The 57487-nt window shown below is 59.2% G+C and carries 49 protein-coding genes and 2 pseudogenes; 33 read left to right on the top strand and 18 right to left on the bottom strand.

Annotated features, from left to right (window positions below):
- Positions 1–405: 405 nt before the first annotated feature.
- The 7 genes from DW49_RS0103865 to DW49_RS0103900 all read left to right on the top strand — a co-directional run bounded on the left by DW49_RS0103865 (position 406) and on the right by DW49_RS0103900 (position 6852).
- The gene (locus DW49_RS0103865; protein WP_024421099.1) at positions 406–1134 is read left to right on the top strand and encodes a DKNYY domain-containing protein; all 729 of its coding nucleotides are present in this window, start codon (positions 406–408) and stop codon (positions 1132–1134) included.
- Between the two features lie 187 nt (positions 1135–1321).
- Entirely contained in the window at positions 1322–2383 is a 1062-nt protein-coding gene (locus DW49_RS0103875) for a glycosyltransferase family 2 protein (protein WP_005613875.1), read from the top strand.
- Between the two features lie 53 nt (positions 2384–2436).
- Positions 2437–3429 (top strand): hypothetical protein, encoded by a 993-nt coding sequence (locus DW49_RS0103880; protein WP_005613873.1) that lies wholly within the window; start codon positions 2437–2439, stop codon positions 3427–3429.
- Entirely contained in the window at positions 3426–4169 is a 744-nt protein-coding gene (locus DW49_RS0103885; protein ID WP_005613871.1) for a hypothetical protein, read from the top strand. Before DW49_RS0103880 ends, DW49_RS0103885 begins: the two co-directional genes overlap by 4 nt.
- Positions 4166–5260 carry a glycosyltransferase family protein gene (locus DW49_RS0103890; RefSeq protein ID WP_005613868.1) on the top strand — a complete coding sequence of 365 codons (1095 nt, stop codon included), beginning with the start codon at positions 4166–4168 and terminating at the stop codon, positions 5258–5260. The genes DW49_RS0103885 and DW49_RS0103890 overlap by 4 nt, the downstream gene beginning before the upstream one ends.
- A gap of 34 nt (positions 5261–5294) precedes the next feature.
- Complete coding sequence (locus tag DW49_RS0103895) at positions 5295–5912, top strand: phosphatase PAP2 family protein (protein WP_024419615.1); 618 nt, start codon at positions 5295–5297, stop codon at positions 5910–5912.
- A complete protein-coding gene (locus DW49_RS0103900; protein ID WP_005613864.1) occupies positions 5899–6852 on the top strand; it encodes a fatty acid desaturase family protein in 954 nt (317 codons plus the stop codon). Before DW49_RS0103895 ends, DW49_RS0103900 begins: the two co-directional genes overlap by 14 nt.
- A gap of 165 nt (positions 6853–7017) precedes the next feature.
- Here the strand turns inward: DW49_RS0103900 and DW49_RS0103905 are convergent, their stop codons facing one another.
- Complete coding sequence (locus tag DW49_RS0103905; protein WP_005613862.1) at positions 7018–8205, bottom strand: phenylacetate--CoA ligase family protein; 1188 nt, start codon at positions 8203–8205, stop codon at positions 7018–7020.
- Positions 8206–8319: 114 nt separating this feature from the next.
- Positions 8320–9663 (bottom strand): MATE family efflux transporter, encoded by a 1344-nt coding sequence (locus DW49_RS0103910; protein ID WP_005613860.1) that lies wholly within the window; start codon positions 9661–9663, stop codon positions 8320–8322.
- On the opposite strand from DW49_RS0103910, the gene DW49_RS1000000131665 reads away from it, so the two are divergent.
- Positions 9663–9857, top strand: a complete 195-nt coding sequence (locus DW49_RS1000000131665) for a hypothetical protein (RefSeq protein WP_147477501.1) — start codon at positions 9663–9665, stop codon at positions 9855–9857. The two genes, DW49_RS0103910 and DW49_RS1000000131665, sit on opposite strands and share 1 nt — an antisense overlap.
- 7 nt (positions 9858–9864) lie before the next feature.
- Here DW49_RS1000000131665 and DW49_RS0103915 read toward each other — a convergent pair whose 3' ends face one another.
- Both DW49_RS0103915 and DW49_RS1000000132770 read right to left on the bottom strand, forming a co-directional pair.
- Positions 9865–11190 carry an OprD family porin gene (locus DW49_RS0103915; RefSeq protein ID WP_005613858.1) on the bottom strand — a complete coding sequence of 442 codons (1326 nt, stop codon included), beginning with the start codon at positions 11188–11190 and terminating at the stop codon, positions 9865–9867.
- 533 nt (positions 11191–11723) lie between these two features.
- On the bottom strand, positions 11724–11948 hold the full coding sequence (locus DW49_RS1000000132770; RefSeq protein WP_024420161.1) for a hypothetical protein: 225 nt from the start codon (positions 11946–11948) through the stop codon (positions 11724–11726).
- A 216-nt stretch (positions 11949–12164) separates the two neighbouring features.
- Here DW49_RS1000000132770 and DW49_RS0103925 point away from each other — a divergent pair, with 216 nt between their 5' ends.
- Both DW49_RS0103925 and DW49_RS0103930 read left to right on the top strand, forming a co-directional pair.
- The gene (locus tag DW49_RS0103925) at positions 12165–12494 is read left to right on the top strand and encodes a DUF2790 domain-containing protein (RefSeq protein ID WP_005613854.1); all 330 of its coding nucleotides are present in this window, start codon (positions 12165–12167) and stop codon (positions 12492–12494) included.
- Positions 12495–12768: 274 nt separating this feature from the next.
- Positions 12769–14028: a cation:proton antiporter gene (locus DW49_RS0103930; protein WP_005613852.1), complete on the top strand. Its 1260-nt coding sequence runs from the start codon at positions 12769–12771 to the stop codon at positions 14026–14028.
- Here DW49_RS0103930 and DW49_RS01000000128020 read toward each other — a convergent pair.
- Positions 14029–14921 (bottom strand): annotated as a pseudogene (locus tag DW49_RS01000000128020) (helix-turn-helix domain-containing protein). It abuts the gene before it with no gap.
- Positions 14922–15202: 281 nt separating this feature from the next.
- Between DW49_RS01000000128020 and DW49_RS0103940 the strand changes: the two are divergent.
- The 3 genes and pseudogenes from DW49_RS0103940 to DW49_RS0103950 all read left to right on the top strand — a co-directional run bounded on the left by DW49_RS0103940 (position 15203) and on the right by DW49_RS0103950 (position 18279).
- Positions 15203–16519, top strand: coding sequence for an ABC transporter substrate-binding protein (locus DW49_RS0103940; protein WP_005613850.1), 1317 nt, complete (start codon positions 15203–15205; stop codon positions 16517–16519).
- A gap of 39 nt (positions 16520–16558) precedes the next feature.
- Positions 16559–17331 (top strand): annotated as a pseudogene (locus DW49_RS01000000128025) (L-iditol 2-dehydrogenase).
- A gap of 123 nt (positions 17332–17454) precedes the next feature.
- On the top strand, positions 17455–18279 hold the full coding sequence (locus DW49_RS0103950) for a DeoR/GlpR family DNA-binding transcription regulator (RefSeq protein ID WP_005737391.1): 825 nt from the start codon (positions 17455–17457) through the stop codon (positions 18277–18279).
- A gap of 100 nt (positions 18280–18379) precedes the next feature.
- On the opposite strand, the gene typA is transcribed toward DW49_RS0103950, so the two are convergent.
- Both typA and thiI read right to left on the bottom strand, forming a co-directional pair.
- Positions 18380–20200 (bottom strand): translational GTPase TypA, encoded by a 1821-nt coding sequence (gene typA / locus DW49_RS0103955; protein WP_005613842.1) that lies wholly within the window; start codon positions 20198–20200, stop codon positions 18380–18382.
- Between the two features lie 142 nt (positions 20201–20342).
- Complete coding sequence (gene thiI, locus DW49_RS0103960; protein ID WP_003380207.1) at positions 20343–21797, bottom strand: tRNA uracil 4-sulfurtransferase ThiI; 1455 nt, start codon at positions 21795–21797, stop codon at positions 20343–20345.
- Between the two features lie 335 nt (positions 21798–22132).
- On the opposite strand from thiI, the gene glnA reads away from it, so the two are divergent.
- The 6 genes from glnA (at position 22133) to ntrC (ending at position 28312) form a co-directional block, all read left to right on the top strand.
- On the top strand, positions 22133–23539 hold the full coding sequence (glnA, locus tag DW49_RS0103965) for a glutamate--ammonia ligase (protein ID WP_003380206.1): 1407 nt from the start codon (positions 22133–22135) through the stop codon (positions 23537–23539).
- 163 nt (positions 23540–23702) lie between these two features.
- Complete coding sequence (locus DW49_RS0103970) at positions 23703–24260, top strand: chorismate mutase (RefSeq protein ID WP_005613838.1); 558 nt, start codon at positions 23703–23705, stop codon at positions 24258–24260.
- A gap of 78 nt (positions 24261–24338) precedes the next feature.
- Positions 24339–24881: a DUF4124 domain-containing protein gene (locus DW49_RS0103975; RefSeq protein WP_081591339.1), complete on the top strand. Its 543-nt coding sequence runs from the start codon at positions 24339–24341 to the stop codon at positions 24879–24881.
- Between the two features lie 11 nt (positions 24882–24892).
- Complete coding sequence (locus DW49_RS0103980; RefSeq protein WP_005613834.1) at positions 24893–25510, top strand: DUF4124 domain-containing protein; 618 nt, start codon at positions 24893–24895, stop codon at positions 25508–25510.
- A gap of 283 nt (positions 25511–25793) precedes the next feature.
- Positions 25794–26879, top strand: a complete 1086-nt coding sequence (gene glnL, locus DW49_RS0103985) for a nitrogen regulation protein NR(II) (protein ID WP_003380201.1) — start codon at positions 25794–25796, stop codon at positions 26877–26879.
- A complete protein-coding gene (gene ntrC, locus DW49_RS0103990; RefSeq protein WP_002555721.1) occupies positions 26876–28312 on the top strand; it encodes a nitrogen regulation protein NR(I) in 1437 nt (478 codons plus the stop codon). Before glnL ends, ntrC begins: the two co-directional genes overlap by 4 nt.
- 177 nt (positions 28313–28489) lie before the next feature.
- Here the strand turns inward: ntrC and mgrA are convergent, their stop codons facing one another.
- From mgrA to DW49_RS0104010, 4 genes are all read right to left on the bottom strand, one after another.
- Entirely contained in the window at positions 28490–29527 is a 1038-nt protein-coding gene (gene mgrA, locus DW49_RS0103995) for an L-glyceraldehyde 3-phosphate reductase (RefSeq protein ID WP_005613829.1), read from the bottom strand.
- 82 nt (positions 29528–29609) lie between these two features.
- The gene (locus DW49_RS0104000; RefSeq protein WP_005613827.1) at positions 29610–30545 is read right to left on the bottom strand and encodes a sulfonate ABC transporter substrate-binding protein; all 936 of its coding nucleotides are present in this window, start codon (positions 30543–30545) and stop codon (positions 29610–29612) included.
- 235 nt (positions 30546–30780) lie between these two features.
- On the bottom strand, positions 30781–32106 hold the full coding sequence (locus DW49_RS0104005; protein WP_005613825.1) for an LLM class flavin-dependent oxidoreductase: 1326 nt from the start codon (positions 32104–32106) through the stop codon (positions 30781–30783).
- A 35-nt stretch (positions 32107–32141) separates the two neighbouring features.
- Complete coding sequence (locus tag DW49_RS0104010) at positions 32142–34457, bottom strand: TonB-dependent receptor (protein WP_024420545.1); 2316 nt, start codon at positions 34455–34457, stop codon at positions 32142–32144.
- 171 nt (positions 34458–34628) lie between these two features.
- Here DW49_RS0104010 and DW49_RS0104015 point away from each other — a divergent pair, with 171 nt between their 5' ends.
- Complete coding sequence (locus tag DW49_RS0104015; protein ID WP_005613820.1) at positions 34629–35675, top strand: LacI family DNA-binding transcriptional regulator; 1047 nt, start codon at positions 34629–34631, stop codon at positions 35673–35675.
- 295 nt (positions 35676–35970) lie between these two features.
- Here DW49_RS0104015 and DW49_RS0104020 read toward each other — a convergent pair whose 3' ends face one another.
- On the bottom strand, positions 35971–36921 hold the full coding sequence (locus DW49_RS0104020; RefSeq protein WP_005613818.1) for a homoserine kinase: 951 nt from the start codon (positions 36919–36921) through the stop codon (positions 35971–35973).
- Positions 36922–36957: 36 nt separating this feature from the next.
- A complete protein-coding gene (locus DW49_RS0104025; RefSeq protein ID WP_003380192.1) occupies positions 36958–37245 on the bottom strand; it encodes a DUF2782 domain-containing protein in 288 nt (95 codons plus the stop codon).
- A gap of 74 nt (positions 37246–37319) precedes the next feature.
- Here DW49_RS0104025 and polA point away from each other — a divergent pair, with 74 nt between their 5' ends.
- Positions 37320–40085 (top strand): DNA polymerase I, encoded by a 2766-nt coding sequence (gene polA / locus DW49_RS0104030; protein WP_005613813.1) that lies wholly within the window; start codon positions 37320–37322, stop codon positions 40083–40085.
- A 245-nt stretch (positions 40086–40330) separates the two neighbouring features.
- On the opposite strand, the gene yihA is transcribed toward polA, so the two are convergent.
- Positions 40331–40966: a ribosome biogenesis GTP-binding protein YihA/YsxC gene (gene yihA / locus DW49_RS0104035; protein WP_005613810.1), complete on the bottom strand. Its 636-nt coding sequence runs from the start codon at positions 40964–40966 to the stop codon at positions 40331–40333.
- Between the two features lie 293 nt (positions 40967–41259).
- On the opposite strand from yihA, the gene DW49_RS0104040 reads away from it, so the two are divergent.
- The 6 genes from DW49_RS0104040 (at position 41260) to DW49_RS1000000129450 (ending at position 46533) form a co-directional block, all read left to right on the top strand.
- Complete coding sequence (locus DW49_RS0104040; RefSeq protein WP_005613808.1) at positions 41260–41904, top strand: thiol:disulfide interchange protein DsbA/DsbL; 645 nt, start codon at positions 41260–41262, stop codon at positions 41902–41904.
- 9 nt (positions 41905–41913) lie between these two features.
- Positions 41914–42789: an endonuclease/exonuclease/phosphatase family protein gene (locus DW49_RS0104045; RefSeq protein ID WP_005613805.1), complete on the top strand. Its 876-nt coding sequence runs from the start codon at positions 41914–41916 to the stop codon at positions 42787–42789.
- Positions 42786–44846 (top strand): GGDEF domain-containing protein, encoded by a 2061-nt coding sequence (locus tag DW49_RS0104050; RefSeq protein WP_005613802.1) that lies wholly within the window; start codon positions 42786–42788, stop codon positions 44844–44846. Before DW49_RS0104045 ends, DW49_RS0104050 begins: the two co-directional genes overlap by 4 nt.
- 95 nt (positions 44847–44941) lie before the next feature.
- Positions 44942–45721 (top strand): N-acetylmuramoyl-L-alanine amidase, encoded by a 780-nt coding sequence (locus tag DW49_RS0104055; protein WP_005613800.1) that lies wholly within the window; start codon positions 44942–44944, stop codon positions 45719–45721.
- A 259-nt stretch (positions 45722–45980) separates the two neighbouring features.
- Positions 45981–46259 (top strand): type II toxin-antitoxin system Phd/YefM family antitoxin, encoded by a 279-nt coding sequence (locus DW49_RS0104060; protein ID WP_005613797.1) that lies wholly within the window; start codon positions 45981–45983, stop codon positions 46257–46259.
- Positions 46231–46533 carry a Txe/YoeB family addiction module toxin gene (locus tag DW49_RS1000000129450; RefSeq protein ID WP_005613795.1) on the top strand — a complete coding sequence of 101 codons (303 nt, stop codon included), beginning with the start codon at positions 46231–46233 and terminating at the stop codon, positions 46531–46533. The genes DW49_RS0104060 and DW49_RS1000000129450 overlap by 29 nt, the downstream gene beginning before the upstream one ends.
- Before the next feature lie 88 nt (positions 46534–46621).
- On the opposite strand, the gene DW49_RS0104065 is transcribed toward DW49_RS1000000129450, so the two are convergent.
- Both DW49_RS0104065 and algB read right to left on the bottom strand, forming a co-directional pair.
- Positions 46622–48409, bottom strand: a complete 1788-nt coding sequence (locus DW49_RS0104065) for a KinB sensor domain-containing domain (RefSeq protein WP_024420099.1) — start codon at positions 48407–48409, stop codon at positions 46622–46624.
- Positions 48410–48419: 10 nt separating this feature from the next.
- Positions 48420–49766 carry a sigma-54-dependent response regulator transcription factor AlgB gene (algB, locus tag DW49_RS0104070; RefSeq protein ID WP_003380235.1) on the bottom strand — a complete coding sequence of 449 codons (1347 nt, stop codon included), beginning with the start codon at positions 49764–49766 and terminating at the stop codon, positions 48420–48422.
- A 197-nt stretch (positions 49767–49963) separates the two neighbouring features.
- Between algB and DW49_RS0104075 the strand changes: the two genes are divergently transcribed.
- The 4 genes from DW49_RS0104075 (at position 49964) to DW49_RS0104090 (ending at position 52013) form a co-directional block, all read left to right on the top strand.
- Complete coding sequence (locus DW49_RS0104075) at positions 49964–50803, top strand: BON domain-containing protein (RefSeq protein WP_005613788.1); 840 nt, start codon at positions 49964–49966, stop codon at positions 50801–50803.
- 228 nt (positions 50804–51031) lie between these two features.
- The gene (locus tag DW49_RS0104080) at positions 51032–51319 is read left to right on the top strand and encodes a hypothetical protein (protein ID WP_005613787.1); all 288 of its coding nucleotides are present in this window, start codon (positions 51032–51034) and stop codon (positions 51317–51319) included.
- A gap of 59 nt (positions 51320–51378) precedes the next feature.
- On the top strand, positions 51379–51543 hold the full coding sequence (locus tag DW49_RS0104085; RefSeq protein ID WP_003380232.1) for a DUF1328 domain-containing protein: 165 nt from the start codon (positions 51379–51381) through the stop codon (positions 51541–51543).
- Positions 51544–51545: 2 nt separating this feature from the next.
- Positions 51546–52013 (top strand): inhibitor of vertebrate lysozyme family protein, encoded by a 468-nt coding sequence (locus DW49_RS0104090; RefSeq protein WP_024420101.1) that lies wholly within the window; start codon positions 51546–51548, stop codon positions 52011–52013.
- A 248-nt stretch (positions 52014–52261) separates the two neighbouring features.
- On the opposite strand, the gene DW49_RS0104095 is transcribed toward DW49_RS0104090, so the two are convergent.
- Together DW49_RS0104095 and ompR are read right to left on the bottom strand one after the other, a co-directional pair.
- Positions 52262–53572 carry an ATP-binding protein gene (locus DW49_RS0104095; RefSeq protein ID WP_003380228.1) on the bottom strand — a complete coding sequence of 437 codons (1311 nt, stop codon included), beginning with the start codon at positions 53570–53572 and terminating at the stop codon, positions 52262–52264.
- Positions 53573–53735: 163 nt separating this feature from the next.
- Positions 53736–54476: an osmolarity response regulator transcription factor OmpR gene (gene ompR, locus DW49_RS0104100; RefSeq protein ID WP_005613785.1), complete on the bottom strand. Its 741-nt coding sequence runs from the start codon at positions 54474–54476 to the stop codon at positions 53736–53738.
- Between the two features lie 299 nt (positions 54477–54775).
- On the opposite strand from ompR, the gene DW49_RS0104105 reads away from it, so the two are divergent.
- Positions 54776–57097: a Tex family protein gene (locus DW49_RS0104105; RefSeq protein ID WP_005613784.1), complete on the top strand. Its 2322-nt coding sequence runs from the start codon at positions 54776–54778 to the stop codon at positions 57095–57097.
- Positions 57097–57480: a PaaI family thioesterase gene (locus DW49_RS0104110; protein ID WP_005613783.1), complete on the top strand. Its 384-nt coding sequence runs from the start codon at positions 57097–57099 to the stop codon at positions 57478–57480. Before DW49_RS0104105 ends, DW49_RS0104110 begins: the two co-directional genes overlap by 1 nt.
- The last annotated feature ends 7 nt before the right edge of the window (positions 57481–57487 follow it).

The following is a 57487-nucleotide window of genomic DNA, read 5'->3' on the forward strand; positions in this document are numbered from 1 at the left end:
TGGCGTCGGGTCGCATCATGGGGGCTGGCTCCTGAAAAGAATTTGGAGCACAGCATCAAGCTTCAATTGCAGGACTGGAATGTGGGGTTCATGAGGCGCTTACCATCAAACGCCTATTTTAAAACAGGCCTGAAATTTTATATTCAATGAAAGGACGCTAAAGTGAAATTAATTAACATAGCAAAGCTCACGACCGGGGCTGCGATCGCATGCATGCTGACGAGTTGTTCCGGAGACCGATATACCGAAGAAGTAAAGCCCTCTGTAATTTGCAAAGAAAGGGTTGAAGGTCGCTTCAATAAACAAGGTGATGTAGAGGAGACGCCTGCATCAGTCCGACGCTGCTCGACAGAACTACGCACCATTTCATCCAATTATGTAGCTACGGATGGAAAGATATACTGGATGAAGCAAGAGAAGTCTATAGAGAAACCCTGTATTTCAGGCTCTGGCGATGCATCAGCATTGATATATAACCTTTCACCAGCCTGTCTTTTTTCAAAACCAGGCCAATACGATGTTATAGAAGATAGATCGCTAAAACTGGTTACACACGACTCACCCGCCTTTCAGTCATTGGAGGATACCAGCGAGGCCCTACCTTATTGGAAACAAGATCAATATTCACATTACGCAAAAGATGCAAACCATGTTTATTACTATCACACCAAAATAGAAGGTGCGACACCCGCACTATTTACAGTTTTTTTCCCATTTGGCACCGATGATAACTGGCGTAACTATGAGTTTTCAAAAAATGATGGTGAGGTATTTGTAGGCGGAAAATCGATTGGCAAAATCGATATGAATCATTTTACCCCCCTTAAACCGGTGAGCTGCCCTGAGCACGGACTTAAAACGTGCACCTACGTTCCTGATATGGACAGCTTTTTCACCGCCGGGAACTGGGGAAGTGGGATACTGGGAAAAGCGGGAAGTGATTTGATTTTTTTACGAGAGCACGGGGCCGATTACTTTCAAGGTATGGCATCCCCAGACATGTTTATGTTCGCAACAACCAAAAAAATCTATGTATACACTCATGAAACGTTTTATGAGCTGGCAGCAGGTACACTTTCATCAACCAGAGTACTCGTGCCTATGGATGTTGATTATTATGAAAACAATAAATGATTGCCGACCTCAAAGCCCCCCCAAGCCCTTGGCAAAACTCATCATTTGAATAATCCCAAGGATCATGCTGTCATTGCCCCCGACAACACCCCCGATTTTGCGCGCCCAGCCCGACACGCCGGACGTGCAAACAGCCCCGTTCTCCCAGAGACATTCAGGCATGGATAGCAAAGAAGCGACAGTCAGGATGTCGGTGCCGCCTCTTGGCGACGGCGCAGCTCATCGTCTGGCTGGCATTGCGGCAACCACGGCGCTGGTGCTGGAGACCAATAATCTGCGTGGCGGCAGTGATGCCGTGCAGGCGTTGAGCAGTCTCAAGCGGCTGGTTGCCCGGTATGCGCAGCAGAGTGTTTCGCCCCTTTCTCTGGCGCAGTGGGTTATCACTCACGATGGCCTTGATTTGCAGGCGCGTCAGGCGTTGTGTGAGCTGGCCGGGCGCACGCTGGACTTTGTCGAGATTGACGCCCTCACCGGCTATTACGATGCGAAGAATGTCGGCTTTGATTGTGTCGATCAAACGCGCTGCCAGTACGTGGTATTTGCCGATGCCGATTGCCTTCCTTGCGCCGACTGGCTGGAAAAGTTACTTGTGCCCTTTGATCAGGCCGATGCGCCGGTGGCGGTCGCCGGGCGTACCAGCTATGCGCCAAGTGTGGCGGGGAGCGCACTGACTGCCATTGATTTCATGTATTTCCCCAGCCCGTTGCGCAGCGGTGCAACGCGCAATTTCTATGCAAACAATGTGGCGTTTCGCTGTGATGCTTTCGAGCAGCATCGCTACGAGCCCCTTGATGGCGTTTATCGGGCGCACTGTCAGGTGATGGGGCTGCGCATGCAGGCTCAGGGCGGGGCGGTGGTTTATGCGCCGCTGGCGCACACTGAACATCGCTTGCCTGACAGCCGGGGCGAAGTTGTAAAGCTGCGTTGGTTACGCGGCGGTGACAGCGTCGATCTCACGCCGTATCTGGTGCGCGCCTATATGCCGGGCTGGCTGCAATGGCTGGCGCGCAGTGGTCCCATCGGGCCGTTGTGTGTGATGGTCGGCCGTCTGGGTTACAGCTTGTGCGCACTCAATCATCAGGATCTGCCGCCTCTGCGCGGGTTTCGCCGCCTGAGCGCGATGGCCTTTGTGGTGGGTCTGTCGCTGATGGACACCGCAGGTGCCGTCATACGCGGCTGTGGCCTGTCGTTTGGTCGCGCCAGCGCGCGTCACAGCGAAGCGCTCTCTTATCACCGAAATCTGGATTGACCCGCGCACTATCCCATCGTCGCACGCAGGATGCGTGCTCACAGGAAGTCAGTATGAAACCGTTATCGATCACTTCACTTGGCTGCTACATGCTGTGCCTGGCATTACTGGGGCTGAATGTTCAGGCTCAAGCCGCGCCTGCCGATTTCAAAGGCCGCGGCGTGTTTCACTTCGCTTCGCAAAGCGGTTGCGCAACGACTGCCAGCAGCGCGGACGCTGATTGCAATCGCATCGCTCTGGACGTGGCGGATGCCCAGGCCAGCGTGGACCCGCAAACCCACACCATCGTGTTTACCTCTGACGCAAGCCATGACAGCAAAACCGTGATCGGCGACGTGCTGCTGCACGGCAGCGGTCTGGCTGACGACGGCAAGCGTGTACCGCTGAGCCTGCACGTATTGCTGCGGCGCTCGGGCAAAGTATGGTCCCCCGATACCTATGTGCACGCCCCGGTGCGTGGCAAGTTTCGTGAGATAAAACTGGACCCTTACCAGATCAGCGTCCGCGAAGGGACCGGTGAGCGGGTGCTGTTCACCGCCGAGCAGGCGCGTAATGTGCTGGCGCAACCGTCAATTGCAGCAAGAGTGGCCAGCTACTTCGTCGAGGTTCACCCAAGCGATGCGAAAAAGCCTGATGCCAACGACATCACCATTGCGCTGGGCGTCGGAAAAGTATCCAAGTCTTTGCTGCGCGCCAGCTTCACCTCTGACCAGCCGGGCACTGCCGAGCTGGGTTCGCTACTGGAAACCGGCACCTGGAACATTAAATTGCAGGCCTTGAGCGGGCAGATTCCGGTGTGGGTGGTCCAGCGCCAACTGTTTGTGTTTGGCCTGGAAGACAGCCCGCTGCTTGCCGACGTGCGCAAACGCGGCTTCAAAAAGCTCGACACTCTGGAAATGGGCGCGGTCAACGGCAAGGGTTATCTGCGTTACAACGGCGCTGAAGAAAGCTTCCCGGCCGCAGCGGCCTCAGGCGCAGCCTTTCTGCGTGACAGCTTTATCGGTCTGATCCTGGCCTGGCACCGTAGCCCGCAGCCTGTGCAATGAGCGTGATCGAACACAGCGCCAGTGAGCCCGATTTCAGTTGCCTGGCCACGCCCGAGGCGCGTGGCCTTGGTGCGTTGCAAGCGCGCCTGGTGGACCGGATCAAACGTGCGGCACTCGCACGCCTGCATTGCAGCGCACGCGGCGAGCGCTTGCTGCTGCGCATGTACCTGGCCGGCGAGGACGCTACCGAGCGCGCATTGCTGGACGAATTGATGCCGCAATCGCCCCCTTGGCTTGAACGACAGGTCGAACAGCACCTGGCTGATGAGCGCCGTCATGTGGCGTTGTTCACTGACGCTTTGCGCGCGATGGGCGATGACGGTTCAAAGCGCCTGGCACCGGACTGGCTAAGCCGACAGAAGATTCGTCGCTGGCAACGTCTGGCCCGTCAGTACGCAGCGCATTTCGAGCAGGGCCTGCTGGTGCCCGCCTACGCCACCGGGCTGTGTGCCGAACAGATGGCCCAGCGCGTGCTGGGTCGTCACTGCGCCGTCATCGGCACGGCACACCGCTTTTACCCGCTGCTGTCGAAAGTGCTGGCCGACGAGAAAGCCCACGTGCGCCTGTGTGAGAACACCTTGCGGCGTATCGTGGCGCCTCATGAATGGGTGCATCTGGCGCGATTGTTGAAGGATGTTCGCGCTGTAGAATCCGGCTTTGGCGTGACCAGCGCGGTGGCGATGTATGTGGCCGGCTGGGCGTTTGGCGGGCTGCGCAAAGCAGGCGGCAGCATCCAATGAGCGCACGCATCCTGTACCTCGCGACTGCTGATGCACGCGGCCATCTGATGCGTGCGCAATTGCTGGTGTATGCGCTGCGCAAGGCAGGATCGGAGGTCGAGGTGTTGACCACTTCGGCGCAAGGGCAGCGCTTTCTGCAACGCTTCGGCATCGAGTCAGAGATTCTTTCGCTGCACTATGCGGTGCAGTTCGATAGCGAACAAAACATGCTGCGCAAGGCCACCAACCGCAATGTCGCGCACTACCTGTTTCACCCCGGGCGCATGCTGCGTGATATCGGCCGGCTGCAACGTCGCCTGCGCGATGTCGATCTGGTGATCAACGATTCCTTTCACCCGGCGCTGCTGTACATGGGCATGCTGCCCGGCTGGCGGCGCAAGGTGGTGCATGTGTATGGGGCAAGCCTGAAAGTCGCGCTGATCAATAATTTCGCGGGCATGTGGCCACGTCCGTTTGCGCGCCTGTTTGGCTGGATTGTCGACCGCCAGATAAACGCAGCCCGCGCCTGCATCGAGCATGACTTCGCCTACGCCGTTGACGACGCTGACGCGCCAAAGGTGTTTCGCCTGCCCACCCCGGTGGCCCTGGCTGCCACAACGCCAGAGCGAATCGGCGATGGCGCAGCGGTTTACCTTAATCCTCACTTTAGCGAGCCCGCCCTGGCCGATGCCCTGAGCGCGGGCCTGTCCGATGCAGGGCTGGGCAAGCATCTGGTCGGTGAAGGCTACGCCGGACGCGATGGCTGGCTTGCCATTGACCCGGACTGGGCCAGCCGCGCTGCGCAGGCACAACTGATCGTGTCGGCGCCGGGCATGGCCGCGCTGTCAATCGCGCTCGTTTATCAACGGCCGATCATCCTTGTCGTCAGCGATCAGCCCGAGCAAGCCACCAATGCCGCACGCGCTGCGCAGTTGCAGTTGTTGCACCGCGTGGTGACCTGGCGGGGCGATGCCGCTGAATTTCAGCATCAGGTAGCCGATGCGGCCAGGCAACTGTGTGCGGTCTCCACACCAGACCCTTCAGGCGCGGCAGGTCAGGCGCGCGCCCAGGCGCGAATCGACGCCTGGGTCAGCCGTTTGCTCAGCTTGTGAGTGCAGTGCTTATGCCATCGACCAGCGAACAGCCATGAGCCAGCCCGTGCGGCGTCGCAAACCCGACTACCGTCAGGCGCTGATCGCGTTGCTGGGGCTGCTGCTCGGCCTGGGCGTGTTCATCGGTCTGGAACGCGCCGTCACCCCACGCTACAACTGGGTCACGCCGCTGGATGAGCTGATCCCGTTCGCCGCGCACTCATGGTGGGTGTACGTGCTGTTTTTCCCGTTCGTGCTGTTGGCAGCCGGGTATGCCAGCGCCGAGCGCTTCAAGGCGTTCAAAACGGCAACCGGGATCGCGTTCGGCGTGGCCTTGCTATGCTTTTGGCTGTTCCCCGAGTTCATACCCTGGCCTGATACCGGGCTGATCGACAATGCGTTTCTGCAACAACGCCTGAGCCGGCTTTGGCAACTGGACCTGGCGTCCAACGGCTGCCCCAGCCTGCACGTGGCCGTTACCTGCCTGGCCTGCCGAGCGCTTTGGGGGCTACCTTACAGAACGTTGATCGGCATGACCGGGCTGCTGATCTGCCTGTCGACCCTGACGTTGAAGCAACACACGCTGATAGATGTCGCAAGCGGCGTACTGCTGGCGCTGGCGTGTGCCCTGGCCACCCGACCACAAGGAAACAACGCCCGTGCCCAAGCCTGAATCACGCGCAGGCGACAACCTCGCGCTGAACGCGTTTACGCCTGCTGCCGAGTTGTACGTGCTCAAACCCTGGATCAGCCTGCTGGCACTATTGGCCGACTGGGGCCTGATTGCCGTAGCGTTCACGTGCGCTGCGGTCTGGCCGCACCCCGTCACCTACCTGCTTGCAGCGCTGCTCATCGCACGCAGTCAGTTGGCGCTGGCGGTGATCATGCACGAGAGCGCCCATGGCGTATTGTTGCCTCGGCAAACACTCAACGATCTGGTCGGCCAACTGGCTGCGGCAGGTCCGCTGTTTATTTCGATGCAGACCTACCGCGCCGGGCACCTCAAGCATCATCTGCGCCCCATGCAGCACGATGACCCGGTAGTGGCGGTATTCGGTCTGGGGGATTACCCACAACCCAGAGGCAAGCTGGCCACGCGCTTACTGGCTGATGTGTGCGGGGTGGGGTATTTCATCAGCGCGTTCAGGTTTGCCCGCGGCGACTATCGCGCAATCATGCCCAAGGTCGATAAATCCCCTCGGCAGGCGGCATGGGAGGTGCTTTCGATGCTGATCAGCAACGGGCTTTTGTTTGGCCTGCTGACTTGGTCGGGGCATCCGCTGCTGTACCTGGGGCTATGGCTGCTACCTGCAGTCACCTTGCTGCCGCTGATGGGGCGGATCCGCGCGATCATGGAGCACGCCGGCCTGCCCGCCTGCGCTGACCAGAGCCAGAACGCGCGCAGTATCGTGCGCCCCAACTGGCAGACCTTTGTGTTCGGCCCGCATGCCATTCACTATCACATCGAGCACCACCTCTACGTGCGCATGCCGTTCTATCACCTGCAAAGCGCACATCAGCAACTGGTGGCCCGGCAATTGGTGCCTGGCGAAAATCTTTATGAAGGCTACGGCGCAGTGCTGCGCGATGTCAGCCACCCGGCACCGAAATAATCGGCTGGTTGAGGTATCTCGTAACGCACCAACCTATGCAGCGCCAGAGAAAGGGTGGCCAGTGGCCGTAGCTGAACGGGTGTGATCGACCTTGCTCCGCAAACTGCACCCACACAGCCCAAAGGCCCCGTCGGTGCAGCCTGTTCATGCTTTCACATCAGCCGTTCAGTTTCGGCGGTCAATGATGTAGAGCATCTTGCCTCGCTCCGAGACGGCGTAGTCTCTGGCATCCTTGCGCACAACCAGCACACTGCCCTGGTCTTTCTGATAGGCCTCGTTGATGTCCGGAATATCGGCGATGGCTGTTTCGATTCGGGTGCGTTCGTCTTCGTCGACTTCCGAGGCCTGAACGAAAACAGTCACCAGTTCCTTACGCGCGTCGGTCACTGACAAGTGGACCTGAATTTCCAGCGAGCGGCCCAGTGTCTGTTTGATCGCTTGCTGGATGATGCCCAGACCAATGAGGTTGCCCATGAAGTTGAAGCTCATGTCCTCCCGCTGGATGTCAGTCAAATAGAGCTTGTCACCTTTCAGCGAAAGCGTTGCGGTGTCTCCCAGACGATACCGGAGCAGCGGCGTGAAGTTCTCGCGGGTCAGCGAGGTGATGTGGATGCTGTCGCCTTCTTTTTCAATGAAGTACTTGTTGGACAGAAACTCGTATTCGGTGTGGCAAGGGCTGTCGGTGAAGCCAAGAATGCCGCCCTCGGAACTGCCATACACACCGACGATGGAGACCTGTTCGCCAAAGGCTTCCCTGATGATTTTTTTCTGGAAGGTTTTCAGGCCTTCGCCATTGAAGACGACCTTTTCGATATCGATGTGCACACCGTGCTGTTGCATAGCGTCGATGAACTGCAGGATGGTCGAGGGTACGCCGAGCAGTACGTTGAGCTTGATCGAGTTGAGTGCCTCGAAGTGGCTCTTGGTCAGCAGGGTGATATCGCCCACAGACACAACGTGCGCACCGCAGTTACCGGCCATCATGGTGGTGATGTTATTCAGGGCAGAAAACAGGTTGATGGTGAACAGGTTGGCGCAGCGATCACCGGGCTGAATGAAGCCGTTGCTGCGAAAGACGCTGGAGCGGGAGCTGTCTTCATCGACTTCACAGTCGTAGTAGTAATAACAGCGCTTGAGGTTGCCGCTGGTGCCACTGGTAAAGCCGATCAGGCAGTTTCGCTCGTTGCGCTCAAGGCAGCGTTCGGTCTGTGCCGCGAAGCCTTCCTTGTCCATTATCGGTACGTGTTTTCTGAAGTCCTGGTAGGTGAAGCCTTCAAAATCGTTGTTCTGGTGGGTTTTAGCGGCAGTATTGGAAATTCTGCTCCATTCCTTTTCTACATCGTAGGCAGTCATGAGAGTCCTCTATCGTCCATTTTTTTGATTATCTAGATTACGTATCCGCCCATCAGCAGCGGCTGATTGGCGGTAACCCGGGCTATGAGTTACCCCGATGGACAGATCGGTTCCCTAATGAATGGCCTCGTTGCCCAATACCTTCTTCATGAGCAGATGCGCGAGCCAGCAGGCACAAAAGGCCACTACGGTGTTGCCCAGCAACTGCCCGAGCATCACCCCGACACTGCCAAATGCCTGTGCGCCATACCACACGAAAGGCACCGTTCCCAAGCTGGCGCGCAGCCAGCCGAACAGCGTTACGTACATCGGGCGACCCATGCTGAGGAAAATGGAAGTGGCAATGAACTGCAACCCGATCAGGGTCCAGAGAAAACCGCCCCATCGACAGAATGCGGAGAAAACAATCAGGCCTTCGCCGGACACATGGAACAGCCTGGCCAACGGCTCGGCCAGCAGAATCAGCAACAACGAGGTGGCCGCGCCATAACAGATCAACAAACCGTAGGTTGCTTTTACGGCGTGCGATACGCGGGTGGTGTTCATTGCGCCAAGGTTTTGTCCCAATATCGGAATCAGCGCACCGGGCAAGGCAAACACCACGCAAAACGCCACCTGAATGACCCTGTCGATCACCCCGATGGCCGTCAGTGCCTGAGCCCCGAACGGCGCCATCGCCGCCATTACGTAGGCCATGCCCACCGGAGTCGCCAGGTTGCCGATCACCGCGGGCACAGCGGTTCGGCTGATGGTGCTGATGTCACCTGACAGGTGCGTCAGGCTGACTCCAGAGGTCAGACGGGCGACTCGGTGGACGTAATAAAACCCAAGACATGCCGACACCAGGCTCGATACCACATAGGCGATCCCGGCACCGACCAGGCCCAGATCGAACACGACGATAAGCAGCGGATCCGCAATGGCGACGGCGGCAGTCGAGGTCAGCAGTATCCACATCGCCTGTTTACCGAAGCCTGCGCTGCGCAGGATCTGCACGCATAACAATTCGACGGCTACCAGCACCGAGGCCGGAAGGGTCAGCCACAGGTACTCCCGCGCCGCAGTGAAGCTATTGCCCTCGCCGCCCAGCATACGGATGGCTGGATCAAGCACTACCAGCTCGAGCGCAGCGCCACATACGGTGGCAAAGATGCCCAGCAGCAAGCCGATGCTGGCGAGTCGTCTGGCTTGATCCGGCGCAGCGCTGCCCAGACTTCTCGACACGGCGGTGGAGACCGCCACGGCGATGCCGAGAATCATTGAAATGAGGAAAAACATCAGCGTTTTGGCCACCGCGAAGGCGGCCAGCAAACTGTCGTCACGCAGCATTGCGATGTAGACCACCGTCAGCACTTCGATCAGAAAGACCGATAACAGGCTGGTCGCACTGGTGCCGGTCATGAACACGACATGCCGCAACACCGAGCCCTCGGTGAAGACTGCTTTGGTAACCGCCATTGACCCTTCTCTTCCCGTTGAACGCCATCGCCGATTTTCAGATGAGCATCGGCAGTGCAGCACCCTGGACTATTGAGCGCTCACTGAGTGACCGAAACAACGTTGCAGTTCCGGAAAGTTTACGGGCAAGGGCTACCGCACAACGAAAAAGCGCCCCGAAAGGCGCTTTGATTGATGCTGCTGATGAAGCGTGATGCGCAGTCAGAGCACGCTCAACGGGTACTCCATAATCACCCTTACTTCATCCAGATCCGATTCAAACGCTGTAGCGCGGGTATTGGCCTGGCGAACGCGCAGGGACAGGTCTTTCAACGAGCCGGTCTGCACGATGTATTTGGCTTCGATGTTGCGCTCCCAGCGTTTCTGATCGGTCAGCGGGTTGCCTTGCGCGTCGCGGCGCATGTAGGTGCTGTTGGCGTTGGAGTAGTCGGCGTCGGTGCCCTTGCCGTAGCGGGTCATGAATGACAGGCCGGGGACGCCATAGGTGGACATGTCGAGGTTATAGGTGACCATCCACGAGCGCTCTTTGGGAGAGTTGAAGTCGCTGTACTGGATGGAGTTGGCCAGGTAGATGGAGTCGGACTGCCTGAGGTAATCGAAATCGTCATCGCCCTGGTTGCGCTGGTGCGAGAGCGACAGGGTGTGTGCGCCGTATTGCAGGGCGACTTTTGCACTCCAGATATCGTTGTCGAATTCGCCGAGCAGCTTTTTGCCTTCGTCGGTGGCGTTGTAATAGTTCAGGCTGCTGGTCAGCGACATCTCATCGGAGAGTGGCAGGACGTAAGACGCCGAAGCGTATTTCTGATCCCAGGCGTCTTTGAGTCGGCTGGTGTAGAGCCCAAGGCTCAGCCTGTCGGTGGCCTGATAGTCACCGCCGAAGTAAGCAACCCACGGAGAGTCCACCGCACCGCCGTAGAACGTGACGAAACCGTCGCGCATGTTGCTGGAAACCGGCTGACTCATGGAGTGCAGACGGCCGCCTTGCAGGGTCAGGCCCTTGAAGCTGTTATTGATCGCCGTGACACCGCGAAAGCTTTCCGGCAGCAGGCGAGAGTCGCCGAAAGCAACCACGGGCGTGGACGGGAAAACATCACCTACGTTCACGACGGTGTCGAAAGCCCTGGCTTTCAGCGAGCCGCCGACTTTGGTGTATTCGTCACGGGCGCGGCCTTCCCCATCGACCGGCAGCACGTCGAACGCGCTGCGCCCGCCGTTGCGTCCGTCACCGGTATCGAGCTTGATGCCGATCATGGCAAAGGCATCGACGCCAACGCCGAACGTGCCTTGGGTAAAACCGGACTGGAATCGCCCGATGATGCCGTGCGCCCACGCTTCGGAATAACCATTGCCGGTAGGGCTGGACTCGCCGTTGCGGTGGTCACGGTTCATGTAGAAGTTGCGGTTGAGTACGGTCAGCGTGCTGCCTTCGATGAAGCCTTCTTTCTGCTCTTCGGCGAATACGGCAGCCGGTGCGACACCTGCGAGTGTCGAACACAGGGCCAGTGAAAGTGTTTTAAGTTGAGTCATGTGCGCTCCGTCTGATCGGCAGATTGTTATAAACATGTCGGCCTGGCTATTTTTATAAACCCGAGCGCTGCCAGTGAGGCACAATCTTGAAGTGGCGAAGATAACGCCAAGGTGACAGCCAGATTACAAATAGGTAATGAAGCGCACGGCGGCGTGTGTTTATTCAATAAAATGAAACATGATTTGACCACTGCAACCAGACATTCAGGATTGGACGCGAAGCGTCGCACGATAGTTGGGGTTATCGTTCCTCACGCTCCGGCGTGGGAATGCCGTGGGTGACGCTCTGCGTCACAAATCTGCGTCGCGCCGCCTATTCAAGATCGGACGCGGAGCGTCCAGAACGGCATGCGACGCAGAGCGTCGCACGATAGTTAAGCCGCGTTGTGCGTACCGCTGAGCGTGGGGGCGATGGCCCGTGGCGGGAATAAAAAAAGCGCCCCGAAGGACGCTTAAAGATTCGCCCCGTCCAAAGGAGCAGGGAGCTGCTACAAAGGGCGAATAGGGGTGCAGCGGGTCGGGCAGCAAAGGCATCAGCCTTCGGACTTGGTCGACCGCTCGGCCTTGGCGTTGTCATCTGTGTTGACGTACTGCTCGGCCTTATTGCTGCTGTTCTGTTCCTTGAAACGCAATTCCTGCGCCAGACGCATTTTGTCAGCGGCGATGCTTGCGTACTCGTTACCGTCGTCGGCGAAGGCTGCAGTGGCGGACAAGGCAGCTACGGCGAAGACCATCGACTTGATCAGTTTCATCATCATTACCTCTTGGGTGTGTAAGGGGTTCCTTAAAAGCGCGGTGCTCGTCAGGGATGAAACAAGATTACGCCGCGATAGCTAACAGGAAGGTGAGCAGAGAATGACAATACTGTTAGAAAGCTGACATTTACCAGATTACAGATTTGTAATGTTTCAGCCACTTTCTGGTTAGCACGCACTTGTTAAGGTTAAGCCACATTCAAACGGAGACAAAAGAAAATGCGCACCGCCAAATCGTTGTTACTTGCTCTGGCTATCCTTTCGCCACTGAGTGCTTTCGCTTACACCACTGATGAAGTCAAAGCCACTACCGTGATTAAAGAGCACCAGGCCAGCGTACAGAAGTACGCCGCTATTCATAACAAGCCGATGCCTGAGATCAAGGAATACAAGTACGGAATGAAGCTGGACGTTGCCAAGGTCATTCGCAAATCCCCGGATCTGCAGACCTGTAGCGTGATGCCCAAGCTGATGACCTACGAGGACTCCAAAGGCAAGCTGAACACCGTGCAGTATCAGATCCTGAGCGGGTGCAGAAACAGCCAATGATTCTGAACCTGCCAGGGAGGCCACCCACCGTTACATCCCCCGTCAGCCCGGACCGCCGTCCGGACTGACGTTTTTATTTCTCGCTCTTATTTCCTCCGTTTACAGCCCGCCTGACCGATATTTCCCGCCCCGTCTGCAACATCACCGTCTTTGCGTGGTCAACGCAAACCCTGCTGTGTCGTATCGCCATGTGCCTGGACATCGGTCCGGTCCATCAAACACAGGCTCGGTTACGGTGATCGAGAAACTGCAATTACGGATTTTGGAATAACGGATGCTTGAGCTCGCTGCTGGTTTTATCTGCCTCACTGCGCTGCTGACCTATGTGAATTATCGTTTCATCGGTCTGCCCCCCACCATCGGCGTAATGGTCACTGCGTTGATGTTTTCATTGCTGCTGCAAGGGCTGAGCTTTCTGGGCTATCCCGGCCTGGAAGATCGCGTCCAGCAGTTGATCGGCCAGATCGACTTCGGCGATTTGCTGATGAACTGGATGCTGTCGTTCCTGCTGTTCGCCGGGGCGCTGCACGTCAACCTCGCCGACCTGAAGAGCTATCGCTGGCCCATCGGCCTGCTGGCGACGTTTGGTGTGTTGATTGCCACCACCGTCATCGGCGCGCTGGCTTACTGGATCTTCGCCTTGTTCGGCTGGCACGTCAGCCCGCTGTACTGCCTGCTGTTCGGCGCGCTGATCTCGCCCACCGACCCGATTGCGGTGCTCGGCGTGTTGCGGACCGCCAATGCGTCCAAGCCGCTGAAAACCACCATCGTCGGTGAATCGTTATTCAACGACGGCACGGCGGTTGTGGTGTTCACCGTGTTGCTGGGCATTGCACAACTGGGCGAGACGCCCACGGTTGGCGAAACCGCGCTGTTGTTTGTTCACGAAGCGGTGGGCGGTGTGCTGTTCGGCGGGCTGATCGGCTACGCCGTATACCTGATGATCAAGAGCATCGAGCAGTACCAGATCGAGGTCATGCTGACCCTCGCGCTGGTGATCGGCGGTTCGGCGATGGCTTCGGAGCTGCATGTGTCCGGCCCTATCGCGATGGTCGTGGCCGGGCTGATCATCGGCAATCTGGGGCGCAATCTGGCGATGAACGACATGACCCGTCGCTACATGGACGGCTTCTGGGAGTTGCTGGATGACATGCTCAATGCGTTGCTGTTTGCGCTGATCGGCATGGAGCTGTTGCTGCTGCCGTTCTCGTGGCAGCACTTGATTGCCGCCAGCCTGTTGGCCGTGGCGATTCTGCTCTCGCGCTTTGTCACCGTGGCCCCGGCCATTCTGCTGCTGCGTCGCTGGCGCAAGGTGCCGCACGGCACCATCCGCATTCTGACCTGGGGCGGTTTGCGCGGCGGCGTCTCGGTAGCGCTGGCGCTGGCCCTGCCCAACGGGCCGGAACGCGACTTGCTGTTGAGCATCACCTACATCGTGGTGCTGCTGTCGATCCTCTTTCAGGGCCTGACCATCGGCAAGCTGGTGAATGCAGTCACCCGCGCGCCACAGGCCAAAGAGCCGGCAGAGCATTGATCAGGCCAGTGCAGCGGCGCGCCGGTATTCACTGGGCGTCTGCTGCATTTCCACGCGAAAGTGCCGGTTGAAGTTGGACAAGTTGGCGTAACCGACTTCAAAGCAGATGTCTGACACCGACATCTCGCTTTGCAGCAACAACCGGCAGGCCCGCTGGACCCGCAGTTTGCGCCAATGAAACAGTGGCCGGTGGTGCGCTTGAAAAAGCGTGAAAAGCCCGGATCACTCATGTCCAGCCGTTGCGCGATGACCGACAGGCGTATATCGCTGGTCAATTCGGTCAGCAGATAATCGAACGCCTTGTTGATCCGCTCGGAACTGCGCGCATCCAGCGTCGGCGCATAACAGGCGCTGGCCAGCAGGTGAGCGTCCTGCGTGGGCGCTTTCATCAGGGTGTTGACCAGTTGCAGGAACAGAATCAACCGCTCCACCCCCTGGGCCGGGCCAATCTGCTCAAGCAGTTGCGCCGCCTGCACCGCCGTTTTGCCGGTGAACTCCAACCCCCGACGCGCCTGCTCGAAGAGACGCTGCAAGTCACCCACTTCCGGCAAGGTGCCACGCAGCGCCAGCAACGCCGCGCCATCGAACTGCAACACCACGTCACGCCCGGCCAGGTGCTCACCGGGGGCCAGATCGCCGATCCAGTCGTGGGGCAGATCGGGACCGATCAGCGCCACATGACCGGCACCGAACTCACCGATGTAATCACCGGCCACCAGCCTGCCGCTGCCTTGACGGATCAGGTGGATTTCAAATTCGGGATGGTGGTTCCAGCGCGCCAGCGAGTAGGGATAGTCGTGTTCATACCAGCGAAAGCAGTGGTCGGGCTGCGGGAGGATAACCTCAAGCTCGGCGGGACGCTGCTCGAACAAGGCAGCTCGGCTGTCAGGCATGGATTGCGCCTTTTATCGTTATGAATGCTCTGTGGACGCACAAACATACGCCCTCCCGTTCGCCCAGTGCTAGCTCGTGATGAAACCTGCGCTGATACTTTTTTGCTTTCAGACCGCCGGGCAGGCGTCGGTTAAAAAAGTATCAGTCGAGCGTTGCTGCTGCGTTTGTTCACCCGCGCGCAGGCTGCTGTAATCGGCTCGTCCACCAGGGCCGCTCAGCCGTGGTCAACAACAAAAACAATAGCTCCCGCCGAACAAGGCGCGGAGTGGAGAGCACTACGATGAACATCCACAAAGCGCTTTGCCTGTCCGCAGGTGTGTCTGTCGCCCTCATCAGCCTTGCCAGTCAAGCCGTCGAAACCGTGACCATTGCCACCGTGAACAACGGCGACATGATCCGCATGCAACGCCTGTCGAAGATCTTCGAACAGCAGCATCCTGATATCAAACTCAACTGGGTGGTGCTGGAAGAGAACGTTTTGCGCCAGCGCCTGACCACCGACATTGCCACCCAGGGTGGCCAGTTCGACGTGCTGACCATCGGCACCTACGAAACCCCGCTGTGGGGCGCCAAGCAGTGGCTGGAGCCGATCACCGGCCTTGCTCCGGAATACGACCTGGAAGACATCTTTCCCTCGGTGCGTCAGGGCCTGTCGGTCAAAAACACTCTCTACGCCCTGCCGTTTTATGGCGAAAGCACGATCACCTATTACCGCACCGACCTGTTCAAGCAAGCGGGCCTGAGCATGCCGGAGCGCCCGACCTGGACGCAGTTGGGCGAGTTCGCGGCAAAGCTTCATCAGCCTGACAAGGGCGTTTACGGCATGTGCCTGCGTGGCAAGGCGGGTTGGGGTGAGAACATCGCGCTGCTCAGCACCATGGCCAATGCGTTCGGCGCGCGCTGGTTCGATGAGCAATGGAAACCCGAGCTGAACAGCCCGGAATGGGCCAACGCAGCGAACTTTTACGTCAACACCCTGAAAAACTATGGCCCACCGGGCGTATCGAGCAACGGCTTCAACGAAACCCTCGCGCTGTTCAACAGCGGTAAATGCGCCTTGTGGGTGGACGCCAGCGTGGCCGGCTCTTTCACCACCGACAAGGAACAGAGCAAGGTAGTCGACAGCGTCGGCTTTGCGCCTGCGCCGGTTGAAGTGACCGACAAAGGTTCTTCATGGCTTTACGCCTGGTCGCTGGCGATACCGGCCACCTCCAGGCACAAGGATGCGGCCAAGGCGTTCATTACCTGGGCGACGTCCAAAGCGTATATCCAGTTGGTCGCCGAGAAAGACGGCATCACCAATGTGCCGCCTGGCACCCGGACCTCCACCTACAGCGAGGCCTACCTCAAGGCTGCGCCGTTCGCCAAGGTCACGTTGCAGATGATGCAGCACGCCGACCCTGCGCAACCTTCAGCCAAGCCGGTGCCTTACGTCGGTATCCAGTACGTGACCATTCCGGAGTTCCAGGCCATCGGCACCTCGGTCGGCAAGCTGTTCTCGGCCGCTGTGACCGGGCAGACCACCACCGAACAAGCCCTCACTGCCGCACAGGCCGTCACCGAACGCGAGATGAAACGCGCCGGTTATCCAAAGTAAACCGGCAGCTCTCACACTTATTGGACGGATGATGAACCCATGAAACGACTTGAAGGAAAAAGCGCGCTGATCACCGGATCGGCGCGGGGCATCGGGCGGTCTTTTGCGCAGGCTTACATTCGCGAAGGGCCAGCGTGGCCATTGCCGATATCAATCTTGAGCGTGCACAGGCCACGGCAACCGAACTGGGGCCGAACGCTTATGCGGTCAGCATGGATGTGACGGATCAGGCGTCCATCGATCAGGCCATCGCGGCCGTGGTCACGCAGACCGGCAAGCTGGATATCCTGATCAACAACGCGGCGCTGTTCGATCTTGCGCCGATTGTGGGTATCACGCGTGACAGCTACGAACGGCTGTTTTCGATCAATGTCGCGGGTACGCTGTTCACCTTGCAGGCAGCGGCAAAGCAGATGATTGCTCAGGGCCACGGCGGCAAGATCATCAACATGGCCAGCCAGGCAGGCCGCCGTGGTGAAGCGTTGGTGGCGGTGTATTGCGCGACCAAGGCTGCGGTGATCAGCCTGACGCAATCGGCCGGGCTGGACCTCATCAGGCACGGTATCAATGTGAATGCCATCGCTCCTGGCGTGGTCGATGGCGAGCACTGGGATGGCGTGGACGCGATGTTCGCCCGCTATGAAAAACGCCCGCTGGGCGAGAAGAAAAAACTGGTCGGCGAGCAGGTGCCCTATGGGCGCATGGGCACGGCGGATGACCTGACCGGCATGGCAATCTTTCTGGCCTCGGCCGACAGTGAATACGTAGTGGCACAAACCTATAACGTCGATGGTGGCAACTGGATGTGCTGAGGTAAACGGGCTGCCGAGATGAGCCGAACCGCGCAAAAAGCCCAGTCGCCGCTTCCATTGCCGAGGCGATTGGCTAAGATGCGCGGACCGCCTGTTGTCTTGGCGGCTCATCAAGGAGCACGAATGTCCACTGAAGAGGAGATCGCCATTTCCGGCGGTACACCTATGATCCCCGATCAGCGCCGGGAGCTGATGCTGCGTCAGTTGCGCAAGCATCAGGTCCTCAGCGTTCATCAGTTGATGGAGATGTTCGACTGCTCGCACATGACCATCCGCCGCGACATCGCTCAGCTGGAGCAGGAAGGCCGGGCCTATTCGGTCACCGGTGGCGTGCGCATCGCCAGCCAGGTGCACAGCGAGCCCAGCCATCAATCCAAAGCCGTGGTGGAACTGCCGCACAAGCAAGGCATGGCGCGGCTGGCAGCAGGTTTGCTGCACCCGGACATGACGATTTACCTGGACGCAGGCACCAGCACGCTGGAAATCGTGCCGCACATTATCGCGCTGTCAGGCATGACCGTGGTGACCAATGATTTCGGCGTGGTCAACGCGCTGGCCGATGCTGCGCATGTGGATGTGATTCACACCGGCGGCCTGCTCGATCACCCCAACCGCTCCAGTGTCGGCGGGCTGGCGGCCGCAACGTTGCGGCAATTGGCAACCGACGTGGCCTTCATGTCCACCAGCTCGTGGGACCTGCAACGCGGCACCACGACGCCGTCAGCGTTGAAAGTCGAGGTCAAGCAAGCGGCCATGCAATCGGCCTCGCAAACCGTGTTGGTCGCCACCAGCTCCAAGTACGGTACCTTCGGCATGTACAAGGTGGCCGGGCTGGATCAGTTCGACACCATCATCAGCGACGCCGCCTTGGCTGAAGCGGCAGCCGACGGCATTCGCAAGCAGCGCATCGAGTTGCTGCTGGCGCCCGTGGGTGGTCGCTCGAAATAGAGGTGGCTGCGCTGGCTGATGCCAGAGGCCACAAATGGCAGGCGTAAAAAAACCCGGTCTCGCGACCGGGTTTTTTGTGTCTAGCCGACTAACCGATTACTCAGTTGCCCGACTTCTTGGCAGCGCGAGTACGCTCGCTTTCGCCAAGGATTTTCTTACGCAGGCGGATCGACTTTGGAGTCACTTCGCAGAGTTCGTCTTCTTGTACGAATTCCAGCGCTTGTTCCAGAGTGAAGCGGATAGGCGGAACCAGAGCGATGGTTTCGTCTTTACCGGAAGCACGCATGTTGTCGAGCTTCTTGCCTTTGGTTGGGTTTACACCCAGGTCGTTGTCGCGGCTGTTGATGCCGACGATCTGACCTTCGTACACGTCTTCGCCATGACCCAGGAACAGCTTGCCACGGGCTTGCAGTGTTTCCAGGGAGTAGGTCAGCGCCTTGCCGGTAGCAACCGAAACCAGAACGCCGTTCTGACGGCCGGACATGTCGCCAGACTTCATCACGTCGTAACGGTCGAAGATGCTGGTCAGAATGCCTGCGCCGGAAGTCAGGGTCAGGAATTCGTTACGGAAACCGATCAGGCCACGAGCAGGAATGTTGTATTCGAGACGAACACGGCCCTTGCCATCCGGAACCATGTTGGTCAGGTCGCCCTTACGGATACCGATCTGTTCCATGATCGAACCCTGGGATTCTTCCGGCAGGTCGATGGTGACGTTCTCGAACGGTTCGTGCTTGACGCCATCAACCATGCGGATGATCACTTCAGGACGACCAACACCCATTTCGAAGCCTTCGCGACGCATGGTTTCGATCAGTACCGAGAGGTGCAGCTCACCACGGCCGGAGACCTTGAACTTGTCGGCGGTGTCGCCTTCTTCAACGCGCAGGGCAACGTTGTACAGCAGTTCTTTGTCCAGACGTTCCTTGATGTTACGGCTGGTGACGAACTTGCCTTCTTTACCGCAGAAAGGCGAGTCGTTTACCTGGAAAGTCATGGAAACGGTAGGTTCGTCAACGGTCAGCGGCTTCATCGCTTCAACGTTCTGTGGGTCGCACAGGGTGTCGGAGATGAACAGCTCTTCGAAGCCGCTGATGCAGACGATGTCGCCGGCAGCTGCTTCTTCGACGTCTACACGGTGCAGACCGTGGTGACCCATCAGTTTCAGGATACGACCGTTACGGCGCTTGCCGTTGGCGTCGATAGCCACAACCTGGGTGTTTGGCTTGACCTTGCCGCGAGCAATACGGCCAACGCCGATGATGCCCAGGAAGCTGTTGTAGTCCAGTGCCGAGATTTGCATCTGGAACGGAGCGTCACGGTCAACGGCAGGTGCCGGAACGTTGTCGACGATGGACTGATACAGCGGAGTCATGTCTTCAGCCATTTCGGTGTGGTCCAGACCGGCAATGCCGTTCAGGGCCGAGGCGTAGACGACTTTGAAGTCCAGCTGTTCTTCGGTAGCACCCAGGTTGTCGAACAGGTCGAAGATCTGATCCAGAACCCAGTCCGGACGCGCGCCTGGACGGTCAACCTTGTTGATGACCACGATTGGACGCAGGCCGGCTTCGAAAGCCTTCTTGGTCACAAAACGGGTTTGCGGCATAGGGCCGTCCTGGGCATCGACCAGCAGCAGTACGGAGTCGACCATCGACATCACGCGCTCTACTTCACCACCGAAGTCGGCGTGGCCCGGGGTGTCCACGATGTTGATGTGGTAGCCATTCCAGTTGATCGCGGTGTTCTTCGCGAGAATGGTAATACCGCGCTCTTTTTCCTGGTCGTTGGAGTCCATCACGCGCTCATCGTTGAGCTCGCCGCGCTCCAGAGTGCCGGATTGACGCAGGAGTTTGTCTACCAGGGTGGTCTTACCATGGTCAACGTGAGCAATGATGGCGATGTTGCGTAGATTTTCGATCACTTGTGTATCTCGATCAGAGGATTCGGTCTGCTGACTGTTTACAGGCAGCGATTACTATTTCGAGTCGGCAAAAGCCGTTACGGCATGACGACTGGTGTCGGGGGGCCGGTGACGCAAGCCACAGGCAAACAGCCCCGGGCACTTAGCTAGGTCGATAAACGCGCACATTGGCATGCCCCTCACTGAGCAAATGGTGAGCATGCAGGCGACTCATGACGCCTTTGTCGCAATACAAAAGGTACTGGCGCGTGTCATCCAGTGCCTTGAAACGGCTGTTCAGTGCGTAGAACGGCAACGTCTGTATCTCCACGCCGGGCACTTGCAGCGGCTGGTCTTCCTGGGCATCCGGGTGACGGATGTCGATGATGACCTGGCCGGCCAGCGCCTGGCTGACTTCTTCGATGTCGATATTGCGGCTCAGATCGTCGATGACCCGATCGATCGAAACCAGCTTGGCGCGCTCAAGCGCCTGCTCGAGAATCGCCATGTCGAACTGTTGTTCTTCGTACTCAACGCGATTTCGCTTGGCGTTGGTCTTCGGGTTAACCGAAATCACCCCGCAATACTCAGGCATGTGCCGGGCAAAATCGGCAGTGCCGATTTCAGTCGCCAGGTCCACGATGTCCTGCTTGTGGGTTGCAACCAGCGGTCGCAACACCAGTTTGTCGGTGGCCGCGTCGATCAGTGACAGGTTCGGCAGCGTCTGGCTGGCGACCTGTGAAATCGCTTCGCCCGTCACCAGCACGTCGATTTCAAGACGATCAGCCACAGCGGATGCAGCGCGTAACATCATACGCTTCAAAACTACACCCATATGACTGTTATCGACTTTCTGCAGAATTTCTCCGAGAACTTCCTCGAAAGGCACGCTGACAAACAGCACACGCTGCGAACTGCCGTACTTCTTCCAGATGAAATGCGCGACTTCCATCACGCCCAGTTCATGGGCACGACCGCCCAGATTGAAGAAGCAGAAGTGCGCCATAAGGCCGCGGCGCATGATCTGGTAGGCCGCAACGGTCGAATCGAACCCGCCGGACATCAATACCAGGGTCTGCTCCAGCGCGCCCAAAGGGTAGCCGCCCATGCCTTTATGCTGGTCATGAACAACAAACAACCGTTGGTCGCGAATTTCCATCCGCACGACCAGATCGGGCTTTTTCAGCTCGATTCCGGCCGCGCCACATTGCATGCGCAACTGGCTGCCGACGTATTTCTCGACGTCCATCGAGCTGAAATCGTGGCGACCGGCGCGTTTGCATCGTACCGAAAACATCGTGCCCGGCAGCAGGTCGGCGTAGTGCAGTTTGCACTTGGCGACCACGTCATCCATGTCGCCCAGCGGGTACTCGGCCACCTGCAGAAAGTTGGCAATCCCCGGCATGCAGCTCAGCCGATCCCTGATGCCCTGCAGCACTTTGGGGTCAGTCAGCCGGGTTTCGACCTCGAGGTTATCCCATACGCCACCCACGACAATGTCCGCGTCCAGTTCACGGAGCACGGTACGAATGTTCTTGCCCAACTGCCGGATGAATTTCTTGCGCACCGGCGGGCTTTTGATGGTGATTTCTGGGAAAACTTTAACGATTAGTTTCATGGAAACAGAGCGTGAGGTGCCGACTGAAAAAGGGGGGCGCGGATTATAGCGGAAATTGCTCAACGTTTAACCAGTTATCGTACACGCAATCATCGACGCACTAAAAAGAGTCAACGCAACAAATGACAGCGCCATAACGGTGCGCGATTTTCCCGGCAGACGCGTTTTCATCCCCTGAAAGCCAGCTTTTGAAGCAAAAAACCCAACACGGGGCACTGGCATGCAAATTGCTCCCTTGTGAGGCAGGTTGCCTTGGCAGAATATTCGCGCCGGCATCACCCAAATTCAAGGGACCCAGCCTATAGAAGGCGGTCCTTAGCCACCCGGAGGACACCATGTCGAAGTCGGTTCAACTCATCAAAGATCATGACGTTAAGTGGATTGATCTGCGCTTCACGGACACTAAAGGTACGCAGCACCACGTGACCATGCCAGCTCGCGATGCGCTGGAAGACGACTTCTTCGAAGTCGGCAAGATGTTCGACGGCTCCTCTATCTCTGGCTGGAAAGGCATCGAAGCCTCCGACATGATTCTGCTGCCGGACGACGAAACCGCAGTTCTGGATCCGTTCACCGAAGAGCCGACCCTGATCCTGGTGTGCGACATCATCGAACCGTCGACCATGCAAGGTTACGATCGTGACCCACGCGCCATTGCTCGTCGCGCCGAGGAATACCTGAAGTCCACCGGTATCGGTGACACCGTATTCGCAGGCCCGGAGCCAGAATTCTTCATCTTCGACGAAGTGAAATTCAAATCCGACATCTCCGGTTCCATGTTCAAGATCTACTCTGAGCAAGGTTCGTGGATGTCCGACCAGGACGTGGAAGGCGGCAACAAGGGCCACCGCCCAGGCGTCAAAGGTGGTTACTTCCCGGTTCCGCCGTTTGACCACGACCACGAAATCCGTACCGCCATGTGCAACGCTCTGGAAGAAATGGGCCAGACCGTTGAAGTTCACCACCACGAAGTGGCGACCGCTGGCCAGAACGAAATCGGCGTGAAGTTCAACACTCTGGTCAAGAAGGCTGACGAAGTTCAGACCCTGAAATACGTTGTTCACAACGTTGCTGACGCTTACGGCCGCACCGCGACCTTCATGCCAAAGCCTCTGTACGGTGACAACGGTTCGGGCATGCACGTGCACATGTCCATCGCCAAAGATGGCAAGAACACCTTCGCAGGTGAAGGCTATGCCGGCCTGTCCGACATCGCGCTGTACTTCATCGGCGGCATCATCAAGCACGGTAAAGCCCTGAACGGCTTCACCAACCCGGCAACCAACTCCTACAAGCGTCTGGTTCCAGGTTTCGAAGCCCCGGTCATGCTGGCCTACTCGGCCCGTAACCGCTCCGCATCGATCCGTATTCCTTACGTCAACAGCCCACGCGGCCGTCGTATCGAAGCGCGTTTCCCGGATCCGGCAGCCAACCCGTACCTGGCCTTCGCGGCTCTGTTGATGGCTGGCCTGGACGGCATCCAGAACAAGATCCACCCTGGCGATGCCGCTGACAAAAACCTGTATGACCTGCCGCCTGAAGAGGCCAAAGAGATCCCACAGGTTTGCGGCAGCCTGAAAGAAGCGCTGGAAGAACTGGACAAGGGCCGTGCGTTCCTGACCAAAGGCGGCGTATTCAGCGACGACTTCATCGACGCTTACATCGCACTGAAAAGCGAAGAAGAAATCCGCGTTCGCACCTTCGTACACCCACTGGAATACGAGCTGTACTACAGCTGCTGATCCAGCCGCGCCAGCATTGATGGCGTAACAAGAGACCTCCTTCGGGAGGTCTTTTTTTTGTCCGGATTGTGCGGGGTGAAGTTTTATTCACCCCGCAGGGCTGGCCCTGACCAGGCACTTGGCGTTAAATCTGCCTCTCCTCAACAACCCGAGATGGACCGCCATGCGCCTGCTTCTGGCCACTTCCCTGCTGACCCTGACGTGCATGTCCTCCTGCTTCGCTTTCGCTGCCGAGCAGAAGCCTTCGGCTATCGAGCCATTGTTGCAAGCGATCAGCGAGCGTCTGACCATCGCCGATCAGGTTGCCCTGAGCAAATGGGACAGCGGCAAAGCCGTCGAAGACCCGCCGCGCGAGCAGCAAGTCATCAGCGCCGCGCAGGCACGCGCTGACGAGTTCAAGCTGAACCCCGACGATGTTCAACGCCTGTTCCGCGCGCAGATCGAGGCCAACAAGCAAGTACAGAACGCCCTGCTTGCCCAATGGCATGCAGCAGGCAAAGCCCCTGATACAACCAGACTGAGCCTGGTAGACGACATTCGCCCGAAACTCGACCGACTGCAAACCCAGTTGCTGCAGGCGTACGCCGCCTTCCAGCCACTGCGCAAGAGCGAAGACTGCAAGATCCAGCTGGATGCCGCGCTGAAGCGTTATCAGACCGACGCCATTCATGATCAGGCGCTGGTCTTGGCCACCGCTGATCTTTGTGCGGCAAAACACTGAGACATCAGGCGGATAGCGCAGCATGGGGCGATGTGTTCTATGCTGATGGCCACTTGTGCCATTGCTTTCGAGAGTCTCATGCGTCAAAGCCTGATTTGCCTGCTGCTGTTGATCAGCCTGCCTGCCCTGGCGCAGATCTATAAATACACCGATGCCAACGGCAACACGGCGTTCAGCAATCAGCCACCCAACGGCACCAAAACCGAAGTGGTCGAGCTGCCGCCGCTCAACAGCATCGAAAAGCAGACGCCTGCCAGGCCAGCCGCGAACAGCGCGCCGCAAAGCGCGCCCGAACCGGCGCAGCAGCAGTCGCAACCCCTAACCCGCTACGACGTGCTGGAGCTGACCGATCTGCCCACCGACGAGGCGTTACGCGCCAACAATGGCACGTTCATCATCGGTGTGAAGGTTCAGCCGCGCCTGCAACAGAACCATCGCCTGCAACTGCTGCTGGACGGCAATCTGTACGGGCAGCCCTCCAACCTGCCGCGCTTTCAGGTGGTCAATGTAGACCGCGGCGAGCACAGCTTTGCGGTGGTGGTGAAGGACGGCGAGCGGATCGTTCAGCAGAGTGAGACCATCACCCTGACCATCCAGCGCGTGCACCTCGGCAAACCATGAACAGACACCTAATGCACAGCGCGCTGGTCTGCTTGCTGCTGCTGATGGCGCTGCCCGCCGCCGCCGACGTTTATACCTACATCGATGCGCAGGGTAATCGGGTGTTTACCGACCAGCCGCACAAGAATGCCAAACGCGTGGACATCCCGCCCAGCAACAACATGACCGGCACCCCGCCGACCAAAACCTTGAAGGCGCACCCCGCAAAACCCGCCGTTCAGCCGATGTTTCACTATCAATTGCTGAGAATTCTGGTGCCAGAGCCCGACGCCACGCTGGTCAATCCCAGTGGCGACCTGATCGTGACCGTCACCAGCGAACCGTTGCTGCAAGCGGGCCACAGCTATCGGCTGCTGCTCGATGGCGTTGCCGTCGGCGAGGCCGGACGCAGCCCGGTGTTCCCGTTGAGCAATGTGGATCGTGGCACGCATCAGTTGTCGGTCGAAATTTTCGACGAGCTGGGCCGCGTTCTGGAAAAGACCCCAAACCAGCCGTTTCACCTGCAGCGTATTTCCCTGGCGCAAAAACGCGCGACCCATCCGTGCAAGGAAGGGGATTACGGGGTACGCCCCGAATGTCCGCTCAAGGACAAGCCCGAGCCAAAAAGCAGCATCCTGCCTTTCCTCTGATCCCGCCTGAAACGAGAGCACCTTTTTGGTGCGCGCATTGAACGCATACGCAACAATACAGCCCAATTTGGTTCAGGATTGCGCCTGAGGGAGCGCCGTATGCGGGCACGTTCGTCAAAAACGATCCGCTTTTGCAGATAAAGCGCTTCTTTTCGGAGCCTTGGTTTGTTTTTTGCAACTTCACTGATACAGCACCGTATGGGTGGCTTTGCTCCTGCTGGCGCAGACCTGCCAGCACCAGCACTGCGCGACTGCAATGTGCCAAAAGAGGTCAATACGATTCATGACTATCAGCGACGCGCTGCACAGACTGTTACTGGATAACCTGACCACTGCCACCATTCTGCTCAACGCCGACCTGCGACTTGAGTACATGAACCCGGCAGCGGAAATGCTCCTGGCCATCAGCGGGCAGCGTAGCCATGGGCAATTCATCAGCGAGCTGTTCACCGAGTCGGCTGAGGCACTGAGTTCGCTGCGTCAGGCAGTGGAACAGGCACACCCGTTCACCAAGCGCGAAGCGATGCTCACCGCACTGACCGGTCAGACATTGACTGTCGACTATGCCGTGACCCCCATCCTCAGCAAGGGCGATACCCTGCTGCTGCTTGAAGTGCATCCCCGTGACCGACTGTTGCGCATCACCAAGGAAGAAGCCCAGCTGTCCAAGCAGGAAACCACCAAGATGCTGGTGCGCGGCCTGGCTCACGAAATAAAGAATCCGCTCGGTGGCATTCGCGGCGCAGCGCAATTGCTGGCCCGCGAACTGCCCGAAGAAAGCCTCAAGGATTACACCAACGTCATCATCGAAGAGGCCGACCGCCTGCGTAATCTGGTTGACCGCATGCTGGGTTCCAACAAGCTGCCGTCGCTGGCGATGACCAACGTGCACGAAGTGCTCGAACGAGTGTGCAGCCTGGTCGAGGCCGAGAGCCAGGGCTGCATCACCTTGGTGCGTGACTATGACCCAAGCATTCCCGACGTATTGATCGACCGCGAGCAGATGATCCAGGCGGTGCTCAATATCGTGCGCAACGCCATGCAGGCCATCAGCGGCCAGAACGAACTGCGTCTGGGCCGGATCACCATGAGAACCCGCGCCATGCGCCAGTTCACCATCGGCCATGTGCGCCACCGACTGGTAAGCAAGATCGAAATCATCGACAACGGCCCGGGTATCCCGGCCGAGCTTCAGGAAACCATTTTCTATCCGATGGTCAGTGGCCGCCCGGACGGCACAGGGCTCGGCCTCGCCATTACCCAGAACATCATCAGCCAGCACCAGGGCCTGATCGAGTGTGACAGCCATCCCGGCCACACCACGTTCTCGATCTTCCTGCCGCTGGAACAAGGAGCAGCTTCGACATGAGCCGTAGTGAAACTGTCTGGATCGTAGACGACGATCGTTCGATCCGCTGGGTACTGGAAAAAGCCTTGCAACAGGAAGGCATGACCACACAAAGCTTCGACAGCGCCGACGGGGTGATGAGCCGTCTGGCCCGTCAGCAACCGGACGTGATCATTTCCGACATTCGCATGCCCGGTGCCAGTGGCCTGGACCTGCTGGCGCGGATTCGCGAGCAGCATCCGCGCTTGCCGGTGATCATCATGACCGCCCATTCAGACCTGGACAGCGCCGTGGCGTCGTATCAGGGTGGTGCTTTCGAGTACCTGCCCAAGCCATTCGACGTTGACGAAGCCGTCTCGCTGGTCAAGCGCGCCAATCAGCACGCTCAGGAACAGCAAGGCCTGGACGTCGCACCGACGCTGACCCGCACCCCTGAAATCATTGGCGAAGCGCCAGCGATGCAGGAAGTGTTTCGCGCCATCGGGCGTCTGAGCCATTCCAACATCACTGTGCTGATCAACGGCGAATCGGGTACCGGTAAAGAACTGGTCGCTCACGCCCTGCACCGCCACAGCCCGCGTTCGGCTTCGCCGTTTATTGCGCTGAACATGGCGGCGATTCCCAAGGACTTGATGGAATCAGAGCTGTTCGGTCACGAGAAAGGTGCCTTCACCGGCGCGGCCAACCTGCGTCGCGGTCGCTTTGAACAGGCTGACGGCGGCACGCTGTTTCTCGATGAAATCGGCGACATGCCGGCCGACACCCAGACCCGCCTGCTGCGCGTGCTGGCCGATGGCGAATTTTACCGGGTTGGCGGGCACACGCCGGTCAAGGTCGACGTGCGGATCATTGCCGCGACTCACCAGAACCTGGAAACCCTGGTGCAGGCCGGGAAATTCCGTGAAGACTTGTTTCACCGTCTGAACGTGATCCGTATTCACATTCCGCGCATGTCGGACCGTCGCGAAGACATCCCGACCCTGGCCAAACACTTCCTGAGCCGCGCCGCGCAGGAACTGGCGGTCGAACCCAAGCTGCTCAAGGCCGAGACCGAGGAATACCTCAAGCATCTGCCATGGCCGGGCAACGTTCGTCAGTTGGAGAACACCTGCCGCTGGATCACTGTCATGGCCTCGGGCCGTGAAGTGCACATCAGCGACCTGCCGCCGGAACTGCTCAGCCTGCCGCAAGACGCCGCCCCGGTCACCAACTGGGAACAGGCACTGCGTCAATGGGCCGATCAGGCGTTGTCGCGCGGTCAGTCCAGCCTGCTGGACAGCGCGGTGCCAACCTTTGAGCGAATCATGATCGAAACCGCCCTCAAGCACACCGCCGGCCGCCGCCGCGACGCTGCTGTGCTGCTGGGCTGGGGCCGCAACACCTTGACCCGCAAGATCAAGGAACTAGGCATGAAAGTCGATGGCGGGGATGACGACGAGGCTGATGAGGGCTGAGTGGTTATATGATGGTCGTTGGTGCCAATGCTCCGCATTGGCATGCATTTCGAAACACTCTGCGCCGCGCCGACTATTCAAGGCAGGACGCAGAGCGTCCAGAACTGCATTCCCACGCGGAGCGTGGGAACGATAGTCATCTCAGGAATTGCGTGTAACGCGCAGCCCAACACCGTATCACTCAGCCAGCGATGGCTTTTCCCACAGGTTGATGCCGCCTTCCACCGCAAAGCTGTCGATCTCGGCCAGTTCTTCGCTGCTGAACGTGAGGTTCTGCAGCGCACCAACGTTTTCGATGATCTGCTCGGGACGGCTGGCACCGATCAGTGCCGAGGTCACGCGCGGATCACGCAGGGTCCAGGCCAGGGCCATTTGTGCCAGGCTCTGACCGCGACGCTGGGCGATTTCGTTGAGGGCGCGCACATGGGCGATGTTCTGCTCGGACAAGTGCGAAGCCTGCAGCGAGCCACCGCCCGGACGATTGACCCGTGCGTCCTTGGGCACGCCGTTCAAATACTTGTCAGACAGCAACCCCTGAGCCAGCGCGGTGAAGGCAATCACGCCAGCACCCAGCTCTTCGGTCGCATCAAGCAGGTCTTTCTCGACCCAGCGGTTGAGCAGGTTGTAAGCCGGCTGGTGAATCAGCAACGGCACTTTCCACTCTTTGAGCAGCGCGGCTATTTCACGGGTTTTGGCCCCGGAATACGACGAGATGCCGATGTACAGCGCCTTGCCCTGCTGCACGGCAGTGGCCAGCGCGCTGGCGGTTTCTTCCAGCGGGGTGTCCGGGTCGAAACGGTGCGAGTAGAAAATATCGACGTAATCCAGACCCATGCGTTGCAGGCTCTGATCGAGGCTGGTCAGCACGTATTTGCGTGACCCACCGCCCTGCCCGTAAGGCCCCGGCCACATGTCCCAGCCTGCCTTGCTGGAGATGATCAGCTCGTCGCGGTAGTGCTTGAAGTCTTCACGGAGCAAACGACCAAAGTTGATCTCGGCGCTGCCGTACGGCGGCCCATAGTTGTTGGCCAGGTCGAAATGGTTGATGCCCAGATCGAACGCCGTGCGCAGCATGGCGCGCTGGGTGTCGATCGGCGTGCTGTCACCGAAGTTGTGCCACAAGCCCAACGACAGTGCCGGAAGCACCAGCCCGCTGCGGCCGGTACGGCGATACGGCATGTCTTGGTAACGATTTTCGGCAGCGATGTAGGTCATTGAATCCTCTCTTGTCTGCGGGATATTCGAGGCGTGTCGCGGTGCGCTCGCGAGCGTGAAACGTCTGCTCGCCACGCGGGAATCATGGCTTTTGCCAGACAACCTGCTGAATGTCGACCCGCTTGGGTATCAAGTGGTTGTCGTAAAACAGATCGGCGGTCGCTTGCTGCGCACGCACGATTTCAGGCGTGATCGGCAAGCTGGGTGATGCAGGTCGATGGTCAAGATACTGAGTGATGACCGCTTCGGACAAGCCCATGCTGCGCGCCAGGATCTGGATGCTCTCTGCGCGTTGCGTGCGAGTCAGTTCATCGGCCGTCGTCAGTTCGTCGAGGACCTGCTGGACGGACGCGCCGTTTTTCTCGGCAAACTCCCGGCGTGCGGTGTAGAACGGCCCCGACAGCCCAAGCCCTTCGCCGTTGGCCAACAGGCGGCTGTGGCCTTCGTTCAGGGCGATGGAGTAGTACGGGTCCCAGATCGCCCAGGCATCGACGCTGCCGTTTTCAAACGCGGCACGGGCATCGGCGGGGGTCAGGTAGATCGGCTGAATATCCTTGAAGGTCAGCCCTGCCTTGTTCAGCACACGCAGCACCACGTTGTGCGCGCTGGAGCCTTTCTGGAGCGCGACTTTTCGGCCTTTCAGCTCTGCCACGCTGTGCAGCGGGCTTTCGCTGCGCACCAGGAGGGTTTCCGCCTGCGGCTTGGCCGGTTCTGCGCCGATGTAGACCAGGTCTGCACCTGCGACCTGAGCAAAGATCGACGGAATGTCGCCGGTTGAGGCGATGTCCAGGCTGCCGATATTCAAAGCTTCAAGCATCTGCGGCCCGGCCGGAAACTCGATCCATTTGATTTTTGTAGCAGCAAAGCGCTTCTCCAGCAGGCCGTATTCCTTGGCCAGCACCAGCGTGATCGAGCCTTTCTGATAGCCGATGCGCAAGGCGTCGGGCTCGTCGGCAGAGGCTGTATTGAGCAAGCCGCTGAAAGCCAGAATGGCGGCGATGAAGGTGAATGGTTTCATGGGTAATCCTTTAATTCAGTGGTCTATGCCCAGTCTCTGTGCTGTAAAAAATCCGCTTTTGATTCTGGCCGAAGGCCGTGGGAGCGAACTTGTTCGCGAAGAAGGTGGTTCCGACGATACATATTCGCGAAATGTACCGGCCCCTTCGCGGACAAGTCCGCTCCCACAACGCCCTGCGGGCAGAAGCCTGAGCGCGCCGTTTTCTGAGTCCTCCAGGGCTTGCATGCGGGGAATATCAAAATCTATAAGCAGGCCGCTGCAGCCCCAGGTTCTCGCGCAACGTAGTGCCTTCATATTCAGTACGAAACAGCCCGCGCCGCTGTAACTCCGGCACCAGCAATTGCGCGACGTCTTCCAGACCGCCCGGCAGATGCGGCACCAGCACATTGAAGCCGTCCGCCGCACCGTGTTCGAACCAGATTTGCAATTCATCGGCGATCTGCGCAGGCGTGCCGATCAGGCTGTAGTGCCCTCGCCCACCGGCAATCCGCCGCCCCAGCTGTGCCAAGGTCAGGTTTTCCTGATCGGCCAGCTCAGTCAGCAACTTTTGCCGACTGCGCTGGCCGCTGTCGGTCAGTGGCAGCTCCGGCAACGGCCCGTCCAGCGGATAGCCCGACAGATCGAAATTGCCCAGCATACGGCCCAACAGAGCAACACCCACCTGTGGTTCGATCAGGTCCTGAAACGACTCGAACTTCTGTTTCGCCAGCGCTTCGGTTTCTGCTACGACGATGAACACGCCGGGCATGACTTTCAGCGAATCTGCGTCTCGCCCGTAAGCGCTCAAACGCCCCTTGATGTCGGCATAAAACGCCTGGGCACTGGCCAGCGAGGTCTGCGCGGTGAAAACCACCTCTGCCGTCTGCGCCGCCAGATCACGACCGACTTCCGAGGAACCGGCCTGCACCACCACCGGCTGACCCTGCGGCGAACGCGCCACGTTCAGCGGCCCTTTGACGCTGAAATGCTCGCCCACGTGATCCAGCACATGCACCTTGGCCGGGTCGTAATACTCGCCGCTGGCCTTGTTACGGGTGAAGGCGTCGTCTGTCCAGCTGTCCCACAGGCCAGTCACTACCTGATGAAACTCACTCGCTCGACTGTAACGCTCGGCGTGGCCGACATGCTCGGCGCGACCGAAATTCTGCGCCTCGGCGGCGGCGTCCGACGTCACCGGATTCCAGCCCGCCCGGCCGCCCGACAGGTGATCCAGCGAGGCGAACTTGCGGGCCACGTGATAGGGCTCGTTGTAAGTAGTCGTCGCCGTTGCAATCAGGCCGATGTGATCGGTCACCGCGCTCAGCGCCGAGAGCAGCGTCAGTGGCTCGAAATGATCCGAGCGGGCCATGCGACTGGCGATATCACCGGTCGCCGCCGCCACACTGTCGGCCACAAACAAGGTGTCGAATTTCGCCGCTTCCGCGACTTGGGCCAGGTGCCGGTAGTGTTTGAAATCCAGCCCCGCATCCGCAGGCACATCCGGGTGGCGCCAGGCCGCAACGTGGTGCCCGGTGGCCATCAAAAAAGCGCCCAGTTTCATCTGTCGAGCAGTCGTGCTCATGCCTCACTCCTTACTGTGTTGCTGCGGGCAGCGACTCAAAAATCCTTGCGCAGCTGCACGCCGAAATAACGTTCGTCATCACGCGGCACGGATCGGTAAACGTAGTTGCCGCCGGTTGCCAGCATCGGCGAATAAGACTTGTCTGCCAGGTTCTTGCCAAGCAGTGCTACGCGCCAGCCGCTGTTGTAATCAGCCAGTGCCACGCTGGCGTTCCAGATGCCGTAAGCACCCTGCTTGGTGTCCGGGTTCTGACTGATGTCGTACTGCACTTCGCTCTGCCAGCTGTAATCGGTGCCCAGCTCGATGTCCAGGCCGTTGTCCAGCGGGATGGTGTAATCAGCGCGCACATAGCTTTTCCAGTCCGGGCTGTACGGCAGGGTTTTGCCATCGACGTTGCACGACGCCGCCGCACCGGCCGGGCAGGCGAAGGTGTCGATGCGCGCCTTGGTGTAGGACAGCGCGCCGGAGAATTTCAGGTTACGCGTGGCCTGCAAAGCGTAATCCAGCTCGACGCCTTCGGTGCTGACACTGCCTGCGTTGATCAGCCGCGTTACGACCTGCCCGGCAACGCTGTCGAAGAAGTTCGCCTGATAGTTGTCGTAATCGCTGTGGAACACCGCCAGGTTGGTGGTCAGGCGATTGTTCCAGGTGGCGGCTTTAACGCCGACTTCCCAAGTGTTCGAGGTTTCCGGCTTGAGGGCTTCGGTGTCACGCGGCTGCATGTTGAAGAACACGTTGTAGGCCGGGCCCTTGTAGCCGCGCGAGTAGGTGATGTAGGTCATCACGCTGTCGCTGAGGTCATATTGCAGACCCAGCCGCCCGGACTTGCCGTCCTCGTCCACCGACCCGGAACTGCTGGTCGCAGGCTGAATGCCGCTGACCGTGGTCGCCGATGTCGAAACGCGGCGATGATCGTATTCCAGATCGTCGTGGGTCCAGCGCGCACCGGCAATCGCGCGGAAATCCGGCGTAAAGTTGAAGGTGGTTTCGCCAAACACCGAATAGCTGTCGGTGGTCGTGCTGTAATCGGCGATGCCTCGGTTTTGCGTGGTCGGGGTGATCAGCGTGCGCTGATAGGTTTCGTCACTCTTGCCGTGCATGTAGAACAGCCCGCCGACGTACTCGACAAACTGGCCCTTTGGCGACGCCAGACGCAGCTCCTGGGAATACTGGTTGAACTCCAGATCGCCCTTGTCTTCGGTGCCGGGGAAGGCAGCCGTGATGGTGCCGAGACGGTCGCCATCCTGATACTGGGTGTTGTCCCAGCCGCGCCAGGCGGTGATGGAGGTCAGGGTGTAATCGCCCAGTTGCCAGTCAAGCTGACCGGACAGGCCTTTGTTGACGTCTTCAACGTGGCTGCGGTAATCGCTAAGCACGTTGCGGTTGTCGCTGTCGGCGCGCACCGGTGACAGCGCACTGGCGAACGCCGGGGTCAGCGCCTTGCTGACCACGCCGTTGGGCGCGTCATCATGGGACTGCATGTAGTCTGCGGCGAGGGTAAACGTGATGTCGTCGTTGGGCGTGAACTCCAGCTTGCCGCGCGCGCCCTTGCGGTTGTAACCGTTGACTTCCTGACCGTTGAGCTTGTTGTCGACGTTGCCGTCGTAGCTGCCGAACAGCGTGGTGATCGAGCCCTTGAGGGTCTGCGGAATCAGACTGCCACCGATGCCGAAACGGGTGCGGCTTTCATTGCCGCTGTAATACGACTGATCGATATAACCGTGGGTCTCTTCGGTCGGCGCCTTGGTGGTGACGTTGAGCACACCGGCCGACGCATTCTTGCCAAACAGCGTGCCCTGCGGGCCGCGCAGCACTTCGATGCGTTCAAGGTCGAGCAGGTCCAGCGTGGCCTGACCCGGACGCGCATACACCACGCCATCAATCACGGTCGCCACCGTCGGCTCGACGCCTGGCGAAGTGGAAATGGTGCCGACACCGCGAATGAACAGCGAGGTGTCCTTGTTGGAGGCGCCGGTGCGGAAGTTCAGCGACGGCACTTGCTGCACGATACTGGCCACGCCGTTGCGGTTGTCCCGCTCCAGTTGTTCGCCCTGAATGACCGAGACTGCGACCGGGACTTTTTGCAGCGACTCTTCACGGCGCGTGGCCGTCACGGTGACCGATTCCAGCGCTACGGTCTCGGCGTTTTGCGCGGCCTCGGTCGCGGCCATTGCCGGCACCCACGGCAAAGCCGTCAGCCCCATCAACAACCAGCCATAGCGACGCCCCCGCGCCACATGAGCCTGATCGATGGCTTGCGCCAGAAGTGTGTGTTTGACGCCATCCCCATGTGTTGTGTGCATCTGCGTGCCTGCCTGAAATATGCCCTGATCCGACAGTGCGATGCGCACTGGCGCCTGTTCGTGCTGGCTAAACCGGGTCCGGGCATTCGCGGTGGCGAGTAGCAGACAAACCATCTTTGTTAGCGCTAACATCACCAGTATCAGGAATTGGCAGATAGATCGTCCAATACTGAAAAATTAGTTTTATATTCCTTTTACTTTTATATGAAGTGATCGAGCATGGCTGACGAAAAACCTGCGATACGCAAACGCCGAGGCGCCGGCCGGGTGACGATCACCGCCGTGGCACGCCAGGCGGGGGTGTCGGCCATCACCGTGTCGCGCTATTTCAATCAGCCAGAGCAAGTCTCGCCCGAACTGCGCGAACGCATCGCGGCAGTGGTCAATACACTGGGCTACGTGCCCAATCTGGTGGCAGGTGGCCTGGCGTCGGCGCGCAGCAAGGTGGTGGCGATGGTCATTCCCAACATCTCCGGGCCGATCTTCGCCAACACCATTCAGGGCTTCAGCGACACATTGAGCCAGCATGGTTTCCAGTTGTTGCTGGCCTCCAGTTACTTTTCCGCCGAGCAGGAAGAAAGCGCCGTGCGGGCGTTTCTGGGCTGGTCTCCGGCGGCCTTGGTGCTGACCAGTCGCTTCCACAGCCCAGCGACTGAGAAGATGATCGAGCAGACCGACGTCCCGGTGATCGAAACCTGGGACCACCAGCCCGACCGCAGCCCGATCCAGATTGGCTTTTCTCACTACGACGTCGGCGTTGCCGCAGCCCGCTACCTGCATGCCAAAGGCTATCGCCGCATCGCGTTCGTACAGAACAGCGTCGCGGGCGACTTCAGCGCACTTGAGCGTCGCAACGGTTATGCCGCGACGCTGGAAGGGCTTGGCCTCAAGCCGTGGGTATTCGTCCCGGACGCCGGGCGAGCGCCTTTCGAGGCAGGCAAGCAGGCCATGGAGGCACTGATGAGCCAAGCGCCGCGCCCCGACGCCATCGTCTTCGCCAACGACAACCTCGCCGCCGGCGCGCTGCTCGCCAGCCAGCGTGCAGGCCTGCACGTTCCGCAGGACTGCGCCGTCATGGGCTTTGGCGACTACGCCTTCGCAGAAATGATGCTGCCCAGCCTCACCACCATCAAACCGCCAGCACTGGAGATCGGCGTAATGGCCGCAACCCGCGTGCTGGAGAGCCTTGGGGTACTGCCAGTAGAAGGGGAAATACAGCGCTTGAATTTGCTCGATTGCAGGTTGGTGGAGCGGGAAAGTACGTGAGCGTGCAGACATTAGGTGTCCGGAAAAACACTATCGTGCCCACGCTCAGCGCTCATCGTTATACAACGCTGCTTTTGATTCTGGCCGGAGGCCGTGGGAGCGAACTTGTTCGCGAAGGGGCCGGGATAGTCGCCGAAAATGCAGCGCCTAAAACATCGTCTTCGCGAACAAGTTCGCTCCCACGCCCTGCGGGCAGAAGCGTGAACGGCCCCATTTTACGGGCTCTTCAGGACTTATGTATAAAGATGAGTGCGGAGCGTGAGGAACGATAACGCGCCATTGGCACCACAGCCATTCAGAGCGCAAACGGCAACGCGATGTGTGGCGTTTGACGCTCTGCCAGGCGCTGCTCGAACTCGACAGGGTCGTGAATCAGCACGTCCTGCCCGGCGAAGGTCTCGGCAGCGATCAGGCGGGACAGCCAGAAACGCACGCAGGCTATGCGCAACATTGTTGCCCACAGCTTTGATTCGGCAGCCGTGAACGGGCGCAAGCCGGCATAGGCCCCCAACAGCGCGCGGGCGCGGACAGCGTCGAGCTGGCCGTTTTCGCGGGAGCACCAGTCGTTGAGGGCAATCGCCAGGTCGTAGAGCATCGGGCCGGAACAGGCGTTGTAGAAGTCGATCAGCCCGGTCAGGTGCGTGCCCTCGAACAGCACGTTGTCACGAAACAGGTCGGCATGCAGGTTGGCGCGCGGCAACGCCATGACCTGCGGCTTGAGGTCTTCGATCTCCTGAAGACTTTTTTCAAGCAACGCGCGCTGAGCCTCGCCCAGATGCGACAGAAAATTGCGTCCCTCGCTGAGCATCCAGTCAAGACCACGGTCGGTCTTGCGCTCAAGCACCTGTTCACGGGTGGCCAGGTGCAGGTTGGCCAACAGCTCGCCAATCTGCACGCAATGCTGGGTATTGGGCTCGCTGACGTGCTTGCCCGGCAGCCGCAGCTGCAACAGCGCAGGCTTGCCCGCCAGCTCGCGCAGGGCCTGACCGTCAGTGGTGCGCAGCGCGTAGGGCACCGGCAGGTTGGCGTCGTGCAGCACATCAAGCAGTTCGATGAAGAACGGCATCTCCTGCACCGGGCCACGCTCGACCAGTGTCAGGACAAATTCACCCTGCTCCAGGCTGATGAAGTAATTGGTGTTTTCACTACCGGCGGCAATGCCCTGATAGTCAAGCAGGCGGCCGAGCCCGTAAGGGGCGAGAAATGCTTCCAGCTCGGGCCGAGCCAGTGGGGTAAAAACAGACATGTCAGAACTGCCAACGATTAGAGTGAATGTAAGGTGCTACCAGCTGAATATTTCCCACTGCGGGATCAGCATGTCCGGTTGGTCCGAACGGATGAAGTTAGGGCTTGTACCATCGGCGCGCACCAGAAAATAGGGCTTGCCGTGTTTCGGAGTGATTTTCACGGCGTACAGGAAACCATTCTGGCGGTATTCCTGAATGGTTTTGTCGCCATCGGTGCGAATGGTCACGTCCGGTGCCGCCGACGGCGGGTCCTCCGCCGAAACTGCGAGCAAAGGGCAAAGTGCCAACAGGCCGGTCAATATCAGTCGATTTACCTTGCGCATGATAACCTTGTCCCTTTGTCGTCAATGGTCTGCGTATTCTAGCGCCGACCCCGCCGAAAAGGTTGATTCTGCTCATGACCCAAGCGCCGCTCGTCCTGGTGGACGGTTCTTCTTACCTCTACCGCGCCTTCCACGCCCTGCCACCCCTGACCACGTCCAAAGGGTTGCCGACCGGCGCCGTCAAGGGCGTGCTCAACATGCTCAAAAGCCTGCGCCGTCAATACCCGGACAGCCCGCTCGCGGTCGTCTTCGATGCCAAGGGCGGGACGTTCCGGGACGCGCTGTACACCGACTACAAAGCCAACCGGCCGAGTATGCCGGATGACCTGCGCGTGCAGGTCGATCTGCTGCACGCCTGCGTGAAAGGCATGGGCTATCCGTTTTTGTGCGTTGAAGGTGTCGAAGCGGACGACGTAATCGGCACCCTGGCGCGCAGCAGCGCGGCGGCAGATCGCCCGGTGGTCATTTCCACCGGCGACAAGGACATGGCGCAGCTGGTCGATGGCCATATCACGCTGGTCAACACCATGACCGGCAGCGTGCTGGACGTAGCAGGCGTGAAAGAAAAATTCGGCGTCGGCCCGGAGCACATCATCGACTACCTGGCCTTGATGGGCGACAAGGTCGATAACATCCCCGGCGTGCCCGGCGTTGGCGAAAAAACCGCTGTCGGCCTGCTGGTGGGCGTGGGCGGCGGGATCAAGGAGCTTTACGACAACCTCGACATGGTCGCGACCCTGCCGATCCGCGGCGCCAAGACCCTGGCCGCCAAGCTTGAAGAACACCGCGCGATGGCCTTCCTCTCTTACGAATTGGCGACCATCAAGATCGACGTGCCGCTGGACATCGAGCTGGACCAGTTGCATTGCAGCGAGCCGGACCGCGACAAGCTGATGGAGCTGTACGCCGAGCTGGAATTCAAGAGCTGGATCGAAGACCTGCAACGCGATGCCAAACGCGCCGGCCAGGAGCTGGCGGTCGAAGAGCCGACAGTGGCAGCCAAGGAAGCAGCGTACGAGGTCATTCTCGAGCAAGAGCAGTTCGACGCCTGGCTGAAAAAGCTTCAGGCGGCACCGCTTTTCGCCTTCGTCACCCAAAGCAACGGCACCGACGCCCAGCGTGCGCAACTGGTGGGCCTGTCTTTCGCCATCCAGACCCACGAAGCCGCCTATATCCCGCTGACCCACTCCTACATGGGCGTGCCACAGCAGCTGGATCGCGACACCATCCTCAAGACGCTCAAGCCGCTGCTGGAAGACCCGAACAAGATCAAGGTCGGTCAGCACGCCAAATTTGCCATTAACCTGCTCGCCAACTGCGCGATCGGCGGCGATCAGGCGCAAGGCATCGAGCTGCAGGGTGTGCGCTTTGACACCATTCTTGAATCCTACGTGCTGGACTCCACCGCCACTCGCCATGACCGCGACAGTCTGGTGGCCAAGTACCTGACGCACACGCCGATCAACTTCCAGGACATCGCTGGCAAGGGTGCCAAGCAGCTCACCTTCGACCAGATCGCCATCGAGCAGGCGGGCAATTACGCCGCCGAAGAGGCCGACCTGACCCTGCGCCTGCATGAAGTCTTCGAAGCCCGCCTGGCGGCGATTCCGACCTTGCAACCGGTGCTCAACGAGATCGAGATGCCATTGGTGCCGGTGCTGGCCCGCATTGAACGTCAGGGCGCGCTGGTCGATGCCAACCTGCTGGGCATCCAGAGCGTCGAACTGGGCGACAAGATGACCGCACTGGAGCGCGAGGCGTTCGCCATTGCCGGTGAAGAATTCAACCTCGGCTCGCCCAAGCAGCTCGGGGTGATTCTCTACGAAAAACTCGGCATGCCGATCCTGAGCAAGACCGCCACCGGCCAGCCATCGACGGCCGAGGCGGTGCTTGCCGAACTCGCCGAACAGGATTTCCCGCTGCCCAAGGTGCTGATGCAGTACCGCTCGATGAGCAAGCTCAAGAGCACCTACACCGACCGCCTGCCCGAGCAGATCAACCCGCGCACCGGGCGCATTCACACCTCCTATCATCAGGCGGTAGCGGTGACCGGGCGTTTGTCTTCCAGCGACCCTAATCTGCAGAACATCCCGATTCGTACCGCCGAAGGCCGCCGCATCCGTCAGGCGTTCGTAGCGCCCAAGGGTTACAAGCTGCTGGCGGCTGACTATTCGCAGATCGAACTGCGGATCATGGCGCACCTGGCCAAGGACGAAGGCTTGCTGCATGCGTTCCGCAATGACCTGGACGTTCACCGCGCGACAGCGTCGGAAGTTTTCGGCGTCGAACTGGAGAACGTCACCACCGACATGCGCCGCAGTGCCAAGGCGATCAACTTCGGCCTGATCTACGGCATGAGCGCATTTGGCCTGGCCAAACAGATCGGCGTGGACCGCAAGCAGTCGCAGGCCTATGTCGATCGCTATTTTGCCCGCTACCCCGGCGTGCTGGACTATATGGAGCGCACGCGCACCCAGGCCGCCGAACAGGGCTTCGTCGAGACTATTTTCGGCCGTCGCCTGTACCTGCCGGACATCAACGCCAAGAACCCTTCACTGCGCAACGGCGCGCAACGCATGGCGATCAACGCGCCGATGCAGGGCACGGCGGCGGACATCATCAAAAAAGCGATGGTGGCGGTGAATGGCTGGCTGGACGAATCCGGCCTGGATGCACGGGTCATCCTGCAAGTGCACGATGAACTGGTACTGGAAGTGCGCGAAGACCTGGTCGATCAGATCAGCGAGCAGATCCGTCCGCATATGAGCGGCGCGGCAGAACTGGCAGTGCCGCTGCTGGTGGAAGTCGGGGTTGGCAACAACTGGGACGAGGCACATTAACGCTAAAAAACGACGAATTCGTAGGGGGATTCGTCAAACATTGTAGGAAATGTGAACTTTTCTTCATTGCTGGAACTTAACCGTTTGGACAGGAGTCAGAGGTTCCGATTGATTGAAAAATCCATCGTGCTCTTAAGTTGTGTTAAGTGTTGGCAGTTATTCCGGACCCCACCCTAAGGTCCGGACCTTAAGCCCCGGTACTTCCCCTCCCCATGTGAAGTCCGGGGTCTTTTTTTGCCTGCGATTTACTCCGCAGGCGCTTTGTCTTCCAGCTCCATCCAGCCGGCCAGCACTGTGTAGGCCTCTTCCAGCCCCATACGCTTGGGCGCCGAAAACAACTGAATGCTCACTGCGTCACCCCAGCCTTTGCGAATCTCGGCCTGAACCTTGAGCAGCGTGTTCTTGGCAGCGCCATAGGTCAGCTTGTCGGCCTTGGTCAACAGGATGTGCATCGGCATGTGGCTGGCAATCGCCCAATCGAGCATCAGCAGGTCGAAGTCGGTCATTGGATGACGGATGTCCATCATCAGGATCAGACCTTTGAGGCTTTCGCGGCTGCCCAGATAAGCTTCCAGGTGGCGCTGCCAGTGCAGTTTCAGCGGGATTGGCACTTTGGCGTAGCCGTAGCCGGGCAAGTCGACCAGACGACGATCTTCATCGAGGCCGAAAAAGTTCAGCAACTGGGTGCGCCCAGGAGTCTTGGAGGTGCGCGCCAGGCTGGCGTGGGTCAGGGTGTTCAGCGCGCTCGACTTGCCCGCGTTGGAGCGACCGGCGAATGCGACTTCAAAACCCTCGTCATCGGGGCATTGGTCGACCTTGGCGGCGCTGAGCATGAACGTGGCCTGTTGGCACAGACCGAGAATGGGGTTTTTGAGCTGCATGTGATTTCCGGTGAAGACCCTGCCTGCAAGGGGTGCGGCAAGAGGTGTCGGTTTCGTTTGGGTGCGTGCGCCTATAATGACACACCTGTCCCCCGGCCCATACTCGCACCCTATCGGGGCGCACTGACTGGCGGCTGGAACATTCAGACATGACCTGCTTCACTCCTTATGCAAAAAGGCCGTCCAAGGCCGCCCATTTTTACAACCTCAGCGTTACACTAACGAACTCAGGCTTTCGCGATCGGTCGAACAACCGCCGTTTGAAGGCGATTTTATCTGCTCAGGAGTAAAGCATGCGTAATCTGATCATCAGCGCCGCTCTGGTTGCCGCCAGTCTGTTCGGTATGTCCGCCCAGGCTGCCGAGCCCATCGAGGCCGGCAAACAATACGTCGAGCTGACAAGCGCTGTGCCCGTCGCCGAGCCGGGCAAGATCGAAGTCGTTGAGCTGTTCTGGTATGGCTGCCCGCATTGCTACGCATTCGAGCCAACCATCAACCCGTGGGTCGAAAAGCTCCCGTCCGACGTCAATTTCGTGCGTATCCCGGCCATGTTCGGCGGTCCTTGGGACGCTCACGGCCAACTGTTCATCACCCTGGACACCATGGGTGTCGAGCACAAGGTTCACGCCGCGGTATTCGAAGCGATCCAGAAAGGCGGCAAGCGTCTGACCGACAAGAACGACATGGCTGACTTCGTCGCAACCCAGGGCGTCAACAAGGACGACTTCCTCAAGACATTCGACTCCTTCGCAGTGAAAAACAAGATCACTCAGTACAAGGAACTGGCCAAGAAATACGAAGTGACGGGCGTTCCAACCATGATCGTCAACGGCAAGTACCGCTTTGACCTGGGTTCTGCCGGTGGTCCGGAAGCGACCCTGCAGGTTGCCGACCAACTGATCGACAAAGAGCGAGCGGCTGCCAAGGCCGCCAAGTAAGCGCTCGCCATGCGCCGCTGGGGTAAAGGTAGCCCGCGTATCGTTGGCCTGCATGATCCGCAGGTCAACGAACATCATCTGACGCAAAGCGGCTTGCCGGAAGACGGCAGGCTGCGGCTGCTCAGCTTCAATATCCAGGTCGGTATCAGCACCGAACGCTACCGGCATTACCTGACGCGCAGTTGGCAACATTTGCTGCCGCACGTCGGCCGGGCTGGCAACCTGCAGAAGATCGGCGACCTGATCAACGATTTCGACCTGGTCGCCTTGCAGGAAGTCGATGGCGGCAGTATGCGCTCCGGCTTCGTCAACCAGGTCGAGCATCTCGCCCAACTGGGTGGCTTCCCGTTCTGGTATCAGCAGCTTAATCGCAACCTCGGGCGCTTCGCCCAGCACAGCAACGGCGTGTTGAGCCGTCTGCGTCCGACCAAGATCGAAGATCATCCTCTGCCGGGTCCGGCAGGGCGCGGGGCCATTCTTGTCCGCTTCGGCGAAGGCGAAGATGCGCTGGTGGTGGTCATGATGCACCTGGCTCTGGGTACTCGTACCAGAACCCGGCAACTGGCCTACATTCGCGAGCTGATCGGCGGTTATCGTCATCAAGTGCTGATGGGCGACATGAACACCCACGCCAACGATCTGCTGGAACACTCGCCGCTGCGTGACCTTGGCCTGCTGGCCCCGCAGATCGAAGCGACCTTTCCGAGCTGGCGGCCACAACGCTGCCTCGATCACATTTTGCTCAGCCCGACCCTGACGCTTGAACGCGTGCAGGTGCTGGCCCACCCTATTTCCGATCACCTGCCGGTTGCTGTCGAGATCCGCCTGCCCGCTTCACTGCACGGGGACTCGCTGCCTGTACCTTCTGGTGGAAACCTTGCATGAGCGACGAGACGGAGCGCTGGAGAGAGAAGTACCTCAAAGGCATCGAGCAGCAGGATAAGCTCGAAAAGCGCTGGGACGCACGGCTAGACTTGTTGCGCCGCGGTCTGGTGCGCAGCAGCCTGGCGGCGGAAGGCTCCGACCGCGCCGTCGATGAATGCATGAAGGAAATGCGCGAAATCGTCCGCAGGGACGACATGGACGCAGGTCTGGCAGCCTTGATTCCGCGCCTTGAAAAAGCCGTGCTGGACTCCGAGCAACGCCGTGAAGTGCGCGTCGGGCAAATTGGCTCGGCACTGACCGCGCTGGTGACACAGTTGCAGGCACTGCCGTTGACTCGAGAGGTGCGCAAACCCCTCAAGCGCTTTGCCAAGGACCTTGAGGAGCGAGCAGCGCAAGCACGCGAATTGCCACTGCTGCTCAGCGAATTGAGCGGCTTGCAGGGTAAGGCCCTGACTCAGCTTGAAAAACAGGATGAAGGTCAGCGCCCGGGGCTTCTGCAACGCCTGTTCGGCTCACGCGACGAGCACGGTAACGAGCACCCTCCTGAAGCGGCCCATCCGCAAAGCCTTCCGCCCGCGCAGGAAATACACGACGAAGTTCACGAGCCCCCAGAGGCACCCGACGCACAGGCCCCAACATCGCCTGCGCCTGCCCCTGTGGCGAGCGCAACAGCCCCTGCGCCTGCTTCTCTGGAAAGAGAGATCGAGAGCAAACCCGCAGCGCCAGTACCCGAGCCCAACGCGGAAACACCCGCCGTAACGAACGTTGTGGAACCTGTGCCAGCGACTGTATCGGTGGCGCCAGTACCGGTAGAAATCGCCGTCGAACCTGTCAGCGTGCCCGTGGAGCGTATCGATACAACCGACATGCTGGCGCCCACGCCCAGCGTGCCCTACCAACAACGCCCCGCACCGGTTATCCCTGAGGTGGAGCCAGAAGACGACCCCGAGCCAGACACCGAAGGTGAAGACAGCGAAGAGGGTTATGCACTGCCCTCCTCTCCGGAGCCAAGCTACAGCTCGGTGGCTGCACACATCGAAGAAACGCTGCTGGGCCTGCTCAACGACCTGACCCTGTCAGAGCATTTCCGGCCGCAGGTCGAAGACATGCAGTTGCGCCTGAAACATGGCTTGAACTGGTACGAACTGCTACCGATCCTCGACGACCTGGCTGTGCTGATGCTGGCAATCAACAACGGTGGCCAGCAGGAATTCAGCAGCTATCTCAAGCAGCTCAACGAACGCCTCGAGTCTTTCCAGAGCCACTTGCAGGCTGCCAGTGAAGACCATGCCGAGAACCAGTCCAGCGCGCGGGATCTGAACGAACAGCTGCGCGAGCAGGTTGGCGGCTTGCAAAGCAGCGTGCAGGACGCGTCCGACCTGAACAGCCTCAAGCAAGTGCTCGACAATCGTTTTGAAGGCTTGCTGAGCTCCATGGATAACTACCAGCTCAAGCGCGACGAGCGCGAGCGGGAAGTGGCCTCACGCCTGCAAGGCCTGGCCTCACGTGTCGCAAGCATGGAGCAGGAAGCATTGGTGTTCAGGACCCATCTGGAAGAACAGCGCCAGAAAGCCTTGATCGACCCGCTGACCAGCCTGCCCAACCGCGCCGCCTGGGGTGAGCGCCTGGAGCAGGAAATGGCTGATTGGCAGCGGGAGAAGAACAGCCTGTTGGTGTGCATACTCGATCTGGATCACTTCAAGCGTATCAACGACGGTTACGGCCACCTGGCCGGCGATAAAGTGTTGAAAATTGTTGCCAACGTCTTCAAAAAGCGCCTGCGCCCTGCCGACTTTCTCGCAAGGTTTGGTGGCGAAGAGTTTGTCATGCTGCTGCCGGCGACGCTTCCCGGCACAGGGCTGACATTGCTCGACGAGCTGCGCACTGCGGTCGAGCTGTGCCCATTCCACTTCAAAGGCGAGCGAGTGACGATCACCGTCTCCATCGGCGTAACCGCATTGCGCACCGGTGAACGAAGCGATACCGCTATCAAGCGCGCCGACCAGGCTTTGTATAAAGCCAAGGAAAACGGGCGCAACCGGGTCGAGCAAGGCTGACTGAAACATTTTGACCTGAACGAATGCTTCAGTGCTGAAGCTATTTTCGGGCGCTTTGTTATGATGTTTCATTTCCTGCCGACGCTGCCGACCCCATGAAGCTGTATCTCTCTGCCTTTCTCCTGCTCGCCCTTACTGGCTGCTCCAGCGGCCCGAAGCTGGACACCAGCCATCCGTCAGTTAACTTCGACAACCGGGTTCAGTACGTCGTCATGCATTACACCTCAGCGTCGATGGAGCGGTCCCTGCAACTGTTGACCCATGGCGAGGTAAGCAGCCACTACCTGATTGGTGACGACAGCCAGGCGACCATCTACAAACTGGTCGACGAGAACGCTCGAGCCTGGCATGCCGGTGAAAGCGAGTGGGAAGGGCGCACCTGGCTCAACTCCAGCTCGATCGGCATCGAGATCGTCAACCCCGGCTTCAAGGACACACCGACAGGGCGCTTGTGGTATCCGTACACCGAAGCACAGATCCAGTCGATCACCGTGCTGCTCAAAGACATCGTCAAACGCAACAGGATCGACCCGAAACACGTCATCGGGCACAGCGACATCGCCCCGTTGCGCAAGCAAGACCCAGGTCCGTTATTCCCGTGGAAACGCCTCGCCGCCGAAGGGCTGGGCACCTGGCCCGACGAGCGACTGGTTGCCCAGCGCCAGGCAATGCTGGCAACCAACCTGCCGAGCGTCAGCTGGTTCCAGCAACAACTCGCACGCCTGGGCTACAGCACCCCACAAACCGGAGAGCTCGACACCGCCACACGCCAGGTCATCGCCGCCTTCCAGATGCATTACCGGCCTGCACGGTTTGACGGCGAACCGGACACACAGAGCGCGGCCATTTTGCAGGTGCTTAATCATTTGAAGTGATTGGGCGCCATACAATGCCACTTCGACGAGCAAAATAGGGCGTGTCGACGGTTTGATCGTTACAACTTCAGCACTCAAGATAAACAATATCTGCGATGGCTTAGCGGGATTGAATTTACGTACAATATTCTGTACAACAGTCCTATGCCCAAGCTGTGTGCTTGAAGATGCGCTCGGCGCCTGATTGACAGTCGAGCAGTTCCAATCCCTCACGGGAATTTACAAGAGCTCCTGGCTTGCAGCCTGGAAGGAATATTTTATGCAGGTTTTATCATTCAGCCAGGCTCGCGCCGGTTTAAAGCAAGCGATGGATGATGTGTGCCGGGACCATGAGCCAGCACTCATCACACGCCTGCGCGGCGATCATGTAGTCATGCTTTCCCTTGATGACTACAACTCGATGTCAGAAACCATGTACCTGCTAGGCACAGAGGCCAATGCGAAGCACCTGCGGCAATCCATTGCGCAGCACAAAGCCGGAAAGGCCTTCGTAAAGGAAATTTCACTGGATGTCACAGGGTCAGAAACAGAAGAATAAACAGGCAGCAAGGACCGCTGTCGGCGTGCATTTCACCCTATCGGGATGGGATGATTACACTCACTGGAAGGATGCCGATCAGGCAATTTCCCTGTCAATAGACAGCCTCATTAGCCACTGCCTGCGTACGCCGTTCAAAGGCACCGGTAAGCCGGAACCACTGACCGGCGATTTAACCGGGTACTGGTCCCGCCGCATCACCAAAGAGCATCGTCTTGTCTACTTCTATGAGGGCGGTGTACTGACAGTCATCGCGTGTCGCCATCATTACTAGCGCCAACTTTTTAAAGGACGCCTTGCGCTGCGAACTCCTCAGAATGCAGCACTGAGGCCACAGGGCTTGGTGGCTTAAGGCGTAAACTTCAAAGCGGCAGCGCCATATAGAACTGCGTGCCCTGCCCGGGCCTTGAGTAGACGCCCATACGCCCGCCGTGCAGCTGGACGATTTCCTTGCACAGCGCCAGGCCAAGGCCAGCGCCGCCTTTTTTGCGGCCGACCTGGACGAATGGCTCGAAGATTCGTCCTTGCTGCCCATAGGCGATGCCTTCGCCGTTGTCTTCGACACTGATGATCGCCCGCTCGCCGTGGCGCCTCGCCTGCAAGCGAATCAGGCCGTTGGGCGGTGTATGACGCAATGCGTTGTCGAGCAGGTTGTCCAGCACCCGCTCCAGCTGGGACTGGTCGGCATGCAGGCGCGGCATCGGTTCCTGGATGTCCAGCATCAGCACGATATCCTGCTCCTGCGCCTGCCCCTCGTATCGAGCCCTGGCTTCTTCCAGCAAGGTTTCAATGGAGCACGGTGCCAACTTGAGTTTTTGCAGGCCGTTCTGGTAGCGCGAGAAATTCAGCAGGTCATTGATGAGCTGCATCAAGCGCTGCATCTCTTCGGTAACGGTATTGAGCAGATCGGCTTCGCGAGATTCGGGGGCGAAGTGCAACCGCTCTTGCAGCAGGCCGAACGCCATGTGCATGCCAGTGACCGGCGTGCGCAGTTCATGTGAGGCGCGCAGGACGAATTCGCTGCGCACGCGTTCAAATGCCCGCTGCTCAGTGACGTCGTGCAGCACCATCACCGCGCCGAGGATATGGCCCTTGGTGTGACTGACCGGCGTCATGCTGTAGGTCAGCAGCCGCGACTCACCGTCGATGTCGATGGCCAGGTCTTCCGGGGCGCGCTCCAGGGTCCCGCCACGCAGGACCAGATGCAACTGCTCGTCCAGTTCGGGACGACTCAGCGCCTCCCCCAGGCTCTGCCCGAGGCGACTCTCGTCCCAGCCGAGCTGGCGCTGAGCAACAGGGTTCAAATGCTCCAGGTGGCCTTGGCGATCGATCATCAGCAGGCCGTCGTCAATGCTGTCGAGCACCGCCTGCAGGCGCTGCTGGCCGGCCAGCAGCTCATCGACATTGGTCGCCTGATGCTGACGCAAGGCCTCTGCCATGATGCCGAAGCGCCGGGTCAGCAGGTTCATCTCGGCGGCCGAGGAAATAGGCAGTGTGACCTCGTAATCACCTTCGCCAATGCGGTCGGCAGCCTTGGCCAGCGCTTCGATAGGTGCACCAAAGCGACGGGCAATACCGTGCGCGGTCACAAAGCCGATGCACAGCACCGCCAGCCCGACCAGCCCCAGAAGGCCCGCGATCCACAGCGCGCGATCGCGGGAATTGATCTCGGCGCTGCTGATGTTTTCCAGCGCCTTGCGGTGCACATTCAGCAAGCCGTTACGCAAACTGTCGAAGCTTTCACTCAACTGCGGATTGCCGCGTATGCCTCGCGGGTCGGTGCCGAATTGTTTCAACGCGTCGATGAATCGCCGGTAATCGACCCTGGTCCCCTCAAGCCCGTTGCGCACATCCTGCTGCGTGTCCTGTGCCGAAGCCTCCTCCAGCAACTCCTCGAACTGACGCTGAATCTTTTCCAGCTCGGGCGGGTTGCGGTTGGCCCCGGTCATCAACACCAGTTGGTCGCCCAGGTTCTGACGCAACTTCAAGCCCAGATCCAGAATGGCGAAGTTGTGCTGAATCAGTGACTCCTGCGTGCGCGCCATCTGCATGACGCTGACGAGCCCCAGCAGCAGTCCGAGCAAGGCGACTGTGATCAGCGCCGAAATGCTCAGAAAGAGGCGAGTGCGCAGTTTCATGGCCAGTTTCATTTGAGGTCATTCATAGGTTGTACTGTTTACGTTTGCGGTAAAGCGTCGAAGCATCGATACCCAGCGTCTTGGCGGCCTGATCCAGGGTTTCACTGGTCGCCAGCACGGCACCGATGTGCGCTTTTTCCAGCTCGTCCAGACTCAGAGCGGCACCGACGCGCGGCGCGTTGTTCGCCGGTTGCTCGGCCATGCCCAGATGGCTGACCTCTACCCGCTCCTGTGGGCAGATGATGCTGGCGCGCTCGATCACGTTGCGCAGCTCACGAATGTTGCCCGGCCAGCGGTAGTTGAGCAGCGCGGCGCGGGCTTCTTCGCTGAAACCCCGTGCCGGGCGGGCGTACTCTTTGACGAAGCGGGCCAGAAAGCGGTCTGCCAGGGTCAGAATGTCTTCGCTGCGCTCACGCAGGGCCGGCAAATGCAGGGTGATGACGTTCAGGCGGTACAGCAAGTCTTCGCGGAAGCGTCCGCTGCGCACCATGTCCTCCAGATTGAGGTTGGTGGCGGCAAGGATGCGCACGTCAGCCCTGCGGGTGACCGGGTCGCCGACGCGCTCGTATTCCTTGTCCTGAATAAAGCGCAGCAGCTTGGGCTGCAGCGTCAGCGGGAAGTCGCCGATCTCGTCGAGAAACAACGTACCGCCATCCGCCTGATTGACGCGCCCCAGCGTGCTTTCGCTGGCACCGGTGAAGGCCCCGCGGCTGTGACCGAACAATTCGCTTTCCATCAGCTCTGCGGTGAGCGACGGGCAGTTGATCGTGACGCAGGACTTCTTGGCGCGCTTGCTCCAGCCGTGAATCGCCCGGGCCAGTTCGCCCTTACCGGTGCCCGACTCACCCAGAATCAGGATGTTGGCATCGGTGACCGCGACCTGACGGGCGGTTTCCAGAATGGCCATCATTGAAGGGCTGTGGGAATCCAGTCCGTCCTTGGGCTTGCGAACTTCGCCTTCGAGCGCTTCGAGGCGTGCAGACAGCTGACGCACTTCAAGCTGCTTGGCAGTCGCCAGGCGCAATTGATCAGGGCTGCAGGGTTTGACCAGATAGTCGGCTGCACCGGCCTGAATCGCATCCACAGCAGTATCTACCGCCGAGTGGGCAGTCACGATCACCACGCGCATCCACGGCGCCTGAATGCGCATCTGCGCCAGCACATCGAGGCCGTTGTCTTCTCCCAGACGCAAATCGAGGAAGCACAGGTCGAACACCTGGCGTTGCATGAGCGTGTCGGCCTGCGCTGCGCTGTTGGCAGTGGCGACACTATAACCTTCGTCTTCCAGACAGTACCGGAAGGTGCGGAGGATGGCGGACTCATCGTCCACAAGCAGAATACGGCCCTGATTCTCAGTGGCTGCTTCCATTTTTCCTACGCTCCTTAATGAATTGTCTCAGTTAGTCTCGGAATCATCGGGCAAGTTGCATGGTCAATTCTGATTGATTATGCGGCATGCATGCTAGCTCTCTGATCATCTAATGATGAACAGCCTGATTAATCCGTGTTTATGTCGTTAAAACCGTCCATTCGGAGACGAAATCTCACCTCAAAAGGTAAACCCCTATGTTTTCGCTGAAAAAAATTGCTCTGGTCACCGCTGCTGCCGCAATGCTGGGCAGCGGTCCTGTTCTCGCCCAGCCTGATCTGCCTGCCCAGCTCGATGAAGCTCGCCAGGAGGGTTCGATCTGGACGGCCTTCGCGCTGAACAAGCATTTGAGCCCGTTCAAGATCGACGTGGATGTCGAGCAAGGCACTGCCATTCTCAAAGGCAAGGTCGAAAACGAGGTCGATCGTGAACTGGCAGAGCGCATAGCGCTGGATACCAAAGGCATTGAGAAGGTCGATAACCAGCTGGAAATCGACCCTGCCGTTGCCAGCGATCCCGGCACGCGAACCAACATGGCCCAGCGCTTCGAAGACGCAACGCTGGTGGCGACGGTGAAATCCAAGCTGCTGTGGAGCAGCGTGACCGAAGCGCTGACCATCGATGTGGACAGCAAAGATGGCGTCATTACCCTCAAGGGTCGCGCGCAGAGCCCCGAAGCCAAGGAGCTGGCGGGCAGCCTGGCCAGCAACACCGATGGTGTGGTCAGCGTCAACAACCTGATCAGCCTGAGCGCAGCTGACTCAATCGCCGCCAAGACTCAGCCGCAGTCAGTCATCCCGACGGAAGAAATGAGTGACGCCTGGATCACCAGCAAGGTCAAGGCGAGCCTGATCTATAGCCGTACGCTGGATGGGCTGAACATCAAAGTGGACACCAAGGCCGGGGTCGTCAGCCTCAACGGCGTCGTCGCCAACTTTGCGGAGAAGGAACTGGCCGTGGAAATCGCGCGAAATATTCGTGGCGTAAAAGGCGTAAATGGCGATGCCCTGAAGGTCATGGCGCGCAGCGCGGGCTGATCACAAGGACGTGACACGACATAGGCTTCGTGCAGAACGCACGATTACAAAGGTGTAATCGTGCAGCTTGCTGGTAGTGCGCTTCCACAAAACTTTATAAGCCATTGATTTTAAAAGAAATAATATCGATTAAAAAATTGGCATGCAGTCTGCAATAACCCATTCAACAAGGTCGATACATACCGACCCATCAAATTGAATGCCACTCAGGCCAAGGGGAGTATGCAGATGAACAGCCAGCGTATTGCACAATTGCGTATTTCGCCTCTGCACATCCAGCAAGGTCTTTTCCTGCTCCTCGCCCTACTCGTCACTCTGATTGCCATTCAGCAGTTCCAGCGTTGGAATCAAGCCAACGAGGCAACTCAAACCAGACAGCAATTCATCCACACCAGCAGCACGTCTTTTCGCGGAGTAAGCGCTCCAGCGGTCAAGGACCTGTCTTCCAGCCTTCGCCCTGTCGATGGTCTGGTTTCGGTGGATGAAGCCGCGCCGCAGCAAAAATGGGTTTTTTGACCCGACCTGAAAAAATGCAGCATTCACATTAAAAACCGGCATCAAAAAGGAGTATCACCATGTTGAGTTGGGCTATCACGTTTCTGATCATCGCCATTATCGCTGCAGTACTGGGCTTTGGCGGTATCGCTGGTACGGCTACTGGTATCGCCAAGATCCTGTTCGTCGTGTTCCTGGTGATGTTCGTTGTATCGTTCTTCTTCGGTCGTCGTGGTCGAGGCTGAACATGCACACGTCGTTTCGCACACTGGCTGCCGCCCTGTTGATGGGCGGCAGTGCCATGGTCATGGCAGCCAATGATGGACAGTCTCGGGTCAACGAGCTTTTAAGCTCTGCACCCGAGTACCGCACAACCTGGGCGAAAGTCGTCAGGAAGGAAGAGCGGTTGCCGGAATGGGTTCTGAACCTGTCCGGTGCTTCCGAGCAGCAAATGACGGCGACCTCCGAGGGCGGTGACAAGTATCTGGTCGGGCCGCTTTGCGAAACTGCCGATACGTGCAAGAGCAAGCGTCTGATCGTGGCGTTCAGCCTCGACAAGGAAGACGCTTACGCCATGTTGGTTGAAGTACCTGCAGGCCTGCCTGCGGATAAGTCGCCAACCCGTCACGCGACTTCTCGCTATTTGGGTAAGCCTGACGAGGGTATGCAAAAGCTCTTGAACGAAGAGCTTCGCAAGGACCCGAACTGGTATTGATTCAGTGCAAGGCGCCGGTCCGGTGGACTGGCGGCCTTGTAATATGTGCGGCCTGAGCAAGGTGCGCGCATGACCAAGGGGCCGGGATGCGTTGATCGAAAGGATCGGCGTGACCTAGGGGTACAGGGAGTACCTCCGCCAAGGGCCGGGTCAGGCAAGCTGCCGTGCAATTCACGAGGGTGTTCGAGCTATCCGAACCCTTGGATGTTCGTTGCACGGCGCTTTATATGTTCGTAAAACCTCCCTGCTTAAATCGCATCCCTTGGCAGCATCAAGCCAAGCGGCAGTCGCACGCGCGCCTCCAGACCGCCACCCGAACGATTTCTTAACTCCACATTACCGCCGTGCATCGCGGCGATACGCTTGACGATGGCCAGCCCAAGGCCGGTTCCCTTGCCGCTGCGTGCGCGATCGCCGCGGATGAACGGGTTGAAGATCGTGTCCAGTTCGGACGGATCAATGCCCGCTCCTCTGTCCAGGACACTCAGCACCACGTAGGGCGCGTTTCTGTCGCCTGAGACGTAAGCAGCCACTTCGATACCATTGCCCGCATGATGCCTGGCGTTGCCAATCAAATTGGTCAGCAGACGCTTCATCGACACCCTACGCAGCGGAAACGGCGGAATCGGCTCCAGGCACAGGCGGATGCTGTCTTCATCATTATTGAAGGGTGCAACCACATCGCGCACCAGATCGCCCAGGTCGACTTCTTCAATCTCCTCGTCACGGCCATCGCGGATAAACGCCAGAAACTGGTCGAGAATGGCGTCCATGTCCTCGATATCGCGAACCATGCCCTCGGAAAACTCGTTGTCGTTCATCAGTTCCAGCGAAAGACGCAGGCGCGTCAGTGGCGTACGCAGGTCGTGGGAGACGCCCGCCAGCATCAGCTCGCGCTCCTGCCCGGCCTGTTCGACGTCTTCGGCCATCTGGTTGAAGGCCCGGTAAACTTCGGTCATCTCGCTGGGCGTATCACTGACCGGCAAACGCACGCTGCGCCCCTGCCCCAGTTGCCGGGCGGCAAAGACCAGTCGCTTGAGCGGCTGATTGAGCTGACGCACGAAGATCCACGCCGACGCAGTGGACAACAGACCGATGGCCAGGAACCAGCCCAGCACGCTCCAGATTTTCTGGCCGCGTAACGGATGCGGGTAAAGCGGCACTTTCAGCCAGCCATCCCCCAGGCTCGGCGCGCGAACCCACAGCGCGGGCGGCGCATGCACGCGCAAACGCACTTCGGTGTCGGCACCCAGTTCGGCCTGCATCTGCCGCTGATAGATCTCGCTGTACGGCCAATGCTGCTCGCCTTCCGGCACGCCACCGCCCACCACCCGAATCAGACCGGCCGCCTCGGCAATCGCCTCGCGATCGTTTTCATCGGCAGCCCAATACGCACGCAAGGTCAGTGCGACACCGTGGCTGTACTGCCTGTCGACCAGCACGTCTTCGTTCATCAACAGGTAAACCAGCGTCAGGGCCTTGGAAAACAGCACGACGATGAGCACCAGCCAGAGCGTGCGGGAGAAAAAGCTTTGCGGGAACCAGAGCGGAGTCTTCATAACTGCAGCCATACACTTTGCAAGGCGAGCCAGGCTCGCAGGTTTGCCGAACGCGGGCGAGACCCGATGGACGAACGCAAAAAACCAGAACGTCGATAGCCTTGCGCAAGGTTATCGACGTAACTGGCGGGAGTGACGAATTTCGGTGCTGACAGCCGCGCTGTCAGCGGCTTCCGGCACCATCCGGAACGAATACATAACCTACGCCCCAGACTGTCTGGATATAACGCGGCTTGGAAGGATCCGGTTCGATCAGACGACGCAGACGGGAAATCTGTACGTCGATGGACCGCTCCAGCGCATCCCACTCGCGGCCACGGGCCAGGTTCATCAGTTTGTCCCGGGTCAGCGGCTCGCGAGCGTGCATGACCAGAGCCTTGAGGACCGCGAATTCACCCGTGGTCAGCATGTGTACTTCGTCGCCGCGTTTCAGTTCGCGGGTCGCCAGCGAGAGCACGTAGTCGCCGAAGCTGACCGACTCGTCTTCACTGCCGGGCGCGCCTGGCACAGGTGCTGCCTGACGACGCAGAACAGCCTTGACCCGCGCCATCAGCTCGTCCGGGTTGAAAGGCTTGGCCAGGTAGTCGTCAGCGCCCAGTTCGAGCCCCTTGATGCGGCTCAGCTCATCGCCCTTGGCGGTCAGCATGATGATGGGCACCTGATTGTTCGCGGCACGCAGACGACGGCAGGCTGAAAGGCCGTCTTCTCCGGGCAGCATCAAGTCCAGCACCACAAGGTTGAAAACCTCACGGGCCAGCAAGCGGTCCATTTGTTCCACGTTTGCCACGGCGCGGGCACGGTAGCCCTTGCTGGAGAAAAAACGTTCCAGGAGGCTGCTCAGCCCCGGATCGTCATCGACAATAAGGATTTTTTCGCCTTCAGCATTTTGTGCGGTGCTGCTCATCGGATGCTCCTCTGATCTCGGGGCGCATTATGGCGTAGCTGCGGTGATGCGCACCTTGTGCATTGTTAGCAGATTTTACTGGGGGCGACACTTGTGCATGCTTTTTCGCCGAAAAAAGAGCGTATTTGTCGGCCAATCCCCTAATTGCGCTTCGGCAGGTATAATGCGCCGCCCTCAAAGTCAGGCAACGCCGGGCTCATGGCGGTTCGCCAGCCCTGAAAATAAAAGCTGGCAGACGGACACCAGGCAAGGCAATTCGTACACAGCCCAGTTTTCTGCTCACAACTCCAGGTGGTTTTATGGACAGCATCAACAGCCGCATCGCCGAAGAACTCGGCGTACGCCCACAACAGGTCGCAGCGGCCGTAGCACTACTGGATGAAGGCTCGACCGTGCCCTTCATTTCCCGCTACCGCAAGGAAGTGACCGGCAGTCTCGATGACACGCAATTACGCCATCTGGAAGAACGTCTGCGCTACCTGCGCGAACTGGACGACCGGCGCGTCAGCATTCTTGCCAGCATCGAAGAGCAAGGCAAGCTGACCCCGGAACTGGCTCGCGACATCAAGCTGGCCGACACCAAGACCCGCCTTGAAGATTTGTACCTGCCTTATAAGCAGAAACGCCGTACCAAGGGCCAGATCGCCCTTGAAGCGGGCCTCGGCGAGCTGGCTGACGGCCTGTTCAACGACCCGAGCCTGACCCCGGACGCCGAAGCCGCCCGTTTTGTCGACGCCGAGAAAGGCGTGGCCGACGTGAAAGCTGCGCTGGAAGGCGCCAAGTACATTCTGATGGAGCGCTTCGCCGAAGACGCCTCGCTACTGGAAAAACTGCGCAGCTTCCTCAAGCAGGAAGCGGTGATCAGCGCGCGCGTGGTGCCGGGCAAGGAAGAGGAAGGCGCCAAGTTCCGTGACTACTTCGAACACGACGAGCCGCTCAAAAGCATGCCGTCGCACCGCGCGCTGGCGATTTTCCGTGGCCGCAACGAAGGTTTTCTCAGCTCTGCACTGAAAGTCGGTGAAGAACTGCCAGGTGCCATGCACCCGTGCGAACTGATGATCGGCGAGCGTTTCGGCATCCAGAACCAGAGCCGTGCGGCGGACAAATGGCTGGCCGAAGTGGTGCGCTGGACCTGGAAGGTCAAGCTGTACAGCCATCTCGAAACCGATCTGCTGGGTGAGTTGCGTGAAGGCGCCGAAACCGAAGCCATCAACGTTTTCGCCCACAACCTGCACGACCTGTTGCTCGCCGCCCCGGCTGGCCAGCGCGCCACGTTGGGCCTGGACCCAGGCCTGCGCACCGGCTGCAAGGTCGCGGTCGTGGATGCCACCGGCAAACTGCTCGACTACGCGACAGTTTATCCGCATGTGCCGAAAAATCAGTGGGATCAGACCATCGCCGTGCTGGCTGCCCTGTGCGCCAAGCACTCGGTCGATCTGATCGCTATCGGCAACGGCACCGCCAGCCGCGAAACCGACAAGCTGGCCGCCGACCTGATCAAAAAATACCCAGGCCTGAAAATGACCAAGGTTATGGTTTCCGAAGCAGGTGCATCGGTTTATTCCGCCTCGGAACTAGCGGCCAAGGAATTCCCGGACCTCGACGTATCGATCCGTGGCGCAGTGTCGATTGCCCGCCGCCTGCAGGACCCGCTGGCCGAACTGGTGAAAATCGATCCTAAATCCATTGGTGTCGGCCAGTACCAGCACGACGTGTCGCAGCTCAAACTGGCTCGCGGCCTGGATGCGGTGGTTGAAGACTGCGTGAACGCCGTGGGCGTGGACGTAAACACCGCTTCGGTGGCGCTGCTGGCACGGATTTCCGGCCTCAACACCACGCTGGCGCAGAATATCGTCGCGCATCGCGACGAAAACGGTGCGTTCAAGACTCGCGCAGCGCTGAAGAAAGTCAGCCGTCTGGGCGAAAAGACCTTTGAACAGGCCGCAGGCTTCCTGCGCGTCATGACCGGTGACAACCCGCTGGACTCGTCTGCCGTTCACCCGGAAGCCTATCCGCTGGTGCAACGCATTGCGGCTGAAACCGACCGCGACATCCGTTCGCTGATCGGCGACGCCAGCTTTCTCAAGCGTCTGGACCCGAAGAAGTTCACCGACGAGACCTTTGGTCTGCCGACCGTCACCGACATTTTGCAGGAACTCGAAAAACCGGGCCGCGACCCGCGTCCAGAGTTCAAGACCGCAGCATTTCAGGACGGCGTCGAGGACCTCAAGGACCTGCAACCGGGCATGATCCTCGAAGGCGTTGTCACCAACGTCACCAACTTCGGTGCGTTCGTCGATATCGGCGTGCATCAGGACGGCCTGGTGCACATCTCGGCGTTGTCCGAGAAGTTCATCAAGGACCCGCGTGAAGCGGTCAAGGCCGGTGATGTGGTGAAAGTGAAGGTCATGGAAGTCGACATCCCGCGCAAACGCGTCGGCCTGTCGATGCGCATGAGCGACACACCCGGCGAGAAAATCGACGGTGCTCGCGGCGCACGCCCTGGCTCCTCGCCTCGCCAGCAGAACAGCGCCCCGCGCAAGGAAGCCACTGCTCCGGCACCGGCCAACAACGCCATGGCCTCGCTGTTCGCCAACGCCAAGCAGTTGAAGAAGCGCTGATGGACATTCCCGAGGATCTGACCCAAAGCGCCTACTTCAAGATGCTCGGCTGCGAGCTGCGGCGTCTTGACGAGGGCGTGGCCGAAGTTGCGCTGCCGCTGGAGGCGCACCTGCGCAATCGCGGCAACGTGATGCACGGCGGGGCGATCTTCAGTCTGGTCGATATCAGCATGGGGCTGGCCTGTTCCAGCTCCCATGGTTTTGACCAGCGCAGCGTGACCATCGAGTGCAAGATCAACTACGTGCGTGGCGTGTCCGACGGCGAAGTCCTGTGCATCGCCAAAGTGCTGCATGCGGACCGCAGGACGCTGGTGGTCGAGGCGCAAGTTGTGCAGGGCGACAAACTCGTCGCCAAGGCTCAGGGCACGTTTGCGGTCATCTAAGCTCATT

Source organism: Pseudomonas avellanae BPIC 631 (assembly GCF_000444135.1).
GTDB classification, from domain to species: domain Bacteria; phylum Pseudomonadota; class Gammaproteobacteria; order Pseudomonadales; family Pseudomonadaceae; genus Aquipseudomonas; species Aquipseudomonas avellanae.

Excerpts from the sequence above, each read along its gene's own strand:
- yihA (WP_005613810.1), bottom strand. The coding sequence starts at position 40,966 with ATGCAGCTCAAAAACCCCATTCTCGGTCTGTGCCAACAGGCCACGTTC.
- DW49_RS0104090 (WP_024420101.1), top strand. The coding sequence starts at position 51,546 with ATGCACACGTCGTTTCGCACACTGGCTGCCGCCCTGTTGATGGGCGGC.
- DW49_RS0103910 (WP_005613860.1), bottom strand. The coding sequence starts at position 9,663 with ATGGCGGTTACCAAAGCAGTCTTCACCGAGGGCTCGGTGTTGCGGCAT.
- glnL (WP_003380201.1), top strand. The coding sequence starts at position 25,794 with ATGACTATCAGCGACGCGCTGCACAGACTGTTACTGGATAACCTGACC.
- DW49_RS0104020 (WP_005613818.1), bottom strand. The coding sequence starts at position 36,921 with ATGTCTGTTTTTACCCCACTGGCTCGGCCCGAGCTGGAAGCATTTCTC.
- thiI (WP_003380207.1), bottom strand. The coding sequence starts at position 21,797 with ATGAAACTAATCGTTAAAGTTTTCCCAGAAATCACCATCAAAAGCCCG.
- DW49_RS0104025 (WP_003380192.1), bottom strand. The coding sequence starts at position 37,245 with ATGCGCAAGGTAAATCGACTGATATTGACCGGCCTGTTGGCACTTTGC.
- DW49_RS0103885 (WP_005613871.1), top strand. The coding sequence starts at position 3,426 with ATGAGCGTGATCGAACACAGCGCCAGTGAGCCCGATTTCAGTTGCCTG.
- DW49_RS0103940 (WP_005613850.1), top strand. The coding sequence starts at position 15,203 with ATGAACATCCACAAAGCGCTTTGCCTGTCCGCAGGTGTGTCTGTCGCC.
- DW49_RS0104005 (WP_005613825.1), bottom strand. The coding sequence starts at position 32,106 with ATGAGCACGACTGCTCGACAGATGAAACTGGGCGCTTTTTTGATGGCC.
- DW49_RS0104060 (WP_005613797.1), top strand. The coding sequence starts at position 45,981 with ATGCAGGTTTTATCATTCAGCCAGGCTCGCGCCGGTTTAAAGCAAGCG.
- DW49_RS0104080 (WP_005613787.1), top strand. The coding sequence starts at position 51,032 with ATGAACAGCCAGCGTATTGCACAATTGCGTATTTCGCCTCTGCACATC.
- DW49_RS0103905 (WP_005613862.1), bottom strand. The coding sequence starts at position 8,205 with ATGACTGCCTACGATGTAGAAAAGGAATGGAGCAGAATTTCCAATACT.
- DW49_RS0104040 (WP_005613808.1), top strand. The coding sequence starts at position 41,260 with ATGCGTAATCTGATCATCAGCGCCGCTCTGGTTGCCGCCAGTCTGTTC.
- mgrA (WP_005613829.1), bottom strand. The coding sequence starts at position 29,527 with ATGACCTACATCGCTGCCGAAAATCGTTACCAAGACATGCCGTATCGC.
- DW49_RS0104045 (WP_005613805.1), top strand. The coding sequence starts at position 41,914 with ATGCGCCGCTGGGGTAAAGGTAGCCCGCGTATCGTTGGCCTGCATGAT.
- DW49_RS0103880 (WP_005613873.1), top strand. The coding sequence starts at position 2,437 with ATGAAACCGTTATCGATCACTTCACTTGGCTGCTACATGCTGTGCCTG.
- DW49_RS0104075 (WP_005613788.1), top strand. The coding sequence starts at position 49,964 with ATGTTTTCGCTGAAAAAAATTGCTCTGGTCACCGCTGCTGCCGCAATG.
- DW49_RS0103890 (WP_005613868.1), top strand. The coding sequence starts at position 4,166 with ATGAGCGCACGCATCCTGTACCTCGCGACTGCTGATGCACGCGGCCAT.
- DW49_RS0103950 (WP_005737391.1), top strand. The coding sequence starts at position 17,455 with ATGTCCACTGAAGAGGAGATCGCCATTTCCGGCGGTACACCTATGATC.
- ompR (WP_005613785.1), bottom strand. The coding sequence starts at position 54,476 with ATGAGCAGCACCGCACAAAATGCTGAAGGCGAAAAAATCCTTATTGTC.
- DW49_RS0104050 (WP_005613802.1), top strand. The coding sequence starts at position 42,786 with ATGAGCGACGAGACGGAGCGCTGGAGAGAGAAGTACCTCAAAGGCATC.
- polA (WP_005613813.1), top strand. The coding sequence starts at position 37,320 with ATGACCCAAGCGCCGCTCGTCCTGGTGGACGGTTCTTCTTACCTCTAC.
- DW49_RS0104065 (WP_024420099.1), bottom strand. The coding sequence starts at position 48,409 with ATGAAACTGGCCATGAAACTGCGCACTCGCCTCTTTCTGAGCATTTCG.
- algB (WP_003380235.1), bottom strand. The coding sequence starts at position 49,766 with ATGGAAGCAGCCACTGAGAATCAGGGCCGTATTCTGCTTGTGGACGAT.
- DW49_RS1000000129450 (WP_005613795.1), top strand. The coding sequence starts at position 46,231 with ATGTCACAGGGTCAGAAACAGAAGAATAAACAGGCAGCAAGGACCGCT.
- DW49_RS0103875 (WP_005613875.1), top strand. The coding sequence starts at position 1,322 with ATGTCGGTGCCGCCTCTTGGCGACGGCGCAGCTCATCGTCTGGCTGGC.
- DW49_RS0103970 (WP_005613838.1), top strand. The coding sequence starts at position 23,703 with ATGCGCCTGCTTCTGGCCACTTCCCTGCTGACCCTGACGTGCATGTCC.
- DW49_RS0103980 (WP_005613834.1), top strand. The coding sequence starts at position 24,893 with ATGCACAGCGCGCTGGTCTGCTTGCTGCTGCTGATGGCGCTGCCCGCC.
- DW49_RS0103915 (WP_005613858.1), bottom strand. The coding sequence starts at position 11,190 with ATGACTCAACTTAAAACACTTTCACTGGCCCTGTGTTCGACACTCGCA.
- DW49_RS0104095 (WP_003380228.1), bottom strand. The coding sequence starts at position 53,572 with ATGAAGACTCCGCTCTGGTTCCCGCAAAGCTTTTTCTCCCGCACGCTC.
- DW49_RS0103865 (WP_024421099.1), top strand. The coding sequence starts at position 406 with ATGAAGCAAGAGAAGTCTATAGAGAAACCCTGTATTTCAGGCTCTGGC.
- DW49_RS0103925 (WP_005613854.1), top strand. The coding sequence starts at position 12,165 with ATGCGCACCGCCAAATCGTTGTTACTTGCTCTGGCTATCCTTTCGCCA.
- ntrC (WP_002555721.1), top strand. The coding sequence starts at position 26,876 with ATGAGCCGTAGTGAAACTGTCTGGATCGTAGACGACGATCGTTCGATC.
- DW49_RS0104000 (WP_005613827.1), bottom strand. The coding sequence starts at position 30,545 with ATGAAACCATTCACCTTCATCGCCGCCATTCTGGCTTTCAGCGGCTTG.
- DW49_RS0104085 (WP_003380232.1), top strand. The coding sequence starts at position 51,379 with ATGTTGAGTTGGGCTATCACGTTTCTGATCATCGCCATTATCGCTGCA.
- DW49_RS1000000132770 (WP_024420161.1), bottom strand. The coding sequence starts at position 11,948 with ATGATGATGAAACTGATCAAGTCGATGGTCTTCGCCGTAGCTGCCTTG.
- DW49_RS0104055 (WP_005613800.1), top strand. The coding sequence starts at position 44,942 with ATGAAGCTGTATCTCTCTGCCTTTCTCCTGCTCGCCCTTACTGGCTGC.
- DW49_RS0103930 (WP_005613852.1), top strand. The coding sequence starts at position 12,769 with ATGCTTGAGCTCGCTGCTGGTTTTATCTGCCTCACTGCGCTGCTGACC.
- DW49_RS0104015 (WP_005613820.1), top strand. The coding sequence starts at position 34,629 with ATGGCTGACGAAAAACCTGCGATACGCAAACGCCGAGGCGCCGGCCGG.
- DW49_RS0104110 (WP_005613783.1), top strand. The coding sequence starts at position 57,097 with ATGGACATTCCCGAGGATCTGACCCAAAGCGCCTACTTCAAGATGCTC.
- DW49_RS0104105 (WP_005613784.1), top strand. The coding sequence starts at position 54,776 with ATGGACAGCATCAACAGCCGCATCGCCGAAGAACTCGGCGTACGCCCA.
- DW49_RS0103895 (WP_024419615.1), top strand. The coding sequence starts at position 5,295 with ATGAGCCAGCCCGTGCGGCGTCGCAAACCCGACTACCGTCAGGCGCTG.
- glnA (WP_003380206.1), top strand. The coding sequence starts at position 22,133 with ATGTCGAAGTCGGTTCAACTCATCAAAGATCATGACGTTAAGTGGATT.
- DW49_RS0103975 (WP_081591339.1), top strand. The coding sequence starts at position 24,339 with ATGCGTCAAAGCCTGATTTGCCTGCTGCTGTTGATCAGCCTGCCTGCC.